At 71.7% G+C, this 56,581-nt stretch carries 49 protein-coding genes (2 of these 49 only partly in view); 11 read left to right on the forward strand and 38 right to left on the reverse strand.

The window, feature by feature from the left end:
* The 5 genes from ACTZWW_RS02470 to puuE form a co-directional block, all read left to right on the forward strand.
* On the forward strand, window positions 1–535 hold the 3' end of the coding sequence (locus ACTZWW_RS02470) for an ABC transporter substrate-binding protein (RefSeq protein ID WP_444779347.1). Its footprint begins 713 nt before the window's first position; 535 of the gene's 1,248 nt are visible here — the last part of the coding sequence; its start codon lies off the left edge, out of view; it ends in the stop codon at window positions 533–535.
* A gap of 136 nt (window positions 536–671) precedes the next feature.
* A complete protein-coding gene (locus ACTZWW_RS02475) occupies window positions 672–2,366 on the forward strand; it encodes an ABC transporter permease (protein WP_444779348.1) in 1,695 nt (564 codons plus the stop codon).
* On the forward strand, window positions 2,363–3,028 hold the full coding sequence (locus ACTZWW_RS02480; protein ID WP_444779349.1) for an ATP-binding cassette domain-containing protein: 666 nt from the start codon (window positions 2,363–2,365) through the stop codon (window positions 3,026–3,028). Before ACTZWW_RS02475 ends, ACTZWW_RS02480 begins: the two co-directional genes overlap by 4 nt.
* A gap of 58 nt (window positions 3,029–3,086) precedes the next feature.
* On the forward strand, window positions 3,087–3,443 hold the full coding sequence (uraH, locus tag ACTZWW_RS02485; protein WP_444779350.1) for a hydroxyisourate hydrolase: 357 nt from the start codon (window positions 3,087–3,089) through the stop codon (window positions 3,441–3,443).
* Between the two features lie 3 nt (window positions 3,444–3,446).
* Entirely contained in the window at window positions 3,447–4,904 is a 1,458-nt protein-coding gene (gene puuE / locus ACTZWW_RS02490) for an allantoinase PuuE (protein ID WP_444779351.1), read from the forward strand.
* A 290-nt stretch (window positions 4,905–5,194) separates the two neighbouring features.
* On the opposite strand, the gene ACTZWW_RS02495 is transcribed toward puuE, so the two are convergent.
* The 6 genes from ACTZWW_RS02495 to ACTZWW_RS02520 form a co-directional block, all read right to left on the reverse strand.
* Window positions 5,195–5,659: a peptidylprolyl isomerase gene (locus ACTZWW_RS02495; protein WP_444779352.1), complete on the reverse strand. Its 465-nt coding sequence runs from the start codon at window positions 5,657–5,659 to the stop codon at window positions 5,195–5,197.
* 48 nt (window positions 5,660–5,707) lie between these two features.
* Complete coding sequence (locus ACTZWW_RS02500) at window positions 5,708–6,229, reverse strand: peptidylprolyl isomerase (RefSeq protein ID WP_444779353.1); 522 nt, start codon at window positions 6,227–6,229, stop codon at window positions 5,708–5,710.
* Between the two features lie 38 nt (window positions 6,230–6,267).
* Window positions 6,268–6,768, reverse strand: a complete 501-nt coding sequence (coaD, locus tag ACTZWW_RS02505; RefSeq protein WP_444779354.1) for a pantetheine-phosphate adenylyltransferase — start codon at window positions 6,766–6,768, stop codon at window positions 6,268–6,270.
* A gap of 147 nt (window positions 6,769–6,915) precedes the next feature.
* Window positions 6,916–8,688: a hypothetical protein gene (locus ACTZWW_RS02510; protein WP_444779355.1), complete on the reverse strand. Its 1,773-nt coding sequence runs from the start codon at window positions 8,686–8,688 to the stop codon at window positions 6,916–6,918.
* Between the two features lie 159 nt (window positions 8,689–8,847).
* A complete protein-coding gene (gene gyrA / locus ACTZWW_RS02515) occupies window positions 8,848–11,673 on the reverse strand; it encodes a DNA gyrase subunit A (protein WP_444779356.1) in 2,826 nt (941 codons plus the stop codon).
* A gap of 295 nt (window positions 11,674–11,968) precedes the next feature.
* Entirely contained in the window at window positions 11,969–12,823 is an 855-nt protein-coding gene (locus ACTZWW_RS02520) for a copper chaperone (protein ID WP_444779357.1), read from the reverse strand.
* A 177-nt stretch (window positions 12,824–13,000) separates the two neighbouring features.
* On the opposite strand from ACTZWW_RS02520, the gene ACTZWW_RS02525 reads away from it, so the two are divergent.
* The gene (locus tag ACTZWW_RS02525; RefSeq protein WP_444779358.1) at window positions 13,001–14,272 is read left to right on the forward strand and encodes a UbiH/UbiF family hydroxylase; all 1,272 of its coding nucleotides are present in this window, start codon (window positions 13,001–13,003) and stop codon (window positions 14,270–14,272) included.
* A gap of 46 nt (window positions 14,273–14,318) precedes the next feature.
* Here the strand turns inward: ACTZWW_RS02525 and ACTZWW_RS02530 are convergent, their stop codons facing one another.
* From ACTZWW_RS02530 to ACTZWW_RS02570, 9 genes are all read right to left on the reverse strand, one after another.
* The gene (locus tag ACTZWW_RS02530) at window positions 14,319–15,794 is read right to left on the reverse strand and encodes a mannitol dehydrogenase family protein (RefSeq protein WP_444779359.1); all 1,476 of its coding nucleotides are present in this window, start codon (window positions 15,792–15,794) and stop codon (window positions 14,319–14,321) included.
* The gene (uxuA, locus tag ACTZWW_RS02535; protein WP_444779360.1) at window positions 15,791–16,990 is read right to left on the reverse strand and encodes a mannonate dehydratase; all 1,200 of its coding nucleotides are present in this window, start codon (window positions 16,988–16,990) and stop codon (window positions 15,791–15,793) included. The genes ACTZWW_RS02530 and uxuA overlap by 4 nt, the downstream gene beginning before the upstream one ends.
* Window positions 16,991–17,006: 16 nt before the next feature.
* Window positions 17,007–18,440, reverse strand: a complete 1,434-nt coding sequence (uxaC, locus tag ACTZWW_RS02540; protein WP_444779361.1) for a glucuronate isomerase — start codon at window positions 18,438–18,440, stop codon at window positions 17,007–17,009.
* On the reverse strand, window positions 18,437–19,735 hold the full coding sequence (locus ACTZWW_RS02545; RefSeq protein ID WP_444779362.1) for a glucuronyl esterase domain-containing protein: 1,299 nt from the start codon (window positions 19,733–19,735) through the stop codon (window positions 18,437–18,439). Before ACTZWW_RS02545 ends, uxaC begins: the two co-directional genes overlap by 4 nt.
* Before the next feature lie 13 nt (window positions 19,736–19,748).
* Window positions 19,749–22,139 carry a glycoside hydrolase family 31 protein gene (locus tag ACTZWW_RS02550; protein ID WP_444779363.1) on the reverse strand — a complete coding sequence of 797 codons (2,391 nt, stop codon included), beginning with the start codon at window positions 22,137–22,139 and terminating at the stop codon, window positions 19,749–19,751.
* Window positions 22,140–22,191: 52 nt separating this feature from the next.
* On the reverse strand, window positions 22,192–23,328 hold the full coding sequence (locus ACTZWW_RS02555) for an ABC transporter ATP-binding protein (protein WP_444779364.1): 1,137 nt from the start codon (window positions 23,326–23,328) through the stop codon (window positions 22,192–22,194).
* Between the two features lie 486 nt (window positions 23,329–23,814).
* Complete coding sequence (locus ACTZWW_RS02560) at window positions 23,815–24,855, reverse strand: carbohydrate ABC transporter permease (RefSeq protein WP_444779406.1); 1,041 nt, start codon at window positions 24,853–24,855, stop codon at window positions 23,815–23,817.
* 85 nt (window positions 24,856–24,940) lie between these two features.
* A complete protein-coding gene (locus ACTZWW_RS02565) occupies window positions 24,941–25,888 on the reverse strand; it encodes a carbohydrate ABC transporter permease (RefSeq protein ID WP_444779407.1) in 948 nt (315 codons plus the stop codon).
* Window positions 25,889–26,063: 175 nt separating this feature from the next.
* Window positions 26,064–27,344, reverse strand: coding sequence for an ABC transporter substrate-binding protein (locus ACTZWW_RS02570; protein WP_444779365.1), 1,281 nt, complete (start codon window positions 27,342–27,344; stop codon window positions 26,064–26,066).
* A 333-nt stretch (window positions 27,345–27,677) separates the two neighbouring features.
* On the opposite strand from ACTZWW_RS02570, the gene ACTZWW_RS02575 reads away from it, so the two are divergent.
* Window positions 27,678–28,418 carry a GntR family transcriptional regulator gene (locus tag ACTZWW_RS02575; RefSeq protein WP_444779366.1) on the forward strand — a complete coding sequence of 247 codons (741 nt, stop codon included), beginning with the start codon at window positions 27,678–27,680 and terminating at the stop codon, window positions 28,416–28,418.
* Here the strand turns inward: ACTZWW_RS02575 and ACTZWW_RS02580 are convergent.
* From ACTZWW_RS02580 to ACTZWW_RS02590, 3 genes are all read right to left on the reverse strand, one after another.
* Window positions 28,397–28,837, reverse strand: a complete 441-nt coding sequence (locus tag ACTZWW_RS02580) for a carboxymuconolactone decarboxylase family protein (protein WP_444779367.1) — start codon at window positions 28,835–28,837, stop codon at window positions 28,397–28,399. The genes ACTZWW_RS02575 and ACTZWW_RS02580 overlap by 22 nt on opposite strands.
* Window positions 28,838–28,865: 28 nt before the next feature.
* Window positions 28,866–30,227: an FAD-binding oxidoreductase gene (locus ACTZWW_RS02585; protein ID WP_444779368.1), complete on the reverse strand. Its 1,362-nt coding sequence runs from the start codon at window positions 30,225–30,227 to the stop codon at window positions 28,866–28,868.
* 212 nt (window positions 30,228–30,439) lie between these two features.
* Window positions 30,440–31,099 carry a GntR family transcriptional regulator gene (locus ACTZWW_RS02590; protein WP_444779369.1) on the reverse strand — a complete coding sequence of 220 codons (660 nt, stop codon included), beginning with the start codon at window positions 31,097–31,099 and terminating at the stop codon, window positions 30,440–30,442.
* A 1,059-nt stretch (window positions 31,100–32,158) separates the two neighbouring features.
* Between ACTZWW_RS02590 and ACTZWW_RS02595 the strand changes: the two genes are divergently transcribed.
* From ACTZWW_RS02595 to ACTZWW_RS02605, 3 genes are all read left to right on the forward strand, one after another.
* Window positions 32,159–32,518, forward strand: a complete 360-nt coding sequence (locus ACTZWW_RS02595; protein WP_029031236.1) for a helix-turn-helix domain-containing protein — start codon at window positions 32,159–32,161, stop codon at window positions 32,516–32,518.
* 197 nt (window positions 32,519–32,715) lie between these two features.
* Window positions 32,716–33,540 (forward strand): glycosyltransferase family A protein, encoded by an 825-nt coding sequence (locus tag ACTZWW_RS02600; RefSeq protein WP_444779370.1) that lies wholly within the window; start codon window positions 32,716–32,718, stop codon window positions 33,538–33,540.
* Window positions 33,541–33,640: 100 nt separating this feature from the next.
* Window positions 33,641–33,979: a DUF3140 domain-containing protein gene (locus tag ACTZWW_RS02605; RefSeq protein WP_444779371.1), complete on the forward strand. Its 339-nt coding sequence runs from the start codon at window positions 33,641–33,643 to the stop codon at window positions 33,977–33,979.
* Window positions 33,980–34,028: 49 nt separating this feature from the next.
* Here ACTZWW_RS02605 and ACTZWW_RS02610 read toward each other — a convergent pair whose 3' ends face one another.
* The 9 genes from ACTZWW_RS02610 to ACTZWW_RS02650 all read right to left on the reverse strand — a co-directional run bounded on the left by ACTZWW_RS02610 (window position 34,029) and on the right by ACTZWW_RS02650 (window position 42,466).
* Window positions 34,029–34,340 carry a hypothetical protein gene (locus ACTZWW_RS02610; protein WP_444779372.1) on the reverse strand — a complete coding sequence of 104 codons (312 nt, stop codon included), beginning with the start codon at window positions 34,338–34,340 and terminating at the stop codon, window positions 34,029–34,031.
* Window positions 34,341–34,359: 19 nt separating this feature from the next.
* Window positions 34,360–35,052, reverse strand: coding sequence for an orotate phosphoribosyltransferase (locus ACTZWW_RS02615; RefSeq protein WP_372423669.1), 693 nt, complete (start codon window positions 35,050–35,052; stop codon window positions 34,360–34,362).
* Between the two features lie 85 nt (window positions 35,053–35,137).
* Entirely contained in the window at window positions 35,138–36,451 is a 1,314-nt protein-coding gene (locus ACTZWW_RS02620; RefSeq protein WP_444779373.1) for a hydantoinase/carbamoylase family amidase, read from the reverse strand.
* Entirely contained in the window at window positions 36,448–37,401 is a 954-nt protein-coding gene (locus ACTZWW_RS02625) for a dihydroorotate dehydrogenase (RefSeq protein ID WP_444779374.1), read from the reverse strand. Before ACTZWW_RS02625 ends, ACTZWW_RS02620 begins: the two co-directional genes overlap by 4 nt.
* Complete coding sequence (locus ACTZWW_RS02630) at window positions 37,398–38,255, reverse strand: dihydroorotate dehydrogenase electron transfer subunit (RefSeq protein WP_444779375.1); 858 nt, start codon at window positions 38,253–38,255, stop codon at window positions 37,398–37,400. Before ACTZWW_RS02630 ends, ACTZWW_RS02625 begins: the two co-directional genes overlap by 4 nt.
* Before the next feature lie 14 nt (window positions 38,256–38,269).
* A complete protein-coding gene (locus ACTZWW_RS02635; RefSeq protein ID WP_444779376.1) occupies window positions 38,270–39,553 on the reverse strand; it encodes a TRAP transporter large permease in 1,284 nt (427 codons plus the stop codon).
* On the reverse strand, window positions 39,550–40,059 hold the full coding sequence (locus ACTZWW_RS02640; RefSeq protein ID WP_444779377.1) for a TRAP transporter small permease: 510 nt from the start codon (window positions 40,057–40,059) through the stop codon (window positions 39,550–39,552). Before ACTZWW_RS02640 ends, ACTZWW_RS02635 begins: the two co-directional genes overlap by 4 nt.
* Before the next feature lie 396 nt (window positions 40,060–40,455).
* Window positions 40,456–41,472 (reverse strand): TRAP transporter substrate-binding protein, encoded by a 1,017-nt coding sequence (locus ACTZWW_RS02645; RefSeq protein WP_444779378.1) that lies wholly within the window; start codon window positions 41,470–41,472, stop codon window positions 40,456–40,458.
* Window positions 41,473–41,590: 118 nt separating this feature from the next.
* Window positions 41,591–42,466: a helix-turn-helix domain-containing protein gene (locus ACTZWW_RS02650; protein ID WP_444779408.1), complete on the reverse strand. Its 876-nt coding sequence runs from the start codon at window positions 42,464–42,466 to the stop codon at window positions 41,591–41,593.
* A 277-nt stretch (window positions 42,467–42,743) separates the two neighbouring features.
* Between ACTZWW_RS02650 and pyrC the strand changes: the two genes are divergently transcribed.
* A complete protein-coding gene (gene pyrC / locus ACTZWW_RS02655; RefSeq protein WP_444779379.1) occupies window positions 42,744–43,787 on the forward strand; it encodes a dihydroorotase in 1,044 nt (347 codons plus the stop codon).
* 4 nt (window positions 43,788–43,791) lie between these two features.
* On the opposite strand, the gene ACTZWW_RS02660 is transcribed toward pyrC, so the two are convergent.
* The 11 genes from ACTZWW_RS02660 to ACTZWW_RS02710 form a co-directional block, all read right to left on the reverse strand.
* Complete coding sequence (locus ACTZWW_RS02660; RefSeq protein ID WP_444779380.1) at window positions 43,792–46,059, reverse strand: nitric oxide reductase activation protein NorD; 2,268 nt, start codon at window positions 46,057–46,059, stop codon at window positions 43,792–43,794.
* Window positions 46,050–46,847 carry a CbbQ/NirQ/NorQ/GpvN family protein gene (locus ACTZWW_RS02665; RefSeq protein WP_444779381.1) on the reverse strand — a complete coding sequence of 266 codons (798 nt, stop codon included), beginning with the start codon at window positions 46,845–46,847 and terminating at the stop codon, window positions 46,050–46,052. Before ACTZWW_RS02665 ends, ACTZWW_RS02660 begins: the two co-directional genes overlap by 10 nt.
* Window positions 46,848–46,969: 122 nt before the next feature.
* Complete coding sequence (locus tag ACTZWW_RS02670) at window positions 46,970–48,007, reverse strand: aliphatic amidase (protein ID WP_444779382.1); 1,038 nt, start codon at window positions 48,005–48,007, stop codon at window positions 46,970–46,972.
* A 57-nt stretch (window positions 48,008–48,064) separates the two neighbouring features.
* Entirely contained in the window at window positions 48,065–48,763 is a 699-nt protein-coding gene (urtE, locus tag ACTZWW_RS02675) for an urea ABC transporter ATP-binding subunit UrtE (RefSeq protein ID WP_444779383.1), read from the reverse strand.
* On the reverse strand, window positions 48,756–49,508 hold the full coding sequence (urtD, locus tag ACTZWW_RS02680) for an urea ABC transporter ATP-binding protein UrtD (protein WP_444779384.1): 753 nt from the start codon (window positions 49,506–49,508) through the stop codon (window positions 48,756–48,758). The genes urtE and urtD overlap by 8 nt, the downstream gene beginning before the upstream one ends.
* Window positions 49,505–50,656 carry an urea ABC transporter permease subunit UrtC gene (gene urtC, locus ACTZWW_RS02685; RefSeq protein WP_444779385.1) on the reverse strand — a complete coding sequence of 384 codons (1,152 nt, stop codon included), beginning with the start codon at window positions 50,654–50,656 and terminating at the stop codon, window positions 49,505–49,507. The genes urtD and urtC overlap by 4 nt, the downstream gene beginning before the upstream one ends.
* A 3-nt stretch (window positions 50,657–50,659) precedes the next feature.
* Window positions 50,660–51,529, reverse strand: a complete 870-nt coding sequence (urtB, locus tag ACTZWW_RS02690) for an urea ABC transporter permease subunit UrtB (RefSeq protein ID WP_444779386.1) — start codon at window positions 51,527–51,529, stop codon at window positions 50,660–50,662.
* A 79-nt stretch (window positions 51,530–51,608) separates the two neighbouring features.
* Complete coding sequence (locus ACTZWW_RS02695) at window positions 51,609–52,856, reverse strand: transporter substrate-binding domain-containing protein (RefSeq protein WP_444779387.1); 1,248 nt, start codon at window positions 52,854–52,856, stop codon at window positions 51,609–51,611.
* Between the two features lie 259 nt (window positions 52,857–53,115).
* Window positions 53,116–53,793 carry an ANTAR domain-containing response regulator gene (locus ACTZWW_RS02700; protein ID WP_444779388.1) on the reverse strand — a complete coding sequence of 226 codons (678 nt, stop codon included), beginning with the start codon at window positions 53,791–53,793 and terminating at the stop codon, window positions 53,116–53,118.
* 11 nt (window positions 53,794–53,804) lie between these two features.
* Window positions 53,805–54,947 carry a transporter substrate-binding domain-containing protein gene (locus ACTZWW_RS02705; RefSeq protein ID WP_444779389.1) on the reverse strand — a complete coding sequence of 381 codons (1,143 nt, stop codon included), beginning with the start codon at window positions 54,945–54,947 and terminating at the stop codon, window positions 53,805–53,807.
* A 502-nt stretch (window positions 54,948–55,449) separates the two neighbouring features.
* Window positions 55,450–56,581: the 3' portion of a flavin-dependent oxidoreductase gene (locus ACTZWW_RS02710; RefSeq protein WP_444779390.1), read on the reverse strand. The gene runs 113 nt beyond the window's last position; the window shows 1,132 of its 1,245 coding nt (coding positions 114–1,245); its start codon lies off the right edge, out of view; it ends in the stop codon at window positions 55,450–55,452.

Raw genomic sequence — 56,581 nt, forward strand, 5'->3', positions numbered from 1 at the left:
CGAGAGCTATGCGGAGACCGTCGCGCCGCTGTGGGACTGGTACGACGCCCTGCGCCCGCACCTCTGGCGCGCCGGCGCCGAGTTCCCCGAGAGCGGCCCGGCGCAGAACCAGCTCCTCGCCGACGGCGAGATCGACATCGCCATCACCTTCAACCCGGCGGAGGCGGCCGCCGGCGCGATCCAGGGGCGCCTGCCCGAGACGGTCCGCGTGTTCTTCCTGGAGGACGGCACGATCGGCAACACGTCCTTCGTGGCGATCCCCTACAATGCCGCGCACGAGGAGGGGGCGATGGTCGTCGCGAACTTCCTGATGTCGCCGCAGGCGCAGGCCCGGGCGCAGGACCCCGCCGACCTCGGCGCCTTCACCGTGCTCGACCTGTCCCGCCTCTCGGGCGACGAACGCGCCGCCTTCGACGTCAGCGACGCGCATCCGGCGATGCCCGCGCCCGAGGAATTCGTGCGCGTCCTGCCCGAGCCGCATCCCTCTTGGATGACGCGCCTCGTCGAGGATTGGGAGCGACGGATCTCGGGGTGAGCGCGTGCGCCGCGCAGGTGAGCGAGAAATTCGGGTGTGGCCCGGCGCCGGCGTCCGCCGGCCGTATCGCCGACGCTCTCCCCTCTCCCTCGTGGAGAGGGGCATCGCGTCGCGGCCGGCAGCTGCGACTTCGCCCGTGACCCCGAGCCCGGATCCCCTGCGCCTCGCGCCCGGGGTGACCCTCGCGCTCTTCCTGCTGCCCATCGGCGCGGGGCTTCTCGGCACGCTCGCGCCGGCCTTCGGGATCTTCCCGGCGCTCGGCGAGACGCGGCTCTCGCTCGACCCGTGGCGCGACCTCGTCTCGCAGCCGGGCTTTTCGACGTCGCTGCGGCTGACGCTCACGAGCGGATTCCTCTCGACCGCGCTCGCGCTCCTCTTCGCCTGCGGCTTCGCCGCGCTCGCCTCGACGCGGGCGGGCACTGCGCGGCTCGAGCGGGCTCTCGCCCCGTTGCTCGCCACGCCCCACGTCGCGGTGGCGATCGGACTCGCCTTCCTGATCGCCTCCTCCGGCTTCCTGGCACGGGTCGTGTCGCCCTGGCTCACTGGGTGGGAGCGCCCGCCGGCGCTCGCCATCGTGCGCGACCCGTGGGGCCTCTCCTACGTGGCGGGTCTCGCGATCAAGGAGACGGCGTATCTCGTCCTGATGGTGCTCGCCGCGCAAGGCCAGGTGCGGGCGGCGCCGGCGCTCGCGGCGGCGCGGGCGCTCGGCTATCCGCCCCTCGTCGCCTGGGCCAAGGTCGTGCTGCCGGCGATCTACCGGCAGATCCGCCTGCCGGTCTACGCGGTCCTCGCCTTCTCGCTCTCCAACGTCGAGGTCGCCCTCGTGCTCGCGCCCGGCACGCCGCCGCCGCTCGCGGTGCTGGCGATGCGCTGGTTCTCGAGCTGGGACCTCTCGCTCTACCCCACCGCCGCGGCGGCGGCGACGCTCCAGCTCCTCGTGGTCGTCGCCGGCATCGGCGCCTGGCGCCTCGCCGAGATGCTCGCGAAACGCCTCCACCGCGCCTGGTGCGCGCGCGGGGCGCGAGGGGGGCTCGCCGGCCCGATCCTCTGGATCGGCGGCGCGGGCGCGATCCTCTCGGGCGCGATGGTGCTCGGCGCGATCGCCGTGATGGCGCTGTGGTCGGTCGCCGAGGGCTGGCGCTATCCGGACGCGCTGCCGCGGGCGCTGTCGCTGCGCAGCTGGGAGCGTGCGGCGCCGACCCTCGTCGACCTCGTCGGCACCACGGCGCTCGTCGCCGCCGGTGCCACGGTGATCGCGCTGGCTTTGGCGCTCGCTTGCCTCGAGAACGAGTCGCGGCGCGACGTGAAGCCCGGCGCGGGCGCGCTCTGGCTGCTCTACGTGCCGCTGCTCGTGCCGCAGATCGCCTTCCTCTTCGGCGCGCAGGTCGCCCTCGTGCGGCTCGATCTCGACGCGACCCTCGTCGCGGTGGTGTGGGCGCACCTGCTCTTCGTGCTGCCCTACGTCTTCCTCTCGCTCGCAGACCCGTTCCGCGCGCTGGACCCCCGCTACGCCCGGATCGCCGCCGGGCTCGGGGCGGGGCCGTGGCGCACGTTCCTCGCGGTGAAGCTGCCGATGCTCGCGCGCCCGATCGCGACCGCCTTCGCGGTGGGCTTCTCCGTCTCGGTGGCGCTCTATCTTCCCACGCTCTTCGCAGGCGCCGGACGCATCATGACGCTGACCACGGAAGCCGTGACCCTCTCCTCGGGCGCCGACCGCCGCGTCGTCGGCGTCATGGCCTTCGCCCAGGCGGCGCTGCCGCTCCTCGTCTATGCGGTGGCGCTCGCGGTACCGGGCCTCCTCGCCGCGCGTCGCCGGAGGGCCGCGGCATGAGCGGCCTCGTCCTCGACGACGTCTCCATAGGGCTCGGCGGGCGGCCGCTGGTCGGGCCGCTGTCGATGGCGGTCGCGCCCGGCGAGGTGGTGACGGTGATGGGGCCGTCGGGATCGGGCAAGTCGACGCTGCTCGCCTATGTCGGAGGCTTCCTACCCAAGGCCTTCGTCGCCCGCGGGCGGGTGCTCGTCGACGGCATGGAGATCGGAGCGCTGCCGCCGGAGAAGCGGGCGGTCGGCATCCTCTTCCAGGACGATCTTCTCTTCCCGCATCTCACGGTGGGCGGCAACCTCGCCTTCGGACTGCGCGGGAGCGTGCGCCCCGCCGCGCGGCGGCGGGCGATCGTCGAGGAGGCGCTGGCGCAGGCGAACCTCGCGGGCTTCGCCGACCGCGATCCGATGACCCTGTCCGGTGGCCAGCGCGCCCGCGTCGCGCTGATGCGCACGTTGCTGGCGGAGCCGCGCGCGCTCCTCCTCGACGAGCCCTTCGGCAAGCTCGACGCGGCGCTGCGCCAGGACGTGCGGGCCTTCGTCTTCGCCCGCGCCCGCGACCGCGGCCTGCCGACGCTGCTCGTCACCCACGATGCCGAGGACGCGCGCGCCGCCGGCGGGCGCGTCGTCGAGGTCGGCGGGGACGCGGGTGCGGACGCGCCGCGCTCTTGACGGGCGCCCGGCCCGCGTCGGACATCTTGGACGATCGTCCGCACCACGAGGAGCCCCGATGCCCCGCCTCTCGACGCACGTCCTCGACACCGCCCATGGAGGCCCCGCCGCCGGGGTCGCGCTGACGCTCGACCGGATCGAGCCGGACGGCGCGCGCACCCGCCTGGTCGAGACGCGCACCAACGCCGACGGACGCACCGATGCGCCGCTCCTCCAGGGCGAGGCGTATCGCGTCGGGACCTACGAGCTCGCCTTCGCGATCGGCGACTACTTCCGGGCGCGTGGCGCGGCGCTGGCCGAGCCCGCCTTCCTCGACGTGGTGCCGATCCGTTTCGCCATCGCCGAGCCGGACGGGCACTACCACGTGCCGCTGCTCGCGAGCCCGTGGAGCTATTCCACCTATCGCGGGAGCTAAGCCATGGCCCCGCGCATGCCCGTCTTCGACGCCACCAGGGCCGCGTATCCCCGCGACATGGTCGGCTACGGCCGTACCCCGCCGCACGCCGCCTGGCCGGGAGGGGCACGGGTCGCCGTGCAGTTCGTGATCAACTACGAGGAGGGGGGCGAGAATTCCATCCTTCATGGAGACCCCGCCTCGGAGGCGTTCCTCTCCGAGATCGTCGGCGCGCAGCCCTGGCCCGGCCAGCGGCACATGAACATGGAGTCGATCTACGAGTACGGCTCGCGCGCCGGCTTCTGGCGGCTGTGGCGGATGTTTGGGGAGCGCAGCATCCCCGTGACCGTCTATGGCGTCGCCACCGCCATGGCGCGCAACCCGGACGCGGTCGCCGCCATGAACGAGGCGGGATGGGAGATCGCCTCCCACGGGCTCAAGTGGATCGACTACCGCGACGCGCCCGTCGAGGTCGAGCGTGCTCACATCGCCGAGGCGGTGCGCCTGCACACCGAGGTGGCGGGAGCGCGCCCGCTCGGCATGTACCAGGGCCGCACGTCGGAGAACACGCTTCGGCTGACGATGGAGGAGGGCGGCTTCCTCTACGGCGCCGATTCCTATGCCGACGAATTGCCCTACTGGGTCGCCGATCCGCAGGGACGCCCGTTCCTGATCGTGCCCTACACGCTCGACGCCAACGACATGCGCTTCGCCACGCCCCAGGGGTTCAATTCCGGCGACCAGTTCTTCGGCTATCTGAAGGACACGTTCGACGTCCTGTGGGAGGAGGGCGAGCGGGCACCCAAGATGATGTCGGTGGGGCTCCACTGCCGCCTCGTCGGCCGCCCGGGGCGGGCGGCGGCGCTGGCGCGCTTCCTCGACTACGTGAAGGAGAAGGACGCCGTCTGGTGCGCCACGCGCGTCGACATCGCTCGCCACTGGGCACGCAACCATCTGCCGGACGGCGTCGCGCCGGCGGATCTGGCGAAGCCTCTGTTCGTCGCTGCCTGGGGCGACGTCTTCGAGCATTCTCCCTGGATCGCGGAATCGGCCTGGGAGGCCGGCCTCGGGCCGGAGACGGCGACGGCGCAGGGCCTGCACGCGGCCCTGATGCGCGCCCTCGACCCGGCGCCGCCGGAGCGCAAGCGTGCGCTGATCGACGCTCATCCCGATCTCGCGGGGCGCCTCGCGGTGGCGGAGATGGCGCCCGAGAGCCAGGCGGAGCAGGCGTCCGCCGGGCTCACGCGGCTCACGCCCTCCGAGAAGGATCGATTCCTCGCCTTGAACGACGCCTACAAGGCCCGCTTCGGCCACCCGTTCATCATGGCCGTGCGGGGCCGAACCAAGGGCGAGATCCTGGCCGCCTTCGAGGCGCGCCTCGCCAACGACCCGCAGGCGGAATTCGCCACCGCGCTCGGCGAGATCGCGACCATCGCGCGGCTGCGCATCGAGGAGCGGATGCACAAGCGCCGGCCGGGGTGAGAGGTGCTGTGACCCCGAGCGTGTGTAGCTAGAAACCGATCTCGGGCACGCCGCGCCGCCGATGCAATGCGATCGGGAACTCCCCTCTCCCTCGCGGAGAGGGGCGGGGGGTGTGGGGCGTCCAGGATCGAGCGCGTGTTCGATGCAGCGCCACGCCGCCGACGCGCTGCATCGAGGTGGAGATGGTCCTGCACGCCCCCCACCCCCGACCCCTCCCCACGAGTGGGAGGGGAGAACGGCGGCGGCGTGCATTCACCGATTGCCGGCGTCGGCCGCGTCTGCGGCCCGCCTCAGGCGTCCGCCGCGACCTTCATCGAGACGATGCGGTCGGGGTCGCGCACGGGCTCGCCGCGCTTGATCTGGTCGACGTTCTCCATGCCCTCGGTGACCTTGCCCCAGACGGTGTACTGCTTGTCGAGGAAGCGGGCGTCGCCGAAGCAGATGAAGAACTGGCTGTTGGCCGAGTGCGGCGCCGAGGTGCGGGCCATCGAGCAGGTGCCGCGCACGTGCGGCTCGGCGTTGAACTCCGCCTTGAGGTCGGGCAGGTCGGAGCCGCCGGTGCCCGTGCCGTTGGGGCAGCCGGTCTGGGCCATGAAGCCCTCGATCACGCGATGGAAGGCGACGCCGTCGTAGAAGCCCTGGCGCGCCAGCGTCTTGATCCGCTCGACGTGGCTCGGCGCGAGGTCCGGGCGCAGCTCGATGACGATGCGGCCCTTGGTCGTCTCCATCAGGATCGTGTTCTCGGGATCGGCCATCGGGCCCTCCTTTGGTTGGTTCGGTGTTGCTGGGGAAAGCCTGCTGCGTCACCCGCCGACGCGCATCGAGACGATGCGGTCGGGGTTGGGGACCACGCCCGACCGGTCGACGCCCTTGGCGAGCGCATCGATCGCCTCCATGCCGGAGACGACGTCGCCGACATAGGTGTACTGCCCGTCGAGCCATTCGGCGCGGTCGTAGACGATGAAGAACTGGCTGTTGGCCGAGTTCGGGCTCTGCGAGCGCGCCATGCCGATCGAGCCGCGCCGGAAGGGCGTGTTCGTGAACTCGGCGGCGAGGTCCGGCAGCTCCGATCCGCCCATGCCCGTGCCCGTCGGGTCGCCGGTCTGGGCCATGAAGCCCGCGATCACGCGGTGGAACGGCACGTCGTCGTAGAAACCCTGCTCCGTCAGCGTGCGCAGCCGCTCGGCGTGCTGCGGCGCGAGGTCCGGGCGCAGCTCGAGCACGACCTCTCCATGGGGTGTCCCCATGACCAGGGTATTCTCCTGAGCCGCGGCCGGCAGCACGGCGGCGAGCAGGAGGGCGAAGGCGGCGAGAAGCGTCTTCATCGATGTCTCCAGGTGGGAGCCGCGGGTCGGGCGCGGCGTCAAGCGAGCTTGGCCTTCAGGGCCGCCGCGACGGGCGCCGGCACGAAGGGGGCGACGTCGCCGCCCATCTTCGCGATCTGGCGCACCAACGTGCCGGAGATGTGGCGGGTCGGCCCGGAGGCGGGCAGGAAGACGGTGCGGATCTCCGGCGCCATCGCGCCGTTCATGCCCGCCATCTGCATCTCGTAGTCGAAATCCGTCGCGTCCCGCAGGCCGCGCAGGATGATCGTCGCGCCCGCCCGGCGGGCGGCGTCCACGGCGAGCCCGTCGAAGGTGACGATCTCGACCTCGGCCCGCAGCGAGAGCCCCGCGCAGGTGGCGCGCAGCAGATCGGCCTTCTCGTCGGGCGTGAACAGCGGCGTCTTGCCCGGGTGCACGCCGATGGCGATGACGATCCGGTCCGCCAGCGCCGCGCCCTGCGCGATGACGTCGGCGTGCCCGTTGGTCACGGGGTCGAAGGAGCCGGTATAGAGGGCGGTGCGGAGGGCGGCGGGCGGCATGGCCGCAAGCGTTAGCCGAAAAGGGCGGGGGACGGCAAGGGCGCAGGCGGCGTCGCCCGGTCCCACCGCGCACGCGATCCGACATGCATGTTCCGGACGGCTGGCCAGCGCCGCAGGGCGACCCCCGGCGAGGGCTCGTCGTGCCGCTCACGGGCGCGCCGGCTCCGGCGTTGCCCCCGACATCCAGCCGAGCAGCACCTGCCGGAGCAGCTCCTGTCCTTCCTCGCTGGCGAGCCAGGCGAGGCCCGTGGCGGCCGCACGCGGGCCGAGCCGCGCCTCGAGCTCCTCCTCGAGCGTCGCGAGATAGATCCCGTCGCCGATCTCGGGCACGCCCGGGATCCAGTCGGCGCCCGGCGCGGTGAAGGCGTCGCGCGCCGCCGCCTCGGCCGCCGCATGCGCGGCGAAGACGTCGTCGACGGCGAGCGGGATCGCGTCCTGCACGACCTCGGGAAGGGCGTCGTGCACGTCCGTCGCGCGCGGCAGGCCCGTGGCCTCCGCGACGGCGTCGAGCGTCTCCACGACGGTGCGCGCGGCGAGGCTCACGAAGGGATGCCGGTCGGGCAGGAGCGGATCGGCCTGGTCGGTCGCGATGGCGTCCGCGAGGACGGGCGCGGGCGCGCCGTTCAGGGTCGCCTCGACCGTGGGAGCGCCCGTGCCGTCGTCGCGGCCGACGCGCACCTCCGCGGTCCATTCGAGCCCGAAGGACACCATGCCGGTGCGCTCCTCGATCCGATCGCCCAGACGATCGATGCGGTTGCCGACGAGCAGCGTTCCAAGGCCCAGATGGAACGTCGGTGGGATCGCCGCGAGCACGCCGCCGACGCCCATCACCGCCCCCGCGAGCAGGTCGTCGGCGCGGGCTGAGACCGATAGCGTGAGGCCGTACACCTGCTCCCCCGCGGCGAAGTCCGTGCCGCCCTCGACGGAGAGGCCGATGTCGGCGAGGCCGAGGCGCCCGTCGAAGCCGTGCAGCCCGGGAATCGCGACGCCGGCATCGACGCTGTGGCCGGCATCGATGCGGGTGACGACGCCGCTCGCGCCGAGGAACGGGGCGTCGCCCGTCGCCCAGGCCAAGACGCGGCTCGTGTCGACGCTCACCGCGCCGCTGCTCGCGCGCCCGCGCAGGTCCTCGGGGATGGGGCTCGTCGTGTCGCGCGCGCTCGTGCCGTCGTCGCCGGGGCCGAAGGACCAGCCGACCTGCTGCGGCCCGCCCTGCCAGGGCGTGCTCACGGTCGTCTCGGCAGCGATCGGATGGTCCGGGGGGAGGGACCAGCTCACGGTCCAGCTCGTCGGCCGCAGCAAGGACAGCGCCTCACCGACGGGATCGAGCACCGCCTCCTGGATCCTCTCCCAGAGCGCAGCCTGCGGCTCGGCCTCCCGCTCCGGCCGCCACGCCTCCCAGCTCGGCCGGGGCGGCGCCTCCCAGCTCGGCCGCGGCGGGACGAGGCAGACGGTGCGCGGGTCGAGGTATCCCGGCGGGTCCGGCGGGCCGTGCCGGCCGGGGAGTGGCGCGCCGAGGTCGGGAATGTCGAGATGGGGATGGCGGCGGCGCAGCTCCTCGATCTGCGCACGCAGCGCGGCCGCCGCGTCGGCCGGCATGGACGGGGACGCGACGGGGGCCGGCTCGGGGTCGGGCTGCGCGACGGTCTCGGGTTTCGGCTCGGGTCGCGGCAGCCCGGGGGGGACGCCGTTCGAGGACGGCTGCCGCGGCCCGGTCTCTCCGGCGTCGTCGTGGCCGGGCGGCATGCGGTCGACCCGTGGTGTCGGCGGCGGCTCGGGCGGCTCGCCGTCCGCGGGATCGGGACCGCCGTCGCGCGCGCGTGCCGTCTCCCTGCGGAACGCCTCCTCGTCTCCGCTCGTCTCACCGCGGCCACCCTCGGGGCTGCGGTCCGCCCTCGACACGGCGTCCACGTCCGACATCTGCGCTTCCCATGCTGAAAAGGCGATAAGATAATATAGACGCATTTATTATGTGTATAGATCATTTACGTAGGCGATAAGTAGCAATGTAGAACACCCCGCGAGCCGAAGGCCGCGGGGTGCGTGCATGCCGGGTTCGTCGATGCCCGAAGGCGCGCCTCACGCCTGAGGAGGCGTCTCGTCCGGGCCGGGAGCACCGTCGGCCGCGCCGCCGTTGCCCCCGTCCTCGCTCCCGGCCTCGCCCTCGACGACCTCGCTCTCGGCGCCGCCGGCGATGTGCTCGACGGAGACGACGTGCTCGTCCTCCGCCGTGTCGAACACGATGACGCCCTGCGTCGAGCGCCCGGCGATGCGGATGCCGTCGACGGGGACGCGGATCGTCTGGCCGCGATCGGTGATCAGCATCACCTGGTCGTAGCCCTCGACGGGGAAGGAGGAGACGAGCTTGCCGTTGCGGGCGTTGGTCACCATCGCGGTGATGCCCTTGCCGCCGCGGTTCGTCACCCGGTACTCGTAGGCCGACGAGCGCTTGCCGTAGCCGTTCTCGGTGAGGGTGAGCACGAACTGCTCCTGCGCCCCCATCTCGGCATAGCGCTCCTGCCCGAGCTCGACGTCCGCCGTGGTCTCCTCGGCGTCGGCGCCGCTCGCCGGAGCCTCCTCGGCGGAGAGCTCGGCGCCGGTGGCACGGCGCATCGCGGAGGCGTAGCGCAGGTAGGCCTGCCGCTCCTCCGCGCTCGCGTCCACGTGGCGCAGGATAGCCAGCGAGATCACCGTGTCGTCCTTCGCCAGCGTGATGCCGCGCACACCGGTCGAGTCGCGGCCCTTGAAGACGCGCACGTCCGGCACGCTGAAGCGGATGCACTGGCCCTTCGCGGTGGTCAGCAGCACGTCGTCGTCGACCGAGCAGACCTGCACGTCGACGATGGCGTCGCCTTCGTCGAGCTTCATGGCGATCTTGCCGGCGCGGTTCACCTGCACGAAGTCGGAGAGCTTGTTGCGCCGCACGTTGCCGTTCGCGGTCGCGAACATCACGTCGTAGCGCTCCCAGGTGTCCTCGTCCTCCGGCAGCGGCATGATCGTCGTCATGCGCTCGCCCTCGACCAGGGGGAGCATGTTGATGAGCGCCTTGCCGCGGGCGTTGGGCGCGCCGACGGGGAGCCGCCAGACCTTCTCCTTGTAGACCTGGCCGCGGGAGGAGAAGAACAGCACCGGCGTGTGCGTGCTCGCCACGAAGAGGCGCGAGACGAAATCCTCCTCGCGCGTCGCCATGCCCGAGCGGCCCTTGCCGCCACGGCGCTGGGCCCGGTAGGTCGAGAGCGGCACGCGCTTGATGTAGCCCATGTGCGACACGGTAACGACCATGTCCTCCCGGGCGATCAGGTCCTCGACGTCGAACTCGCCTTCGGCCTCCATGATCTCGGTCTTGCGCGGTGTCGCGAACTCCGCCTTCGCGGCGGCGAGCTCGTCGCGGATGATGCCGAAGATGCGCACGCGCGAGGACAGGATCTCGAGATAGTCGCGGATCTCGTCGGCGAGCTTCTTGAGCTCGTCGCCGATCTCGTCGCGGCCGAGCGCCGTGAGGCGCTGCAGGCGCAGGTCGAGGATGGCGCGGGCCTGGACCTCGGAGAGCCGGTAGGTGCCGTCCTCCGCCACGCGGTGGCGCGGGTCGTCGACGAGCGCGATCAGCGGCGCGATGTCGTGGGCCGGCCAGTCGCGGCCCATCAAGGCCTCGCGAGCCGTGTTCGGGTCCGGCGAGGTGCGGATGAGGCGGATGACCTCGTCGATGTTGGCGACCGCGATGGCGAGGCCGCACAGCACGTGGGCGCGGTCGCGGGCCTTGCCGAGCAGGTACTTCGTGCGCCGCGAGACGACCTCCTCGCGGAAATCGACGAAGGCGCGGATCATGTCCTTGAGGTTCAGCGTCTCGGGACGCCCGCCGTTCAGCGCCACGAGGTTGCAGCCGAAGGACGTCTGGAGCGGCGTGTAGCGGTAGAGCTGGTTGAGCACCACGTCCGCCACCGCGTCGCGCTTGAGCTCGACGACGATGCGCATGCCCTGGCGATCGGATTCGTCGCGCAGGTCCGAGATGCCCTCGATGCGCTTCTCGCGCACGAGGTCGGCGATGCGCTCGATCAGCGCCGACTTGTTCACCTGGTAGGGGATCTCGGTGACGACGATCGCCTCGCGGTCCTTGCGGATCTCCTCCACCTCTGCGCGTGCGCGCATGATCACCGAGCCGCGGCCCGTGTGGTAGGCCGAGCGCGCGCCGGCGCGGCCGATGATCAGGCCGCCGGTCGGGAAGTCCGGCCCCGGCACGATGCCGATGAGGTCGTCCACGGTGATCGCCGGGTCGTCGATGTAGGCGAGGCAGGCGTCGATCACCTCGCCGAGATTGTGCGGCGGGATGTTGGTGGCCATGCCGACCGCGATGCCGCCGGCGCCGTTGACGAGGAGGTTCGGGAAACGCGCCGGCAGGACCAGCGGCTCCTTCTCCTTGCCGTCGTAGTTGTCGCCGAAGTCGACGGTCTCCTTGTCGATGTCGTCGAGGAGCGCCATCGCGGGTTTGGCGAGCCGGCACTCGGTGTAGCGCATGGCCGCCGCCGGGTCGCCGTCGACCGAGCCGAAATTGCCCTGGCCGTCGATCAGCGGAAGGCGCATCGAGAAGGTCTGCGCCATGCGCACGAGGGCGTCGTAGATCGCCTGGTCGCCGTGCGGGTGGTACTTGCCCATCACGTCGCCGACGACGCGCGCGCACTTCACGTAGGGACGCTCCGGGAAGATGCCCGCCTCGTGCATGGCGAAGAGGATGCGCCGATGCACCGGCTTGAGCCCGTCGCGCACGTCGGGCAGCGCGCGGCTCACGATCACGCTCATCGCGTAATCGAGATAGGACTTCTTCATCTCCTCGATGATGGAGACGGGCTTGACGTCGGCGCCGGGCGGCGGCGGCTCGCCCCCGGGGGTGCTGGGATCGTTATCGGCCACTGGCGACCTTCTCTCGTGCGGCGCGCTCTCGAAGCGACGGGACCCCGCGGCGCGTCGGCGGGGGCGCGGGGCGCTCCCGAATCCGCGAGGAAATCAACCTCCTAGATGGCCGCTCGCGCCGCAAATCGCAAGCGCGGCAAGGCCTCAGCGGGCACCGCCGCGGCAGTCATCCACCGGAAGGTCGACCCGCGCCGCCGCGCTTCCTCCCCGCAGGGGAGGAGTCCGCGCTTCGCGCGGGCGGTGGGGCCGTCCGGCTTTTCCTGGCGAGCGGTGTCGCCGCCCGCCCCAGGTTCCGTCAACGTGCCAGGTACGCCGCGATGGGCGCCAGCCCGATCGCCTCTACCGACAGCGCGAGCCCCGCGGCGAGCAGCCCCGCGCCGACGATCTGCGCCGCGCGCGGCGTCGCGACGAGCTTCTCGGCGGCCATGATCGCCGAGAACACCGCCATCCAGACGAGGTTCATGGCGCCGAGCAAGACGAGCACCGCCATCATCGCCCAGCAGCAGCCGACGCAGCGCACGCCCTGCTCGACGCCGAGCCGGAAGACCGCGCGCGGGCTGGCGAGCCAGCCCTCGGGTCGGGCGCGGAAGGGCGCGCCGACGGCGACGAGGCAGGAGAGCTTGAAGGCCGTGAACTGGTAGAGCCCCGCCGCCCCGAGCGCCGCGCCGCCGAGCACGCCCGCGAGCCGCTCCGGCAGCTCCGCGGCGGCGAAGCCGATGGAGACGCCCGTCTGCAGGAGCGCGACGAGGATCGAGAGCGCCACCCACACGGCGAGGTATCCCGCGCCCACGACCATGGGAGAGACCGCGGGGCGGCCGGCGGCGCGCGCAGCCTCGGCCTTCTCGGCGTATCCGACGAGGAGCGCGCTCGCCGTGGGCAGCATCATCGCCACGCTCATGGCGATCCACATCGCGATGGACACGCCGAGCGCCGCGAGCGCGCCGGCGAGGCTCGGCGCCTCGAGCACGGCGGCGGGGGTGCACAGCGCCTCCAGGAACGCGTCCGCGCCGCCCCCGCGGCGGATCGCCTCGAAGAAGAGGATGGCCCAGCCGACGAGGGTGAGCGTCCCGATCGAGAAGAGGGCGACCGGGACCGGGCGCTCCCACGGGCGGGAGAGTGAGGCGGAGGCGGGATCGGCGGATCGGCTCACGGCGGGTCTCTGCGATCTCGGGTACGCGACGGGACGCAATGCATCATAGCACGCACGCAGCCTAGCGAAACCGCCGCCGGGGCGCGTTGACGCGTATCAATCGCCATGGTGTACGCGGCGCGCTACATAGTCGTCGCAGGCATCGCCGCGACGGGATACGGCAGCGAGGAGCGGGACATGACGGACAGGACCTTCGACGTCGTCGTCGTCGGCGCGGGTGCGGCGGGGCTCGCCGCGGCGCTCGCCTTCGCCCGGGAGGGCTTCTCGACGGCGCTGGTGGGGGAGGTGCGGGCGGCGCGCGACGGGCGCACCGTGGCGCTGCTCGACGGCTCGGTCAGCTTCCTCGAGGCGCTCGGCGTCTGGGACGCGATCGCGGCGGACGCCGCGCCGCTCGAGACGATGCGGCTCGTCGACGCGACCGACAACCTCTTCCGCGCGCCCACCGTGGACTTCAAGGCCCGGGAGATCGACCTCGACGCCTTCGGCTGGAACGTCGAGAACGCCTCGCTCGTCGAGCGGCTGGCGGAGGCCGTCGGCGAGGTGCCGGGGATCGTGCATTTCCCCGTGGCGTCGATGGGGCTCGGGGGCGTGCAGGAGGTTCTCGCTCCGGGCGAGGACGCGGCCGAGGCCGGCGACTCGGGAGACCCCATGGCCCGCCGGGCCGTGCGGCTGGCGGACGGGAGCCTGCTGCTGGCCTCGCTCGTCGTCGCTGCCGACGGGCGCGGCTCGAGGCTGCGCGAGGACGCCGGCATCCGCACGCGCACCTGGGCCTATCCCCAGGAGGCGCTCACCACGATCCTCGCCCACGAGCGCGACCATCGCGACGTCTCGACCGAGTTCCACACCCGCCACGGCCCGTTCACGCTGGTCCCGCTGCCGGGACGCCGCTCGAGCCTCGTCTGGGTCACCGCGCCGGAGAAGGCGGAGGCGCTCGCGGCCCTCGACGACGACGCGCTCGCGCGCGCGGTCGAGCGGCAGGCTCGCTCCCTGCTCGGTGCGATGCGGGTCGACGGGCCGCGCGGCGTCGTGCCGATGACGGGCATGTCCGTCCAGCGCTACACGGCGGACCGGCTCGCGCTCGTGGGCGAGACGGCGCACGTCTTCCCGCCGATCGGCGCGCAGGGCCTCAATCTCGGGCTTCGCGACGTCGCTTCGCTGCGGGACGCGGTCGTCGTGCGCGGGGCGCAGGACCCCGGCGCGCGGGCGGCGCTCGCGGCCTACGAGCGCTCCCGCGCGCTCGACGTGCGCACGCGCACGATGGGCGTCGACATGCTCAACCGCACGCTGCTGGCCGGCATCCTCCCGGCGGACTTCCTGCGAGGCGCGGGCCTCCATGCGCTCTCCGCGATCGGGCCGCTGCGGCGCCTCGCGATGCGCGAGGGCGTGACCCCGACGATCGGCACGCCCCAGCTGATGCGCCGCCGCGAGCCGAGGGCGGTGGCGTTCTGATGGGGCACGGCCGCCTCCTCCCCGCTGGGGAGGACGCGTTGCACGTTCAGCCCTCGAGCACCGCGCGGGCGGCGGGGAGCATGCCGGCGCGTGTGATGCGCGCGACGTCGTCGGCGATGGTGCGCGCGAACGCCTCGTGCCGGGCGAGCGCCGGCGGGAAGATCGCCTCGAGCGCGAGGAGCGCACGGGCGCGGTCCCCGGGGTCCGAGCCTGCGGCGGCGAGCGTCGCGCGCAGGGTCTCGGCGAGGGGATCGGAGAGCGGCAGCTCCGCGCCGGCCTCGTCGCGGCCCTCCAGGAACCGCATCCAGGCGGCGATCGCGAAGGCGCAGGTGCGCCAGGGCAGGCCATGCTCCAGCGCCTCGAGCGCGGGCTCGACGAGGCGCGGCGGGAGCTTCTGCGAGCCGTCCATGGCGATCTGCACCGTGCGATGCGCCATCGCCGGGTTGGCGAAGCGCGCGCGCAGGTCGCGCTGGTAGGCGTCGAGGTCGATACCCGGCACCGGCGCGAGCGTGCGTGCCACCGCATCCTGATGCGCGGCGACGAGGGCGGCGAGGACCTCCTGCTCCATCACGTCGCGCACGTGGGCGAGCCCGGCGACCGCGCCGGCATAGGCGATCAGCGAGTGCGCGCCGTTGAGGAGGCGCAGCTTCATCGCCTCGTAGGGCCGCACGTCCGCGGCCAAGATGGCGCCCGCTTCCTGCCAGGCCGGGCGCCCGGCCACGAAGCGGTCCTCGATCACCCATTGCGTGAACGGCTCGGTCTCGGTCGCGGCCTCGTCCTCGAAGCCGGTGAGGCGGCGCGCCTCCGCGAACGTCTCCTCGGTCGCGGCGGGCGTGATCCGGTCGACCATGGTCGAGGGGAAGGGCACCTCGGCGGCGATGAAGGCGGCCAGCTCCGGATCGACGCGCGCGGCGAACTCCCGAACGAGCCGGCCGAGGACGGCGCCGTTCTCCGGGAGGTTGTCGCAGGACAGCGGCGTGAACGGCGCGAGCCCCGCGGCGCGCCGCAGCGCCAATGCGTGGACGATCCAGCCCACCGCGGTGGCCGGCGCATCCGGTGACGCCAGGTCGGCCGCGATGTCCGGGCGCGCGGCGTCGAGCCCGCCGGTCGCCGGATCGAGGCCGTAGGCCTTCTCGGTGACGGTGAGGCTCACGATCCGCGTCTGCGGCGCGGTCAGGAGCGCGCGGGTGCGTCGCGGGTCGCGCGGCGCTGTGATCACCTCGGCGAGGGCGCCGATCACCCGCGCGCGCGGGCCGTCGGGGCCGCGCTCGATCAGCGTGTAGAGCGCGTCCTGCGGCGCGAGCGCCTCCTCGGCGTCGGGTCGGCGCAGGCCGATACCGGCGATGCGCCAATCCCCGCCGGCGGCGGCGAGCGCGTCGTCGGTGTAGACCGCCTGGTGCGCCTTGTGGAAGGCGCCGACGCCCAGATGCACGATGCCGAAGCCGTGCGCGGCACGGTCGTAGGCCGGCTTCGCGACGGATGCGGGAAGCATGGCGAGCGCCGCTTCGGTCAGCCTCGTCATCGCGTTCCTCCATGGCTCAGCGCCGTCGCCACCCCGCGCAGCTCGGCGAGCCCGCGCAGGCGCCCGATCGCCGGGTAGCCCGGCTGGCTCGGGCGCTTGAAGTCGTCGAGCATCACGTGGCCGTGGTCCGGGCGCATCGGGATGACCGGGTGCGGGTCTCCGGCCGCGCGCCGGCGCGCCTCCTCGTCGAGGAGCGCCGCGATGACCGCGACCATGTCGACGTCGCCCTCGAGGTGGTTCACCTCGGCGAAGGAGCCGTCCGGCGCGCGGGCGACGTTGCGCAGGTGCGCGAAGACGATGCGGGGCGCGAGCGCGCGGGCCATCGCCGGCACGTCGTTGTCCGCCCGCGCGCCGAGCGAGCCCGTGCAGAACGTCACGCCGTTCGCTGGGCTGTCGACGGCGGCGAGCATCGCCTGGTAGTCGTCGAGGGTCGAGACGATGCGCGGCAGGCCGAGCAGGGGGAAGGGCGGGTCGTCCGGGTGGCAGCACAGCCGCACGCCGGCCTCCTCCGCGGCCGGCACGACCGCCTCCAGGAAGGCGAGGAAGTTCGCCCGCAGCCGCTCCGGCCCGATGCCGGCATAGCGGGACAGATGCGCGCGCACGCCGTCCACGTCCCAGTGCTCGGCGGCGCCGGGAAGGCCGGCGAGCACGTTGTCGACGAGCGCGCGCGTGGCGTCCTCGCTCATGCCGGCGAACCGCCGCGCGGCCTCCTCGCGGATCGCCTCCGGATAGTCCTCGGCGGCGCCCGCGCGGGCGAGGAGATGAAGGTCGAAGGCGGCGAAGTCGATCGCGTCGAACACCATGGCGGTGGCACCCGTCGGCGTCGCGCGGGCGAGATCGGTGCGCGTCCAGTCGAGCACCGGCATGAAGTTGTAGCAGACGATGCCGATGCCGGCGCGGCCCAGCGCCGCCAGCGTCTGCCGGTACGCCTCCAGATGCGCGCGCCAGTCGCCCGTCCGCGTCTTGATGTCCTCGGACACCGGCACGCTCTCGACGACGGCCCAGTGCAGCCCCGTGGGTCGCCCGTCGGGATGCGTCTCGATCATCGCCTTGCGCGCGGCGATTTCCGCGTCCGACCAGGCGACGCCGGTGGGGACGTGGTGGAGCGCGCTCACGATCCCCGTCGCGCCCGCCTGGGCGATGTCGGTCAGGTTCACGACGTCGGTGGGGCCGAACCAGCGCCAGCTTTCGAGCATGGATGAAGTCCGATCTTCAATCGATTGAAACAGCTTGGAGATTATAGGCGCGCCGCGCGAGGCCGACCGCCATCTCCTCGGCGAGCGGCTCCGCCTCCTCGCGGTGGAGGACGCCCTCGCAGACCATCTCGGCGAGGAGCCCGCATTCGATGCGCCGGGACATGTCGTGGCGCGCCGGCAGCGAGAGCAGCGCGCGTGTGTCGTCGTTGAAGCCCGCGTGATTGTAGAAGCCGGCGGTCTCCGTCACGAGCCGGCGGTGCCTGCGCATGCCCTCGGGCGCGTCGAAGAACCACCAGGCCGGGCCGATCAGCAGCGAGGGATAGGCGCCGGCCAGCGGCGCGATCTCGCGGGTCAGCGTCGTCTCGTCCAGCGTGAAGAGGATGATCCTCAGCCGTTCGGCGAAGCCGTGGCGCTCGAGGAGCGCGTGGAGGCCGCCGGTCCAGTCGACCTTCAGCGGCATGTCGAAGCCGCGGTCGCGCCCGAACGCGTCGAAGATCGCGCCGGCGTGGTTGCGCCAGGAGCCCGCGTGGATCTGCATGACGAGCCCGTCCTGCGCCGACATGCCCGCCATCTCGGTGAGCATCTGCGCCCGAAAGCGCGCGGCGTTCTCGGGCGTCAGCGCGCCCGCGAGCGCGCCGGCGAGCAGCTTCTGGCAGGCCTCCTCGTCGAGGTCCGCGGTCATGGCCGAGGGCGGGCCGTGGTCGGTCGCGGTCGCGCCCAGATCGGCGAAGACGGCGCGGCGCTGACGCAGCGCGTCGAGGTAGTCGCCCCAGCGCGAGACGTCCGCACCGGTGAGCCGCCTCAGCTCAGCCATCGAGGCCTGGAACGCCTCGTGCTCGGGATCGGTGACGGCGTCGGGGCGGAAGGTGGGGATGACGCGCCCGCCCCAGCCGCTGTCGCGAATGGCGCGATGGTGGTCGAGCGTGTCGGTGGCGGCGTCGGTCGTGGCCAGCACCTCGATGCCGAAGCGCTCGTAGAGCTCCCGCGGGCGGAAGGCGTCGTCCGCCAGCCGCTCGTTGATCGCGTCGTAGGCCCAGTCGGCGGTCTCCGCGGACAGCCGCCTCTCCAGGCCGAGCACCTCGTGGAGGGCGTGGTCGAGCCACAGCCGCGAGGGCGTGCCGCGGAAGAGGTCGTAGTGCGCCGCGAAGGTGCGCCAACCCTCCCGCGGCGTGGCGACCGGGATGCCGCGGTCGCGCCTGGGCGCGATGCCGAGCGCCTCGTAGGGCACGCCGCGGCTCTGGAGCATCCGGATGAGGTAGTGGTCTGGCCAGAGCAGCAGCTCGGCCGCGTCGCGGAAGGGCTCGTTCGTCGCGAACCAGGCCGGGTCGGTGTGGCCGTGCGGGCAGACGAGGGGGAGGTCGCGCACCCGCGCGTAGAGCTCGCGGGCGAGGCTGCGCGCGGGCTCGGCGATCGGCAGGAGGCGATCCGCGTCGAGGAGGGGCGTCGTCATCGGGGCGGCTCCAGGAGGTGGGGGAGGGCGCGCACCCAGTCGGCGCGGGTGAGATCGTGGGCGCCGGCGCGCAGGTGCCAGCCGATGGGACCTGCGCCGAACGCGGCGCCGGGGACGAGGGGGGCGTCGGCGTCGATCTCCGGAACGTCGCAGCCGAGCGCGCGCCAGGCGGTCGTTGCGGCGACGAGGCCCGCGCGCTCGCCGGCGGGATCTGCCCAGGCGTCGTCCGCGGCGCTCGCGGCGTAGACGCGCCGCGGGGCGATGGAGGCGAGGAGGTCCTGCTGGTCGAGCCCCTCGGGCGGGCGCGGATCGGCGGCGAAGGCGGGCGTCACCCAATGCGGGAAGCGCGCCGCCAGCGCCTCCGGCGTCTCCCCGCGGCGGATGGCGGAGGGCCGCACGCCGAGGCAGCCGGAATTGTTGGCGAACACGCCCGAGACGCGCGTGTCGAAGGCGGCGGCGAGGAGCGCCGCCTTGCCGAGGCGGGAATGGCCGGCGACGACGATCCGCGCGGGGTCGATCTCGGGCCGGGCGAGGGCGGCGTCGACGAGGCGGGAATAGGCCCACGCCCACAGGGCGATGGCGCCGGGCGCGTAGTGATCTTCGCCAGACCGAATGCCGCTGCTGCTCGAGACGCGCTCCCCTCCCCCTCGTGGGGAGGGGTCGGGGGTGGGGGGCGTCGGGTGACGATCGCGCGGTTCCCCCCGGTGCCGTTCGCCTGCATCGACGATGGAGTCTCGTCCTGAACGCCCCACACCCCCGGCCCCTCTCCACGAGGGAGAGGGGAGAGCCGGCATCGGCCGCTCGGGTGTGCCCATGAGCGGCGCGATGCCCTGGGTGAACGCTCCGACCGGATCGTCCGGCGTGAAGGAGCCGTAGCAGGCGAGCAAGAGGCCGCAGCCGGCGCCGTCGAAGAGGTCGCGCGGCCAGCGCTCGGCGTGGCGTCCCCGCATGGCGGGGTCGAGGCGCCCGTCGGGGAAGCCGGCGCTCGTCGCTTCGACGATCGCGTGGGGATCGACGGGAAAGCCCGGCGCATCGACCGCACCGAGCGGGCCCGTGAAGCAGAGGCCGACGATCACGGGCACGGGGCCCGTTGCGCTCTGCGGCAGGAAGAGCGCAGCGTCGACGCTGTGCGTCCGCCCTCCATGGGACATCGCCAGCGTCAGGATCTCGCCGCCGGCCTCCGGCCAGGGGCGGCTCGCGAACTCGAGGCTCGCGGGGGGAGGGGGGATCTCGCCGTAGACGCGGCGCACGAGCCGGTCGCGCCTGCCGACATCCCGGGTGACCGCCGGCGCCATCCCGAGCCCTCCCTCACGCGTCGACGGCGAGGAGCAGCGGCGCACTCGGATCCGCCGGCTGCCCGTTCAGCACGATCTCGCGGAAGCCGCGCCCGCCGGCGATCTCGATCTCGAGCGCGTCGAAAGCCGGGCGGAACGCGCCGACGCGGTTCGCTTCGAGGATCAGTGAATCGCCGTCGACGCACATCGTGAGCAGGATGCGGCACGATCCGTCCCCACGCCAATCCGCGGTCTCGCCGTCGTCCTCGTAGAGAACCGCCTCGGACACGCGCTCCATGCCCGGATGGACGCGCAAGCCCCGCCAGGTCTCGCGCGCGGGGTCGATGCGGCCGAGCTGGCACGAGAGCGGGATCATCGCCCCCTCGCGCACCAGCACGGGAAGCCGCCCGAGCGGCGCCTCGATCTCCACCTCGCGCCCGCCCTCGAAGTTGGCACCCGTATGGAAGTCGATCCATGCCGTCCCGGCCGGCAGCGGCACCGCGCGGCGCGTCTGGCCCTCGGCGAGGACGGGCGCGACGAGCAGGTCGTCGCCGAGCAGGAACAGGTCGTCGCGCTCGGCCACGAGCGGATCGCGCGGGAAGCGCGTGAAGAGCGGCTTCACCGCCGGCGTGCCGTCGAGCGCGGCGCGCCACATGGCGGTGTAGAGGTAGGGCATCAGCCGGTAGCGCAGGCGCAGGGCCTCGCGCATCTGCGGGATCACCTCCGGATACATCCAGGGTAAGGTGGTGATGCCCGACGACTTCCACGAGTTCATCACCATGCGCGGCCAGAGGCTGCACATCTCGGTGAAGCGCACGAGCAGCTCCGGCGTGGGCTCCGGCCCGAGGAAGCCGCCGACGTCGTGGCCCGTGTTGCCCATGGCGGACAGTCCCATGGAGAGGCCCTGCGCGATGTTCCAGCGCAGCGTCTTCCAGGCGGTGGTGTTGTCGCCCGTCCAGCTCTGCCCGTAGCGCCCGATGCCCGGGCCGCCCGCGCGGGTGATGGCGTAGGGGCGCCTGCCCGGCGCGATCTCCTGCTGCTCCCTGAAGGACGCGCGGGTCATGAGCAGCGGCTGGAGCGGGCGTGCGAGCGAAAGGTCGAAGGGCTTCCCGAAGCCGGCGCAGCGCGCGTCCTCGTCCCAGATCTCGTATTCGTTGTTGTCGTTCCAGACCGTGTCGACGCCGATCGCGAGGAGCCGCTCGCGCATGCGCGAACGCCACCAGGCGACGCCGTCGGGGTTGGTGAAGTCGAGATGCGCGCCGGGCCCGTCCCAGAACAGCGAGACCGCGGGCGGGGCGTCCGCCCCGTCGCCGTCCTTCACCAGGATGCCGGCCTGCGCCGCCGGGCCGTAATCCGGGTGGTCGTCGAGGAGGCAGGGCTTGATGTTGGTGATGGTGCGCAGGCCCGCCTCGTGCAGCGCCGCCAGCGTGCCGGCGGGATCGGGGAACTTCGTCTCGTTCCAGCGGAAGGTGTGGCGTCGGCCGCCGTGCAGCGTGTAGCCCGAGCCGAAATGGAACGTGTCGCAGGGCAGGTCGTGGCGGGCGAAATCGGCGATGATCTCGCGGATGCGCGCGTCCGCGTCCGGCGCGTCGGCGATGCTCATGGAGGTCAGCCCGAAGCCGAGCGCCCACTTCGGCGGCAGCGCCTGGCCGCCGACGAGCTTGTCGACCTTGCGCGCGACGTCGAGCACGGAGGGGCCGAGCACGACCCAGTAGTCGAGATCGCCGTCCTCCGCCCGGTAGCTGCGGAATGGCGCGTGGTAATTGTCGATCGTCGCGCCGAGGTCGAGGTCGGCGGCGGCGAGGTTGTCGTAGAGGATTCCGTAGGCGACGCCGGTCTCGCGGTCGTCGCAGATCAGGATCGGCGCGACCTTGTAGAGCGGGTCGGAGGTCTCGGCGTCGTAGCCGCACGGGTCCACCGCCTCGAGGCGGAAGCGCCGGCCGGTGCGATCCACCGAGCCCGCCTTGTCGCCGAGGCCGTAGTGCCGCTCGGACGGCCGCCGCGCCATGTGGTGGACGAAGGCGCTCGTGCGCCGCGAGAGCATGTAGGCGCCGCTCGGCCGGTCGGAGGCGAACGGCGCGCTCTCGCCGTCGCGATGGAAGGCGAGGTGGAGCGGGTTCGCGCGGATCGCGACCGCGATGTCGCCGCCCGAGAGCGTGACGACGCCGTCCTCGTCGCGCACATGTGTCGCCGGCGGCGCGAAGCCGTCGAGCGCGTCGCGGGCGCGGCCCTCGTCCGGCGGCTCGAGGCCGTTGGGCGCGATCGTCCAGGTGCGGTCGAGGCGGAAGCCTTCGCGGCGTACGAGGGAGACGTGCGCGAGGTCGGGTCCCGCGAGGACGACGCGAAGGCGCGCGCCGTGATCGGTCTCGACCTCGACGCCATGGGGGATCTCGCGGACCGCGTCCGCGCGTGCGAGGAGCTTCATGTTCGGCGCATCCTGTGGGGTGGGCGCACTTCCGGGAGGATGTCGTGAGAGGTCAGTGCGCGGCGGCTGCCACGAGCGCGTCCGCCGGCGCGTGGTCGGCGCCGTGGGCGATGACGCTGCCGTCCTGCGCGAAGAGGTGGATGCCGGAGGTGCGGACCGTCAGGCCGACCGCATCGCCGTGGCGCACGGCGCGCTGGCCGGGCTGGTGGACGGTCACCTGCTCCTGGCCGGCGAGCGTGCAGTAGAGGTAGGTCTCGCCGCCGAGCTGCTCGTTGATGTCGACGCTCGCCGGCAGCGCGCCGGAGGCCTCGCGCCCGGCGATGTCGACGTGCTCGGGGCGCACGCCGACGGTGAGCCGCGTGCCGGGCGCGAGGCCGGGCGCGTCGAAGGGCAGGACGAGCCGGTGCCCGCCATCGAGCGCGATCACGAGGCCGCCCGCGACGCGCTCGGCGAGCGCGCCTTCCAGCATGTTCATCTTCGGCGAGCCGATGAAGCCCGCCACGAACCGGTTCGCCGGCTTGTTGTAGAGATCGAGCGGCGCGCCGGACTGCTCGACGCGCCCGGCGTTGAGCACGACGATCTTGTCGGCGAGCGTCATCGCCTCGACCTGGTCGTGCGTGACGTAGACCATGGTCGCGCCGAGCTCGCGGTGGAGCGCCGCGAGCTCCTTGCGCATGGCGACGCGCAGCTCCGCGTCGAGGTTCGAGAGCGGCTCGTCGAAGAGGAAGGCCTTGGGATCGCGCACGATGGCGCGGCCGATGGCGACGCGCTGGCGCTGGCCGCCCGACAGCGCCTTCGGCCGGCGCTTGAGGTAGTCCGTGATGCGCAGCTGCTCCGCCGCCCGGCGCACCCGCCGGTCGATCTCGTCCTTGGGCATGCGGGTGTTCTCGAGCCCGAAGGACATGTTCTGGTAGACGGTCATGTGCGGGTAGAGCGCGTAGGACTGGAACACCATGGCGAGCCCGCGATCGGCGGCGCCCTCGTGGTTGGCGACGGTCCCGTCGATGACGAGCTCGCCGCCCGAGATCTCCTCGAGGCCGGCGATCATGCGCAGCAGCGTGGACTTGCCGCAGCCCGACGGGCCGACGAGCACGACGAACGCGCCGTCGTCCACCGTCAGCGAGATGCCGTGGATCACCTTGACGTCGGCGTAGGACTTGCGGATGTCGCGAAGCTCGATGGTGGCCATGTCAGGCTCTCCGGGTGTCGATGTGACGAGCCGCCGATGCCGGCTCTCCCCTCTCCCGGGAGTACGTTCTCTCGGAGAGGGGCCGGGGGTGTGGGGCGTGCAGAACGAGCGTTCGCCGTCGATGCAGGCGAATGGCGCGTGGGTGAGCGGCGAGCCCTTCACCCGACGCCCCCCACCCCCAACCCCTCCCCACGAGGGGGAGGGGAGCAGGTTGCGCGTGTCGCGGACGATGGCGGTACGCGGTCGGGCGATCGAAGCGCATCCGGAACCGCCGCGGGTCTCCCCTCTCCCTCGCGGAGAGGGGCCGGGGGTGTGGGGCGTTCAGAAAGAGGCATTGTCCCCGATGCCGGCAAACGGCGTGTGGGCAACCCGCTAGCCCTTCACCCGACGCCCCCCACCCCCAACCCCTCCCCACGAGGGGGAGGGGAGCCCGTCGAGCGTGCCGCCGGCGATGGCGGCATGCGTGCGAAGCGAGACGGGCGCGCATCATTTCATCCCGCTCGACGCGATGCCGGTCGTGATGAAGCGCTGCAGGAAGGCGAAGACGAGGGCGACGGGCAGGAGCGTCACCACCGTCATGGCCAGCACGTAGTTCCATTGCGTGTTCAGCTCGCCCTGGAAGGCGTTGAGCCCGAGCTGGAGCGTGTAGACCTCGGTCTGGTTGAGCACGATGAGCGGCCAGAGGAAGTCGTTCCAGCGCCACATGATCGAGAAGATGGCGAGCACCGCCAGCGCCGGCAGCGAGAGCGGCAGGACGATGCGCCAGTAGATCTGCCACTCGCTCGCCTTGTCCATGCGCGCGGCCTCGATCAGCTCCTTGGGCAGCGTGAGCATGTATTGCCGCAGCAGGAAGACGCCGGTGGGCGTCGCCGCGCCGGGGATGATGACGCCCCACAGCGAGTTGACCATGCCGAGCGAGGCCACGACGACGTAGGTCGGCACGAGCACGATGGTGATGGGAATCATCAGCGTCGAGATGATGAAGCCCATCGCGAGGTTGCGGCCCTTGAACTCGTAGATCGACAGCGCGAAGGCGGCCATGGAGTTGATGATGAGCGTGATGATCGTCGCGATCACCGTCACGAAGACCGAGTTCCACAGGTATCGCCCGAACGCGAACTGCTCGAGCGGCGTCGTGTAGTTCTCGGTGGCGAGCTGGAACGCGCGGATCGGCTCGCGCGCCTCGATGGGCACCGAGATGCGCTCGTCGGGGTTCGCCGGGTCGATCATCGTCGAGACGATGCCGATGCGGCGCACCTCCGCGAGCTCGCGCACGCTGCCGTCCTCCATCGTGACGCGGAAGAGGGGGAGGGGACGCGCGTTGCCCTCGACCTCGACGGTCACCTGCGAGAGCGGCAGGAAGGTCGGCGGGAATTCCTGCAGGCCCGCCTGCGTCTTGAAGGACGACATGAGCAGCCAGACGATCGGCCCGAACATCAGCAGGATGCCGAAGGCGAGGTAGGCCCACGTCGCCCAGTCCGTCCAGTGCAGGCGCTTGCCGCCCCGCCGGCGCGTGAGAAAGGCCATGACGACGCCCCGCTGCGGAGCGCGGCCCTGGCCGGTGGTGGTGGCTGCGGACTCGGCGGTCATGATCAGATCTCCCGAGGCCGGATCAGGCCGCACCGTCGCGCCGACGCGCGAGGGCGAGCTGGGTGAGTGTGAGCGCGAACAGGACGACGCCGAGGACGACGGAGGCCGCGGAGGCGAGCCCGAAATTCTGCACCCGGTTGGCGAAGCCCGTGTTGTAGATGTACTGCACCAGGAATTGCGTCGCCGTGCCCGGCCCGCCGCCGGTGAGCACGTAGACCTCGTCGAAGATCTGCACGGCGCGGATCAGCGCCAGCACGAGCACGACGAGGAGGTTGGGCCAGAGCAGCGGCAGCGTGATGCGCCAGAAGGCGCGCCAGCGGCTCGTCCCGTCCATCTCCGCCGCCTCGTAGAGGTCCGGCGGGATCGCCTGCAGGCCGGCGAGAAGGATGAGCGTGTAGAAGCCCATGTGCGCCCAGACCGAGACGAAGACCGACCAGAACATCGCCCAGTTGGCGTCCGCCAGCCAGAGGATGCGGTCGAGGCCCATCTCGAGCAGCATGGCGTTGAGGAGCCCGTCGCGCAGCAGGATCCACTTCCAGATCAAGGCGACGACGACCGGCGAGAGCAGGACGGGGAAGAAGAACACCGCCCGGAAGAAGCCGCGGGCGCGAATCTCCTGGTTGAGGACGAGCGCCGTGACCAGCGCGAACAGCACCATGAACGCGACCTGGAAGGTCACGAACGTGATCGTGTTGTAGACGCCCCGCCAGAAGCGGTCCTCGCGGCAGGAGGTCGGGTCGAGATAATTGCCGCACTCGAAGAGATAGCCGTACTGCTCGGTGCCGACGAAGGGGCGCTGGGTGAGATACAGGTCCGTGCCGCCGGTGACCGAGTATCCGAGGTTGATGAACAGCGGCGTGATCACGAAGACGCCGAAGAAGGCGAGGTTCGGCAGAAGGAAGAGGTAGGGCATCCGGCCGATGCCGAGCACGCGCTGGAGCGCGGCCATCGGCGGCTCGAACAGGCGCATGAGCGCGGCCCACAGCACGCCGAAGCCCGCGCCGGCGAGCTCCTTGAGGCTGCGGCGCTCCTCGGCGGGCGCCGGTCCGCTCGACGCTTGCGACATGGGTCTCTCGTCCTTCACCGAAACGTGGGGCCGCCGGCGGAGCGTTCTCCGCCGGCGGCCCCGCTGGGACGCGACGCGCTCAGCGCGCGGCCTCCGCGAGCTGGTTCTCGATGTCGGTCTCGATGCGCGAGAAGGCGTCGTCGAGGGACATCTCGCCGCCGATCGCCTCGGAGATGCGCGCGATGGTGGCGTTGAACACGATTCGGTTGTTGGTGTAGCCCTGCAGCGCGTAGGCCGCGTCCGCCACCTTCGGCACCTCCGCCGCGAAGGTCTGCAGCGCGTGGGCCGCCAGCGGGTTCTCAGTCTGGAAGTCGATCGCGGTCGGGTCGAGCTGCAGGTGGCCGGGCAGGAAGAGCGTGCGGCCGGCGAACTCCGCGATCACGTCGGGGGAGGAGAGGTACTCCATCACCCGCGCGACCTCCTCGGGATGATCGGTGTCCTTCAGCGCGACGAGCGCGGCGCCGCCGGGCATGCCCGAGCAGGCGGCCGGGCCGCAGGGGTTGGGCACCGCCCACCAGTCGAAGTCCTGGCCGATGTTGTTGGCGAACTGGCCGATCTGCCAGGAGCCCGAGTAGTACATCACCGTCTGCGCGTTGACGAACTCCTGGTTGGCCGGGACGTAGGTGCCGCCCGAACCGGCGACGAAGATGTCCTTCGCCATGGTGCCGTCCTGATGCCAGTCGTAGAGCATCTGCGCGAAGCTCTCGAAGCCGTCGTCGACGACCGCCGGCTCGCCGGCCTCGTCGAAGTAGGCCGCGCCCATCGAGATCGCCGGCCCGGCGATGCGGTGGCCGGAGCGGTCGATGGCGAGGGGGATCTGCACGCCCGTCGCCTCGGCGACCTGGCGCGCGGCCGCGGCCCAGTCCGCCCAGGTCGCGTCGGCGCCCGGCAGCTCGACGCCGGCCTGCTCGAAGAGCGTCTTGTTGACGAATGGGCCGGTGACGGTCAGCTGCGTCATGTAGCCGTGGATCGCGTCCTCGTTGCCCGGCACGCGCAGCCAGTTCAGGAACGGGCCGAAGCTCGCCTCCCAGTACTCCGGGTCCTCGAGGTAGGGGCGCAGGTCGAGATAGTACTCGGCGAGGCCGCCGAGATCCGTGACGCGGGCCATGTCCGGGCCCTCGCCGGCGGCGAGCTGCACCGGCAGCGATTCGAGGATCGCCTGGTAGGCCACCGTGTCGATGACGACGTCGATGTCCGGGTTCGCCTCCTCGAAGCGCGCGATGAGGTCGGCGAGCACCTCGCCCTCGTTGCCGTCGTTGTACCAGGCGATGCGGACTTCCGTCTGCTGCGCAGCCGCCATCCCGGCGGAGAGCGCCAGCGCCGCGGCGCCGGTCATGAGCGTGGTGATCAGCTTCGTCATGGGTCTCCTCCCGAAGGTCTCCGGGCGTTCAGCGCCCGGGCCGTCTCGCCCGCCGCGTTCCGGCGGGACGCCGGCTCACGCGATCGGATCAGCTCATCGTGTCGGGTGGATGTCGGCGCGGGATCGCGGGGGCATCGATCCCCCGCGTCCAGCTCTCGGCGTCCTCCCCGCCGGTCTCCTGCCGGCCGTCGCGTCGTGGGCGCAGGCGGATCGCCGCCGTCGCCCCGACGTCTCGAGTACCGGTATACTAGTGCGCGGCGCCGAAACGTGTCAATCTGCTCCGCACGGCGCCGCGTGGTGCCCGACGATGCGACCACAGAGCCACGACCCGAGATGAGCGACGTGATCCCCGAGACCGAGCTGCGCACCCTCCTGGAGGCGGGCGGCACGCTCGATTTCAGCCGCTCCGCGGCGAGCCAGATCTACGAATGGCTCTATGCCGCGCTCGTGCGCATGCGGCTCACCCCCGGCATGCGGCTCTCGGAGGTCGAGACGGCGCGCGCGCTCGACGCCTCGCGCACGCCGGTGCGCGAGGCCTTCATCCGGCTGGCGGAGGCGGGGCTCATCGAGGTGCGCCCGCACCGCGGCACGTTCGTCGCCAAGCTCGACCGCAAGCGCATCCTCGAGGCGCGCTTCATCCGCGAGGCACTCGAGGTCGCGGTGGCGACCCGCCTCGCCGAAACGGGGCCGGCGCCGGAGGAGGAGGGGGTGACGGCGCGCTGCCGCGACCTCATCGAGCACATGCGGACGCTGGCGCAGGCGCGCGATCAGCTCGCCTTCAACGAGGCCGACGACCGCTTCCACCAGATCCTCGCCGCGGCGACCGGCTACGGCCGCATCGCCACGCTGGTCAGGGCGGAGGAGGCGCACGGCGTGCGCATCCGCGTGCTCAGCCTCGCGAAGGACGAGACGTACGCCCGCATCGTGCGCGAGCACACGGCGATCCTCGACGCGATCGAGGCACACGATCCGGCCGGCGCCGCGGCGGCTGTGCGCGCGCATCTCAACAACATCCACGGCTTCATCGCCGAGGCCGCCGCCGCCCACCCGGACTACTTCACGGACGCGCCCTGAGGCGCGGCCGCCGTCGGGAGGAAGGCCTCGTCGACGGGCACGCGCAGGCCGTTGGCGAGCCGGTTCGTCTCGTTGGCCTTGGCCGCGACGGCGAGGACCTCCGTCAGCATGGCGTCGGTCATGCCCTTCGCCCTGGCCGCGGCCGTGTGCGAGTACGTGCAGTACTCGCAGCCGTTCGTCGCCGAGACGGCGACGTAGATCAGCTCCTTCGTCAGCGGGTCGAGGGCGCCGGGCGCCATCACCGCCTTCACACCCTCCCAGGTGCGCCGCAGGAGCGCGGGATCGTGCGCGAGCGCGCGCCAGAAGTTGTTGACGAAGTCCGAGCCGCGGGTCGCGCGGATGTCGTCGAAGACCGCCTTCGCGGCGGGGGAGAGGGCGTCGTCGGCGAGGAGCGGCAGGAGGGGCGGGTGTCCGGTCATCGGTTCGCTCCGAAGCTGGCGGGACGCGTCACAGCACCCGGCCGCGGTTGAGGATGTCGCGCGGGTCGAGCGCCCGCTTGATCGTGCGCATCAGCGCCAGCTCGGGCTCGCTGCGCGACAGCGCGAGATAGGCGCGCTTGTTGCGCCCGATCCCGTGCTCCGCCGACACTGCGCCGCCGTAGCGCGCGACGACGGCGTAGACCCGCTCCTCCACCATCGTCTTGTCGAGGGCGGGGCCGCCGACGATGAGGTGGAGGTTCGAATCGGCGATGTGGCCGAAGATCACGCTGAGCGCATCCGGCCAGTGCGCGCGGGCGAGGGCGCGCAGCTCCTCCACCGCCGAACCGATGCGGGCGCGGGGGAAGCTCACGTCGAAGGAGACGAAGACGGGGAGCTTGGGCTGGTATTCGTAGGGCGATTCCCGATAGGCCCACAGCCTTGCCCGGTCCGCCTCCGAGCGGGCGAGCACCGCGTCGAGCACGAGCCCCTCCTCCAGCATCGCGCCGAGCGTCTCCTCGAAGCGCTCGCGCCCGGCCGGCCCCTCGCCGGTGGCGGCCTCGACGAGGACGAGGAGGTCGTGCTCCTCGGCGAAGGGCGGAGCGAGGCCGACCTCGTCGATCGCCGCGCGCACGAACTCGCGCCACATCGCCTCGAACGCGAGGAGCCCGCCGGCGAAGCGTCGCTCCAGCGCCCGCAGCAGCGCGATCGCCGCGGACGCGTCGCGCACGGCGCAGATCGCGGTGTGGACGCCCTCGGGCCGCGGCTGCAGCGCCAGCACGACGCGGGTGACGACCCCGAGCGTGCCCTCGGTGCCGATCATCAGCTGCGTCCAGTCGTAGCCGGAATTGTTCTTCAGCATCTTGTTCAGCGAGGAGACGATCGTCCCGTCCGCGAGCACGGCCTCGAGGCCGAGGACGTTGCGGCGGGTCATGCCGTAGCGCAGCACGGTGTTGCCGCCGGCGTTGGTCGCGACGTTGCCGCCGATCGTGCACGAGCCGCGTGCGCCGAGGTCGATGCCGAGCAGGAAGCCCGCCTCCTCGGCTGCGTCCTGCAGCACCTGGAGGGGCGTGCCGGCCCGCGCGGTGAGCGTCGCGGCCTCGGGATCGATCTCCTCGATGCCGACGAGGCGCTCGAGCGAGAGGGCGATGTCGCTCTCGTGCGGATGCGCACCGCCGGCGAGCCCGGTCATGCCGCCCTGCGTGACGACCGACTGGCCGTGTTCGTGGCAGATCGCGAGGGCGCGGGAGACCTCCTGCGGCGAGCGCGGGAGAACGAGGGCGAGCGGCGGCGTCGGGGCGAGGCCGCTGGCGTCGGCGCGCGCGCGATCCGCGATCTCCGCGCCGGTGCGCACGGCGTCCGCTCCCAGCGCCGCGCGCAGGGCCTCGATCACCACGCTCGGCGCGGCAGGGGAAGTCCTGGCAGGGGGAGTCTGGGCGGGAGAGCTTGGGGTCTGCATCGAGAGGCTCCCTGCGCGGCGCGTGCCTTCGCGCCGTCCGTGCTGGGCCGACGCCGCGCCGGGAACCACGAGCGGATGCCGGTCCCGCGCCGAGTCGGCGGATCGAGGCCCATGATCTACCGCGCTCCGCGCCCGTTGTCGCGCGCTCAGGCGGAGCGGCGGGCGGAGAAGAAGGCCCGCTCGGCGGACGCGATGAAGGACGCCATGCGGTCGCCCGCGACGATCGGGTCGCGGGTGGCGAAGGCGGCCCGAACGTCCTCGAGGCCCTCGAGAACAACCTGGCGTGTCGTCGCGCAGCTCAGGATCTCCCGGCGCACGGTCTGCACGTGGTCGACGAAGCGCGCAAGCGTCTCGGCGAGGCGCGCGTTGCGCACGCGCGCGATCCAGGCGTCGCGGAAGTCGACGTTGGCCCGGATCAGGCGCCCGACGTCGTCCGCGCGCATCGCCGTCCGCGCGTCCGACAGCGCCGCATCGAGCGCCTCGTCGGACAGCGCGTCGAGGTTGCTCGCCGCGTGTGCGGCAGCGCGCGGCTCGAGCAGCTTGCGCACCTCGAAGACGTCGCGGACCTCTTGCAGGGACAGCGTCGGCAGCGCGAAGCCGCGGGACGTCCCGACGAGATAGCCATCGTTGACGAGCTGCAGCAGCGCCTCGCGAGCGGGCATGCGCGACGCGCCGTAGGCGCGCGCGATCTCGACGTCGACGAGCCGGTCCTCCGGCGTGAACTCGCACCGCCGCACGCGCCGCCGCAGATCCGCGTAGATGCGCTCGCGGATGCTTTCGCGTCGACCCGTGTCGTTGCCCGTCATGTCCGATGCAATCCTAACCTTTGTCGGTGTCGCATACTGTATCCAGTTCGAACCGGAGGGTCAAACCAACGGGTGCGTAGTGCGGATCACCGGAGTCGCGTGTGGGGTGGTAATCGAAGGATCGCTTCATGCTTGAAGTGGATGCAATTCTGAGGGACATTCTTCCAGGGGGACGATTTCTCGGTGCGCCGAGGCGTCGGGAGCCGCCCGCGGGCCGAGGGGGGCCGATGAGATGACGCTCGCCGCTTGCAGATCCGTCGGGTCGCGTCCCTGGCCGATCGAGGGGTCTCGGCTCCTCGTGCCGGGACGTGCGGCGCCTGCGTGGGTTCGCCGCCACCGGGACCTCGGGATCGACGGGCGCTGCGGCGGCGGATCGGATGCAGGACCGATTCGGGTCGCGGTTCACTTCGACTCAGAGGTGATGCATCTTGAGATTGCTTCAAACGGTATTCTGCCGGGCCGGCGGGCAGGGCGATCCACGGGTCGTTCACCATCCGGACGTTTTCCCCGTCGAATTACGGGGGAGCACCTGCCGATTGTGAGGTCGTCCTCGGGTCGGTGCGCGGGGTTAGTTCCCTTGCGGAAGGGTGTGCCGGTTCGTGCTGCGTCGGGAAGGTTGCGTAAGGCTCACCAAGGGTTGGAGTGGAGCCGCGGCGGGGTATCGGGCATCCGCGATGCGAGACGCCTCACATGCATCCGGCTCGGATCTGGACTCGTGAAGGCAGCCGATGGGCGCGACTGCACCTATACTTGGCGACCGCAACGTATGCGCAGTGGTGCCCCCGTTGTCCGGGCGCAATGTCGCACGATGGGGCCTAGCACTTCGACTGCTCCGTGCATAAATGGCGATGTAGGAAGAGCGTCCCGGGGCATCCCGTATCGAGCGTGGGACTTGACGGCGCGCGCGCCGGATGGTGTCCAAAGAGACGTCGCTGGATCGCTCAAGTATCGCGGTACGGTTCTTTACGCGAGGAACGTGCCGTGTCCGCCGACATCAGAGGCAACCTTTCGGGCAACTTTTCCGTTACAATCCGGAAACAACAGGTCGGGAACCGGCTCATGACACGTTCACCCACTGAAATCGACCGCGAGATCGGCCAGCGCATTCGTCTCGCGCGCAAGCAGGCCAAGCTCTCCCAGAGCGAGCTCGGCCAAGCCATCGGTGTCACCTACCAGCAGGTGCAGAAGTACGAGAACGGCACCGACCGCGTCGCCGCGTCCCGCCTCGTGCAGATCTCGCAGGTCCTGGAGCAGCCCGCCTCCGCGCTGCTCGGCGGCGTCGAGCAGGGCCAGGCCCGGCTGATGGACGAGGACGCGATCGCGCTCGTCGCGCTGTTCAACGAGATCAAGCGCCCGGCGCTGCGCGGCGCCGCACTGCAGACCGTCAAGAGCCTCGTCGCCGCCGGCAACGAGGTCTGAGCCACCGCGCCGCGGACGCCTCGCTCGCGGCCGGCAGCCTCCCGGTCGCGTCGCGCGCCGCCGGATCCCCGTGCCACGGCCGGCGCCCCGCGCGCCGGTCGCGCCCTGCTGGCGCCTGCACCCTATCGGCGTCCGCGGTCGCATGATCCGCGGCTGATCGATGAACGACCCCGGTCCGAGGGCGTTGAGCCCTCGTGATGGCGTCTCCTCGATCGTTCACCTTCGGCATCCCGCTCGTCGGCCGCGCGGGCACCGACGACTTCGCGCGCGTCGAGGCGCTCGTCGGCCTCACGCTGCGCAGCCTGCTCGCCCAGACCGATCCCGCCTTCGGCGTCCTCGTCATGGGGCAGGACCGACCGGCCACCCTGCCGGACGATCCGCGCGTGCGGTTCATCGAGGCCGCCTGGCCCGCGCATGCGCAAGACGCCGCCAACAACGATGCCGGCTGCAAGAGGCACGCGCTCGGCGAGGCCGCGCTGCGCGAGGGCGATGGCTGGCTGATGCTCGTCGACGCCGACGACTGGGTCCCCCGCGACCTCGTCGCTGCCGCGCGCACGGCGATCGATCCCGGGTCGCTCGGCGGCGTGCTGGCGCAGGGCGACATGGTCGACTTCGCCTCCGGGCGGGCGGCGCCGCTGCCCTTTCCCGGCGCGTTCGAGCGGCCTTTCCATGCCCTGTGCGGCTCGTCCGTGGTCGCGCGACTGCGCCCGGACGACTCGGACCCGCTACGGCGCAACCCGCTCCAGGTGCTGCGCGATCACCATGACTGGCCGCAGGCCGCGGCCGCCCGCGGCGCGTGCGTCGCCACGCTGCCCACGCGCGGCGCCTATGTCGTCGGCACCGCCCAGAACCATTCCGAGCGCCACGGCCCCTTCGCTGGATGGCGCGCCGATCTCAACGACGCCCTGCGCCGCCGCGGCCTCGAGATCGACGACGCTTTCCTGTCGCGCTTCGGCCTCGATCGCGCCGCGCTGACGGCCGCCGGTGGCCTGTCTTCCGCAGGCACGCCGCCGGCGCGGTGAGCGCGCGGTCGAACGGCGCCCAGGCGACGCGACGCCGCGCCGCTCGATCGGTACGCGCGCTCGTGCGTTCACCGGCCTCGCGAACCCGAGGAGGCGACGCATGGACGATGCGCAGAAGCAGGATATCTACCGCGATTTCGAGGATGCGGTGAACATGACGCCGAAGGAGCTCGAGAACTGGCTCGAGACCGAGGAATCGCAGGCCGTCGGCTGGACCCGCGAGGGCGAGAGCGAGGCGGTCGGCCACAAGTCCGGCCGGCGCATCGTCGCGATCAAGCGCACGAGGAAGGCCGACCTGACGGACGACGACTATGCCCACATGAGGAAGGTCGTCGGCTACGTCCACCGGCACGGCGCGCAGGGCGGCACGCGCGACGACGAGGAGCACTCGCGCTGGCGCTACTCGCTGATGAACTGGGGCCACGACCCGTCGAGGTGACGTCGCCCGGCCGCGTGCGCCACGCCCGCCGACATCGCCGATGCGACGCTCAGCCGGCCGCCAACGCCTCGCGGATGGCGCCGGCCAGCGCGGCGTCGCGGGCGTGAGCGTCGCCGGCGGCGTCGCACGCGTCGATCGTCGCGACCATGCGGTCGCGGAAGGCCTGCGCCGTCGCGTCGCTCAGCGCCTGGTCCGCGTAGAAGTCGCAGAAGGGCTGGGCGAGGCGCGCCAGGACGAAGAGCGGGACGGCGTCGGCATCGCCCGGCTTCGCCGCGCGCGCGAGGCAGGCCTGGATGAACTCCTCGGCGGTGTGCACGCCGAGGGGACCGTCGACGAGGATGCGCTTGACGTCGTCCAGCATGGTGTCTTGCTCCTGAGGATCAGCTCTGCGGGAAGCTGCTCGCCCCGCCGTGCGCCGCCGACCATTCCATCGGGCTGTTGAGGAAGGCCTCGACCTCGTTGAGGGTCTCGGCGGCGAAGTAGCCCTGCGCGCGCGCCACCGCGAGCACGTCCCACCAGGTGGCGAGCGAATGCATGGTGATGCCGTGCTCGCTCAGCGTCTCCTTGGTCTGCGGGAAAATGTCGTAGTGGAAGATCACGAACGTGTGCTCCACCGTCAGCCCCGCGGCGCGCAACGCCTCGCAGAAGCGGATCTTCGAGCGCCCGTCGGTGGAGAGGTCCTCGACGAGCACGATGCGCGCGCCCTCGCGGAAATCACCCTCGATCTGAGCATCCCGCCCGAAGCCCTTGGGCTTCTTGCGGACGTACTGCATCGGCATCGACAGGCGGTCGGCGATCCAAGCCGCGAAGGGGATGCCCGCGGTCTCGCCGCCGGCGATGGCGTCGAGCGACTCGAAGCCGATGTCGCGCAGGATCACGGACGCCGCGAAGTCCATCAACGTGTTGCGGATGCGCGGATACGAGATCAGCTTGCGGCAATCGATGTAGACCGGGCTCGCCCAGCCGGAGGTGAAGCGGAAGGGCTCGTCGGCGCGGAAATGCACCGCCTGTACCTCGAGCAGCATCTTGGCGGTGAGCTCGGCGATCAGAGCCTTGTCGGTGAAATTCGTCACGGGATCGTCCCTCCATCGGCGCGCGGCGCCTCATCTAGCCGCTGAACGGAGGGACGTCCAACGCTCCGTGCGCTCTGCCCACGCCTCATTTCGCGCGATCCGACAGCGTCTTGCCGAGACGCGCCATGACGCCGACGGCGACCATCAGGTCGTCGATCTCCATGTGCTCGTTGGGATTGTGCGAACCCTTTGTGTTGCGCACGAAGATCATGCCGCTCGGCACGCCCGCTTGCGCGAACACCGCCGCATCGTGCCCGGCGCCGCTGGGCACGGTCTCCGCCGCGAGGCCCTCCGCCTCCATCTCGGCGAGGATCGCCTGGAGGATCGCGGGATCGAGGCTGGCCGGCGCCGAGCGCACGGGCTCGTCGAAGTGGAAGCGCACGCCGCGATCGCGTTCGATGGCGCGTGCCTCGGCATGCGCGAGACGCTCCACGGCCTCCAGCGTGCCCGCGTCGAGGCTGCGCGCCTCGAAGCTGAAGGAGACCTCGCCGGGGATGCGCGACATGGCGTGGTGGGCGGCGTCCGTCTGGACGATGCCCGTGGTGAGGACGAGATCGCCGCCGTGCTGCTGGATCGTCGCCCAGTGCTCGTCCATGCGCATGACGAGCTCGCACATGGCGAAGACCGCGTCGCGCCTGAGCCAGCGCGGGACCGCGCCGGAATGGCCGGCCTCGCCGAGGCAGCGGATCTCGCGGTGGCGGATGTTGCCGCGGATGCCGGTGACGCCGGCCACGGGCCACTTGCGCTCGACGAGGACGGGGCCCTGCTCGATGTGGAGCTCGACGAAGAAGGCGTAGGATCTGGGGTCCGCGAGCGCCTCGCCTGCCGCGATGCGCTCCACCGGAAGGCCCGTCTCGCGCATGGCGTCGGCGAGCGTGCCGACGCCGTCGCGGCGCCTGGCCTCGAGCGCGGCGCCGCCGAGACGCCCGAACAGCGCGAGCGAGCCCATGTAGGCGCGCCCGAACCAGGCGCTCTCCTCGCCGCGCAGAGCCAGCACCCGCAGCGGGATGCGGCCCGCGCCCGTGCCCTCGCGCACGTTGGAGAGGAGCGCGAGGAGGCCGGCGACGACGCCCGCGAGGCCGTCGTAGTTGCCGCCCTCGGGCACCGTGTCGACATGCGAGCCGAGATAGCCCGCACGGGCCGACGCGTCCGTGTCGCCGGGTGCCGCGACGACGAGGTTGTCGCCCGCGTCGCGCCAGGTCTCGAGGCCGAGGCCACGCGCCGTCTCCTCGAGATAGGCGAGCATGCGGCTCTCGACGGCGCTGTAGGCCGGGCGGGAGAGGCCTACGCGATCGGGGGACATCGCGGCGGCATCCGTGAAGATGCGCTCGGCCAGGGCGCGCAGGTCGAGGCTCGCGAGATCGGCGGTGGCCGCGGCGGGGTCCGTGCGCAGGTTCATGCGTGCGCCTCGAGCGCGGCGTCGCCCAGCATGTCGCGCTCCGCCTGGGTGAGGTCGAGCGATCCGATCACGTCCTCGATCCGCGCGATGCCGTTCGCGCGGCAATGGTCCTCGAGATCGTCGATGACGTCCACGAGGGCGCACGGGTGGACGAAGGAGGCGGTGCCGACCTGCACCGCCCGGCACCCCACGATGAGGAACTCGAGCGCGTCCTTCGCGGTCGAGATGCCGCCGCAGCCGATCACCGGGATCGTCGCGGCGCGCGCGCATTGATAGGCCATGCGCAGGATGATCGGCTTCACCGCCGGCCCCGACAGCCCGCCCATGACGTTGCCGAGGCTCGGGCGGCGGGTGTCCACGTTCACGCTCATGGCGAGGATGGTGTTGGCGACGACGAGCGCGTCCGCGCCACCCTCCTCGGCGGCCTGCGCCACCGCGGCGACGTCGCCGGCGTTCGGCGTCAGCTTCGCCCACAGCGGCAGGTCGGTCGCCTCCCGCAGCCGGCGCACGATCTCGCGCGTGCTCTCGGGGCGCATGGCGAAGGCCTTGCCGTCGTCCTCGAGGTTCGGGCAGGAGATGTTGATCTCGATCGCCGCGACGCCCTCCACGCTCACCGTGCGGGCGAGGTCCGCGAAGGCGTCGGGCGTGTTCGCCGAGATGGAGACGACGAGGGGCGGGCGCCATTGCGAAAACCGCGGGATCACGTCGCGCACGAAGGCGGCGGCGCCCTTCGAGGGGATGCCGATGGAATTGAGCATGCCGTTCGGCACTTCCGAGACGCGCGGCGTCGGGTTGCCCAGCCGCTTGTCGGGCGTGATCGTCTTCGTCACGAAGGCGCCGAGCCGGTCGAAGTCGAAGATGCCGGCCTGCTCGAGGCCGAACGTGCCCGAGGCAGGCATCACGGGATTGGCGAGCGCGAGCCCGCCGCAGGTGACGGAGAGATCGATCATGCGAGCGCCTCCGCGAGCGGGAACACGGGACCCTCGCAGCACACGCGCCGGTGCACGGTCTCCCCGTTCTCCCGGAAGGGCCTGACGCAGCAGAAGCAGACGCCCACGCCGCAGGCCATCTGCTGCTCGAGCGCGACCTCGCCGAACAGGTCGTGGCGCGCGGCGACCGTCTGGGCGAGGCGCGTGAGCCGGCTCGAGCCGCAGACGTAGAGCGCCGCGCAGGCGCCTTTCGCGACGAGGTCCTCGAGAATGCCCTCCACGCGCGGGACGGCGGAGGTGCCCTCGGCATCCGTCACGGTGATCACCTCGGCTCCGGCGGTGCGCATCTCGTCGACCGACATCACGAGATCGGGTGCGCGTGCGCTCAGGATCGCGGTGACACGGTGCCCGTTCTCGCGGGCGAAGGGCACGAGCGGACCCATCGTGGCGAGGCCGACGCCACGCCCCAGCAGCACGATCGGCGCCTTCTCCGCCGGCAGGGTGAAGCCTATGCCGAGCGGGCCGAAGATGTTGAACGCATCGCCCGGCCACAGCCGCGCCATGGCGGCGGTGCCCGTGCCGGTCACCTTGTAGAGGAAGCCGACGCGGTTTCGCTCCGGCTCGATGCGGTAGACGCTCATCGGCCGGCGGAAGAAGGGCTCGAGCCCGTCGCCGCCCGGGCAGAGCAGGTGGTAGAACTGGCCGGGACGCGCATGCGGCGCGCCCTCGGGCAGGTCGAGGGACAGGTATCGGTACTCGTCGTTGACAGCGGAGTGCTCGCGCACCACCGCCTCGAGCTCCACGGGGCGGCCGGCTGCGGGATGCGCGGGTGCCGCCGGGGGAACGACGTCGGGGTCGAGCATGGGCATGGTCATGGGACGCGTGCTCCTCAGCCGAGGATCAGCTTGGGGAAGAAGGTCGAGAGCTGCGGCACGTAGGTGACCACCACGAGGACGGCGAGGTTGATCAGCACGAAGGGCCAGACGCCCGCGATGATGGTCGCCACCGGCTTGCCGAGCGTGGAGGACGCGACGAAGATGTCGAGCCCGAAGGGCGGCGTGATCATCCCGATGCAGATGTTCAGGCACACGATCAGCCCGAAATGGACGGGATCGATGCCGAAGGTCATCGCCACGGGATAGAGCGCCGGCACGAGCACGAGCAGCGCCGAGTTCGGATCGATGAACATGCCGGCGACCAGGAACAGCACGTTGACGATCATCAGGAAGACGATCCAGTTCGCCTCGATCGTCTGCATGAAGTCGATCACGAGCCCCGGCAGCTGGGCGAGCGTGATGAAGTAGGAGACGAGGCTCCCCATCCCGAGCAGGATGAAGATCACCGTGTTCGTCACCGCAGCCCGGCCGGCGACCCCGAAGAGGCCGGCGAAGGTCAGCTCGCGATAGACCACGGCCTCGACGAAGACCGCGTAGACGACGCTGACCGCGGCGGCCTCGGTGGGCGTGAAGATGCCGCCGTAGATGCCCCCCAGGATGATGACGGGAAGCCCCAGCGCCCACCCGGCGGCGCCGGTGGCGCGCATGCGCTCGCGCAGCGACGGCGCCGCCGTCGCCTGGCGGCCCATCCGGTAGCTGTCCCACATCACGTAGAGCGCGAAGGCGAAGGCGAGCACGAGGCCGATGACGAGCCCGCCGGCGAACAGCCCCGTGATCGAGGTGCCCGTGAGCCAGCCGTAGATGATCAAGGTGATCGAGGGCGGGATGAGGAGCGCCGTCTCCGCCGAGGAGACGATCAGGCCGAGCGCGAAGCGGTCCTTGTAGCCGGACTTGACCAGCTCCGGGTACATGATCCGCCCGAGCGCCGCGACGGTGGCAGGCGCGGAGCCGGACACCGCGCCGAAGGCGGCGCAGGCGCCGATCGTGGTGTGGCCGATGCCGCCCGCGCGGTGGCCGAGGAAGGCCTTCACCAGCGTCGTCAGGTCGCGCGCGATGCGCCCGCTCGCCATCAGCTCAGCGGCGAAGATGAAGAAGGGGATCGCGAGCAGCGTCGAATGATTGATGCCCCCGACGATCTTCTGGCCGATGACGATGTCCGGCAGGCGGTCGAACCAGACCTCCTTGATCATCAGCCCCGGCAGCCCGAGCACGAGCAGCATCTCGAAGCCCAGCACGAGAAGGAGGATCGCGAAGGCGAAGAGCGCGGCGACGATCATGACGGGCGCTCCGGATGCTCGTGCTCGAGGGCGCGCTCCTGGATGCCGAGAAGGCCTGCGAGGTAGCGCAGCGCCAGGAGCGAGAAGCCGACGGGAAGGGCGAGGTAGAGGATCGCGGTCGTCAGCCCCAGCGTCGGGCTCACCTGGCCGGTGCCGAGCACGAGGCGGGTGATGTCCCAGCCGAACCAGACGATGGCGAGGGAGAAGAGGAGACCGACGAGGTCGATCGCCCGGCGCACCATGCGCCGCGTGCGCTGCGAGAAGGTCGCGAGCAGCGAGGTCATCGCCACGTGCTTGCCCTGCTCGAGCGCGAGGCCGAGCCCGAGGAAGACCATCCACACCATCAGCCAGCGCGTGGCCTCGTCCACCCAGGCGAGCTCGCGATAGAGCTCGTCCGAGACCTCGCGCACGAGGACGGCGCCGCTGTAGAGGAGCGTCATGGCGATCATCAGCGACGCGAGGAGCACCCGCTCCACCGTCGCGATCGCCCGCAGGAACGCGATCACGGTTCTCGGTCTCCGGCTCGGGGCCTCGCGGGGGAGGCTCCCACTTAAATGCGCCCCTCTCCACGAGCGCCGGTCAATTCAGGCACTTAGCAGGTGCAGACTTCAGGTGCGCACTCAAAGACTGACGGTGACGCAGGCCTTCCTTCCCCCTTGTGGGGAAGGTGCCCCCGAAGGGCCCGGATGGGGGTCGTGGTGCCGGGTGAGACCTCGCCGTTGCTGTCGCGACCGTGGTCGCCCCGCATCCGCGGCGAGATCATTCTGCACGCCCCCCACCCCCGGCCCCTCCCCACGAGGGGGAGGGGAGAACGTCGCGCTCTGCATCCGCGCTCGTAGACGTCTTGCTGCCGCTGCCTGCGCCAGAAGAAAGAGAGGAGGACGTCGCACACCCCCGGACGATCACTCGCCGGTGACGTCCGCGTACTGCTGCTCGTAGGTCTCGACGATCGTCTGGCCCGCATCGCCTGCCAGCCCGAGATAGGCGTCGCGGGCGCGGGGGTACATGTTCTCGCGAAGCGCGGCGCGCTCCTCGTCGCCGAGCTCACGCACGTTCATGCCGGCTTCCGTGAGGCGCTGGAGGGCGGCCTCCTGCGAGGCCTCCTTGATCTCCTCGACCTGCGGGCGGACCTCGTCGAACGCGGCGACGATGACGTCGCGGTACTCCTGCGGCAGCGAGGCCCACCAGCCGGGATTGAACAGGACGACGTCCTCGTTGGCGCCGTGGCCGGAGACGAGGAGGTTCGCCTGGACCTCGTTGTACTTCATCGTGGCGATCGTATCGAGGGCGTTCTCCTGCCCGTCGACGACGCCCGTCTGCAGGGCGGTGTAGAGTTCGCCGAAGGGCAGGGCGACGGCGGAGGCGCCGACCGCGTTGAACTGCTCGATGAGCACCGGCGAATCCATCACGCGAAAGCGCTGGCCCTCGAAGGCGTCGACGCTCTCGAGCGGCTTGTTCGAGGTGAAGCTCTTGCGGCCGTTCGGCCAGATCGCGATCGCCTCGAAGCCGCGCGGCTCGAAGCTGTCGAGCACCGCCTGGCCGAAGGCGCCGGTGCGCAGCGCGTTCGCCTGCTCGCGGTCCGCCGGGTAGACGAAGGGCACGTCGAGGATGGAGACCGCGGGGTTGAAGCCCGCGAGGAAGGCGGCGGGGGAGACGGTGCCCTCGATCACGCCGAGCTGGACGCCCTCGTTCATCTCGCGCGCCTGGCCGAGCTGGCCGGCGGGGAAGAGCTCGAAGACGACCGCGCCGTCGGTGCGCTCCCGGACGAGCTCCGCGACCATCTCCAGGCCCTGGTGGCGGGCCTGCTGGGGCGACTCGAGATGCCCGATCCGGGCGGTGAATTCCTGGGCCGAGGCCGGCACGGCCACGAGCGCGGCGGCGAGGCCGGCCGAGAGGACGAGTGTGCGCCTTGAGATCATCGCGGGTGTTCCCTTGCTTCTTCCGCTCCGGAAGGACCTAGGGAAGAGCGTCGGCGCCCCGCTGTCAACAGAAAAGTCTCAAAAATGAGACGCGACGATGGGCAGCCGTGCCATTCTGCTAGGCAGGCTGGACCCCGTGGCGCGCGACGAGCGCCCGCAGGTGCGCGAGCGCCGCCTCGCCCTGAAGGGCGCTGGCACGCAGGCGCGCCGCGATCTCCTCGTGCAGCGCCATCGGCTCGGGTGCGGACGTGATCAGCGCCACGCCGAGGCTCACGTTGGGCTGCTCGCCGAGCCGGAACGGCGAGATGGCCAGCACCGAGCGGTCGGCCTGGCGGAAGATCTGGAAGGTCGTCGCCGGGGTCGGCTCGAGCACGATTCCGATCTCGACGTTGGCCGGCGGGTCGGCGACCAGGGCGGCGATGTGCTCGACCTCCCGCCGGGCCTCGCGACGGCGGCGCAGGATCGTCGCCTCGTCGAGGTCGTAGCGTCCCACCGCCCCGTGCGCGAGGAAGCGCTCGATGTCGGAGGACGAGATCAGGCTGACGATGGCGGGCTTGGCCGCGCGGAACCACGACTTGCGCTCGCGCAGGACGGTGAGCAGCGTCTCCAGCGCCGCGCCGTCCTTGTCGCCTGCTCTCGGCCCCTCGCGCAGCACCTCGGCGAGCATGGCGTCGTAGGCGTCCGACGTCAGCAGGTAGGAGACCGGCCCGAACAGGCCGACCACCTCGTGGGAGGCCTCCTCGAGCTGGCGCATGCGCTCGAAGAAGGCCACGGCGGTGGGCACGTATTCGATGCCGGCCCCGAGCAGGCTCGCGAGCGAGGTGTCGAGCACGTCGGCGATGCCCGCCAGCGTCTCGATCTTGGGGATCTGGCCCTGCTCCGCCCGGTAGAGCGCCGCGCGCGAGATGCCGATGCGCGCCGCGACGTCCTCGGGGGTGAGCCCGCGGCCCATGCGGAAGGCGCGCAGGCGCGCGCCGACGTCCGAGAGGCGGATGCGCTGGCTCGGCTCGGTTTCAGGCGCGGGACCGGGCGCCGGATCGGGAGTGACGGCGCGCGGGTCGGGGCGGGCATCGGTGCTCGGAATCGGGGCGTCTCCATCTCTCGTTTCGGCGCGATCCTGGCGGCAGCCGGGCGCGGGGGCAAGCCGCGGGTGAGCCGTGCCCCGAACGACGAGCCGCGGCCCATCCGGCGGCTTTTCCGAATTGCGGGCGGGGCGCCGAGCGCGTACGTCCCGTCTCCCGCGCCGAGCGTGGGAGACAGTGGAGGGACGCATGCGCACGATCACCATCCGCCAGCCGGCCGACATGCACGTCCATTTCCGCGACGGCGCCATGCTGCGTACCGTCGTGCCCTATACGGCGCGCGCCGTCCACGCCGCGATCGTGATGCCCAACCTCTCGCCGCCGGTGACGAGCGCGGCCATGGCCGCGGCCTACCGTGAGCGTATCCGCGCCGCCGTCCCCGAGGGTTGCGACTTCACCCCCCTGATGACCTGCTACCTCACCGACGACACCGACCCGTCGGACCTGGTGCGCGGCCACGCCGAGGGCGTGTTCACCGCGGCCAAGCTCTACCCGGCGAACGCCACCACCAACTCCGCCCACGGCGTCAGCGACATCCGCAAGCTCGACCGCGTGCTCGCGGCGATGGAGGAGGCGGGCATCCCGCTGCTCACCCACGGCGAGGTGGTGGGGCCGCACGTCGACATGTTCGACCGCGAGCACCGCTTCCTCGACGACGTGCTCGCGCCGACGCTCGCGCGCTTCCCGCGGCTGCGCGTCGTCATGGAGCACGTGACGACCCGCGAGGCGGTGGCCTTCGTGCGCGCCCATCCCGAACGCATGGGCGCGACCATCACGCCCCAGCACCTGATCTACAACCGCAACGCCCTCTTCGCGGGCGGCTTGCGCCCGCACATGTTCTGCCTCCCGATCCTCAAGCGCGAGGAGCATCGCCTCGCCCTGCGTCAGGCGGCGACGAGCGGCGAGCGGCAGTTCTTCCTGGGCACCGACACCGCGCCGCACCTGCGCCACGACAAGGAGAGCGCCTGCGGCTGCGCCGGCGTGTTCTCGGCGCCCGTGGCCATCGAGGCCTATCTCGGCGTCTTCGCCGAGGAGGACGCGCTCGACCGCTTCGAGGCCTTCGCCTCGCTCAACGGCCCCGCCTTCTACGGCCGCGCGCCCTGCGAGCGGCGCGTCACCTACGTCGAGCGCGCCCGCCCGGTGATGCGCGCCCTCGAGGTGCCCGAGCACGGCGAGCTCGTGCCGCTGTTCTCGGAGGGCGAGACGCGCTGGTCGCTCGACGAGGCGGCGTGACGCCTCACCGCACGAGCCGGCAATAGACCTGCGGCAGGCGGTCCGGCAGGGCCTCGACGCGGGGCAGGTGGGCGACGTTGGCGCGGCCGAACACGGTGGCGAGGGCGGCCTCGTCGCGCGGCGCAACCGCCACGCAGAAGGCGTCGACGCCGAGTGCGGCGGCCTCCTGCACCGCCTTGCGGGCGTCCTCGACCAGGTGGCGCGGGTCGGGGCAGTCGACGTCGGACGGCTCGCCGTCGGTGACGAGCAGGACGAGGCGGCGGTGGGCGCGTAAGCCGGCGAGCGCGCGCGTCGCCATGCGCAGCGCCGCGCCCATGCGCGTGGAATAGCCGGGGCGCAGGCCGGCGAGCCGGCTCTTCGCGGGGGCCTCGAAAGGCTCGTGGAAGTCCTTGACGCGCGTGTAGTGCACGTTCTCCCGCCCGTTCGAGGCGAAGGCGTGCACGGCGAACGGATCGCCGAGCGCATCGAGCACCCGCGCGAGCACGGCGGTGGCGTCGCGCACCACGGAGAAGACGGAGGTCGTCGTGCCGCCGATCGTGTCCTTGGTCGATTCCGAGACGTCGAGCAGCAGGACGAGGGCGATGTCGCGCTCGGCGATGCGCACGGTCTCGAACACCCGCGGGTCGGGCGCGAGGCCGAGCCGCTGGTCGAGCACCGCGCCGATGGCGGCGTCGAGGTCGAGCCGCTCGCCCTCCGCCTGCCGGCGCAGCCGCTTCGGCCGGCCGACCCGCGCCTGCCGCACGAGCGCCTCGGTCCGCAGGAGCGTCGCGGGCCGCGCCTCGATCCAGCGATCGACGAGATGCGCGGGGGCGGTGCGCGGGCGCTCGTCGAGGACGCTCACCCAGTCCGGCCGCAGGCGCGCGGCGTGGTAGTCCCACTCCGGCAGCCGCAGGACGGGCCGGCTTTCCTCGCCGGCGTCGCGCGGGCGGGCCGGTGCGGGAGGCGCGTCGGCGCCGCGCTCGCGGCGCTCGCGATCGGGGGGCGTCGGCGGCGTCTCGGTGGTCTCGATGCGCACGCCCTGCGCCGCGATCTCCGGCGCGTCGGCGGGGGGCGGTGCGTCGGGCTCGAAGAGCCACAGGCCGGAATTGTCGTCGCGGTAGACCGGCTGGGGCACGTAGGCCTTGGCGTCGAAGCGCACCCGCATCTGCCCCAGATCGTTGCCGAGCAGCCCCGCCAGCCGGCGGAGCGCTGCGGGATCGGGGTCCGCGAGCGCCGCCTCGAAGAGCGTGCGGCCCTTCGCGACCCAGGGTCCGTCGTCGCGGTAATCCGGATCGACGAGCGCGCGCGAGAGGCGTGCGAGCTGGCTCTCGGCGGTCTGCGCGCCCTCGGCGCGGGCGTCGTGGAAAGGCAGCCACAGCCGCGCGAGGCCCGGCAGCGCCGCCATCGCGAGCCGCTCCACCCGCGCGTCCTCCATCAGCGAGACGATGGCGATCTGGACGGGCTTGAGCGTGCCGGGGTCGAGACGCCCGCGCCCGTAGGTGAGGTGCGCGCCGACATGGGCGAGCGCCGCGCGCTCGAGCCGCTCGGCGGCCGAACCGCGATAGCCGCGGAAGCTCTCCGGCAGGAGGACGAGACGTCCGTCGAAGCGCGTGCGCCGCGCCGCCCGTGGGTCGCCTTCGACGCTCGCGGGTCGCACGAGCGGGTGGATGTCGAAGAGCGCGGCGACGAAGCGCGAGAGGCCCGGCGCGCGTTCGGCGAGCGGCCGCTCGCCGGCCTCCGCCTCGAGCGCGGCGCGCCCCTCCCGTGAGGCGAGATCGACGAAGGCGAGGAGCCGCCGCCCATCGCCGCCCGCGTGCGCGACGCCGGTCTCGACGAAAGCGTCGTAGGCCTCCGCATCGAGCCGGGCGAGGAGGAGCGGGCTCGTGCGCACGAGCGGCTCGACGGCGGCGGGTGCGCGCTTGGCGAGCCGTTCGAGCGTCCCGAGGACGCGGGCGACGTCCCCCGGCGCCGCCAGGCGGGGGAGGAGCCGGGGGATCTCCCCGAGCGCGGCCACCGCCGCTCGTCGGCCGGCGCGGTCGAGGAGGCCGGGCACGTGCGCGGCGAGCGCGACCGCCGCATCTGCGCGGCCCGCGTCGAGGCAGGCCTGCGCGGCGTCGACGAGGCTCGTGGCGACGAGGGAGGACCCGCCGGTGCGCGCGACGAGCGTCGCCAGCCCCCCGCGCCAGGCGGCTTCGGCGTCGGCGCCCGCTTGCGCGCGCAGGCGCGTCGCCAGCGTCTCCACCCGCGACCGCGGATCCGCCGCCGCCTCGTCCTGGCCGGATGCTAAAGGCACGCGTCGATCGCCTCGGCGAGGGTGCGGCGCAGGTCCGGCTCGTCGGTGAGCGGCAGCGTGATCGCGATCTGCGCCGCCACCGCGGCCGCGACGCCGCGCCCCATCAGGCGCCCGGCCTGGATCAGCATGCGCGTCGACGCGCCCTCGTCCAGGCCGTGGCCCTTGAGGTTGCGGCTGCGCTGGGCGACGCGCACGAGGAGTTCGGCGGCGTCGAGCTCGATGCCGGCCTCCCGGGCGACGATCCCCGCCTCGCGCCGCGCGTCGGGATAGCCGAAATCGAGGGCGACGAAGCGCTGCTTGGTCGATTCCTTCAGGTCCTTGAGCACGCTCTGGTAGCCCGGATTGTAGGAGATCACGAGCTGGAAGTCGGGGTGGGCGCGCACGAGCTCGTTCTTCTTCTCGAGCGGCAGCACGCGGCGATCGTCCGTGAGCGGATGGATCACCACGGTCGTGTCCTGGCGCGCCTCGACGATCTCGTCGAGATAGCAGATCGCGCCGTGGCGCACGGCGAGCGTCAGCGGGCCGTCGTGCCAGCGGGTGCCCTCCGCGTCGAGGAGGAAGCGTCCGACGAGGTCGGAGGCGGTCATGTCCTCGTGGCAGGCCACCGTGACGAGCGGGCGCCCGAGGCGCCAAGCCATGTGCTCGACGAAGCGCGTCTTGCCGCAGCCGGTCGGGCCCTTGATCATCACCGGCTGGCGCAGCGCGTGGGCGGCGGCGAACAGGTCGATCTCGTCGCCCTGCGGCGCGTAGTACGGCTCGGCGTCGATGCGGTAGTCGGAGAGGGGCATCGCGTTTTCCCTGGTCGGGACGGCGGGCGGACGCCCGCGAAAGGGGGTGCGGGCCGTCCCGGGTGCGGCCGGGCCGGCCCGCGCGAGCGCTCGTGCTCGGGGTTCAGAGCATCGGCGGATGCTCAGCGGTGGGCGGAGCGCTCGTTGGGGATGCCCTCGATCGGGCATTCGTCGGTGCCGGCGGTGGAGCGGGTGAGGGCCTCGACCATCTCGCGGGTCCCCTCCGGATCGGAGATCCACTTCTGGTAGAAGTCGTAGGGGCAGGCGGCCACGCCCTTGTCGCTCTCGCCGGAGTTGATCATGCCGGTGTATCCGCGGTGCACGAGCTTGTAGAGGTGGTTCTGCGACTGCATGTTGCGCCGTGCGTCACGGATCAGCGACTTCGAGAGGGCGGCGTACTGGATTCCGTAATCCTCCTCGCCGCACTCGCCGAGCGTGCGGCCGTCGAAGCCGATGAGCGCCGAGTGGCCGAAGTAGGAGTACACCCCGTCGAAGCCGGCGGCGTTGGCGACCGCCACGTAGACGTTGTTGGCGAAGGCCATCGCCTTCGACATGATCACCTGCTGCTCCTTGGCCGGGTACATGTAACCCTGGCAACGCACGATCAGCTCGGCGCCCTTCATGGCGCAGTCGCGCCAGATCTCCGGGTAGTTGCCGTCGTCGCAGATGATGAGGCTGACCTTGAGGCCCTTCGGCCCCTCGGAGACGTAGGTGCAGTTGCCGGGATACCAGCCCTCGATCGGGACCCAGGGCATGATCTTGCGGTACTTCTGCACGATCTCGCCCTGGTCGTTCATCAGGATGAGGGTGTTGTAGGGCGCCTTGTTGGGGTGCTCCTCGTGCTGCTCGCCGGTGAGCGAGAACACGCCCCAGACCTTGGCCTTGCGGCACGCTTCGGCGAAGATCGCCGTCTCCTCGCCCGGGCAGGCGGAGGCGGTCTCGTACATCTCCTTCTGGTCGTACATGATGCCGTGGGTCGAGTACTCGGGGAAGATCACGAGATCCATCCCCGGCAGGCCGACCTTCATGCCCTCGATCATCTTGGCGATCTTGCGGGCGTTCTCGAGCACCTCCTCGCGGGTGTGCAGGCGCGGCATCTTGTAGTTGACGACCGCGACGCCGACGGTGTCGTTGCTGCTGGAAATATCGCCGTGAAGCATGGGTCTTTCCTCCGTTTGGGAACGTGCGTTGTCCGGCGCGGCCCGCGGCCGCGGCGGTCAGACCGCCATGTGCCGGTGCACCAGGTCGTCCGTCAGGTCGGCGACGGCCCCGGCGGCGACGACGTGCCCCTTCTCCAGGATGGCGAAGGAGGAGGAGGCGCGCCGGGCGAAGGCGATGTCCTGCTCCACGAGCACGATCGTGATGCCGAGCTTGCGATTGAGGGAGACGATGGCCTCCTCGATCTGCGCGACGATGTTGGGCTGGATGCCCTCGGCCGGCTCGTCGAGCAGGATGATGCGCGGGTCGGTGAGCAGCGCGCGCCCGATGGCGAGCTGCTGCTGCTGGCCGCCCGAGAGATTGCCCCCGGCGCGGCCGCGGAAGTCCTTGAGAACCGGGAACATGTCGTAGACGAGCGCCTGCAGCTCGGCGCCGCGCCCGCTGGTTCGGGCGAAGCCGCCGAGCGCGAGGTTCTCCTCCACCGTGAAGCGGGGCAGGATTCCGCGCCCCTGTGGCACGTAGCCGATGCCGGCGCGGGCGCGCTCGTGGGTCTTGAGCCCGGCGAGCTCGCGCCCGTCGAGGCGGATCGCGCCGACGGTGCGGTCGAGCAGGCCGAGTATGGCGCGCATCAGCGTGGTCTTGCCCACGCCGTTGCGGCCGAGCACCGAGAGGAAGCCGCCGCCCGCGACCGAGAGCGAGACCCCGTGCAGGGCCTGGGCGTTTCCGTAGAAGCCGTCGAGGCGGTCGATCTCAAGCACCGGCGATCCCCATCGTTCCGAGGTAGACCTCGCGGACCCGCGCATCGGCGGAGATGTCCGCCACCGAGCCTTCCGCGAGCAGCGCGCCCTGGTGCATCACGGAGATCACGTCCCCGATCTCGCGCACGAAGCCCATGTCGTGCTCCACGACGACGATCGTGTGCTTGCCCTTGAGGCGCCGGCATATGTCGGCGGTCTTCGCCGTCTCCTGGTGGGTCATGCCCGCGGTCGGCTCGTCGAGCAGGATCAGCTCGCTGTCCTGCGCGAGCAGGAGCGCGATCTCGAGCCATTGGGTCTGCCCGTGGGAGAGGTTGGCCGCGGGCTCGTCGAGCGCGTCGGCGAGGCCGACGAACTCGGCGAGCGCCTCGAGCCCGTCCCCGGCGGGCGTGCGCGCCCGGCGCAGGAGCGTCGCCAGCACGCCGGTCTCCCGGCACATCGCGACCTCCAGGTTGTCGCGCACCGTGAGCTGGCGGAAGACGCTCGGCACCTGGAACTTGCGGCCCACCCCGGCGCGGGCGATCTCGTGCTCCTCGAGCCGGGAGAGCTCGCGCCCGTCCAGCGTGATCGAGCCGGAATCGGCCCGGGTCTTGCCGCAGATCAGGTCGAGCGCGGTCGTCTTGCCGGCGCCGTTGGGCCCGATGAGGCAGCGCAGCTCCCCCTTGCCGACCGAGAGCCGCAGGCCGTTGACCGCCTTGAAGCCGTTGAAGCTGACGCAGACGTCCGTCAGCGCGAGATGCGGGGTCATGAGCGCTCTCCCGTTCCGGGTGCGGCCACCGGCGCGATCGGCTCCGCCGGCCGGGCGCGGGGGGCGGCGAGGCGCGCGCGGCCCATCTCGACGAGGCCCGCGAGCCCCTTGGGCAGGAAGAGCACGACGGCGACGAAGACGACGCCCATCACCAGCGTCCAGGTCTCGAGGAAGGCCTCGCTCTCCGACAGCGCGCCCTGCATCGCCGCGATCACGATGGCGCCGAGCATGGCGCCCACGAGGCTCTGCCGGCCTCCGACGGCGCACCAGATGACGATGGAGAGCGAGAGCGGCACGCCGAGGAAGGTCGGCGAGGCGAACTCCATCACCACCGTGTAGAGCATGCCCGCCAGCCCCGCGACGGCCGCGGAGACCGCCATCGCCATGACCTTGAAGGAGGCGACGTCGTAGCCGAAGAACCGCACCCGCCGCTCGTCGTCGCGGATCGCCTGCAGGATCAGCCCGGCCTTGGACCGCGTCACCGCGAGGCAGGCGAAGAGCGACAGCGTCAGGCAGCCGGCGACGAGGTAGTAGGTGGACTTCGAGTAGGCGTCGAAGGTGATGCCGAAGAGGCTCAGCTGCGCGAGGTCGGTGATGCCGTTGAAGCCGCCGGTAAAGGCCTGCATGTCGACGACGAGCAGGTTCGCCACGACGAGGCTCGCCAGCGTTATGATCGCGACGAACACGCCCGTGACGCGCCCGCGGAACATGAACCAGCCGAGCACCGCGGCGACGAGGGCGGGGGCGATGAGCCCCGCCGCGATGGCGAAGGCGGTGGAGTGGAAGGGCACCCACAGCCAGGGCAGGGTCTCGACGTTGTTCCAGACCATGAAGTCCGGCAGGCCGTCCGAGCCCGTGTGCGTGGGCACCGTCCGCAGCTTCAGCGTCATCGCCATGCAGTAGGAGCCGATGCCGAAGCTCAGCGCGTGGCCCAGGTTGAGGATGCCGGCGTAGCCCCAGGCGAGGGCGAGCGACATCGCCACCATGCCGAGCACGAGGTATCTGGCGTAGCGGTTGAGCAGGAAGTCGTTGTCGACGACGAGGGGGACGAGGAAGATCACGACGCAGATCGCGGCGTAGGCGGCGATCTGGAGGCGGCCGTCGCGGAGGTGGGGCGTGGCGTGGCGGGAGGTGTCGCGCTTCGTCATGGCTCAGCTCCGCACCTTGGCGACGAACAGGCCCTGAGGCCGGAAGCGGATGATCACGATGATCGCCACCAAAACGAGGGCCTTGGCGACGGTGTCGTTCGTCACCCAGGCGAGCGAGCCGGTCATCTGGCCGAGGAGGCCCGCACTCACCACCGTGCCGAACAGGCTCTGCACCCCGCCGAGCACGACGACGAAGAAGGCGTCGACCACGTAGGCCGTGCCCATCTCCGGCGAGACGCTCTTGAGCGGCGCGACGAGCGCGCCGGCGAGGCCCGCGAGGCCCGCGCCGTAGGCGAAGGTGAGGGAGTAGACGCGGTCGGCGTCGACGCCGAAGCAGGTGGCGGTGTCGCGGTCCTGCACGACCGCGCGCAGGCGGCGGCCGAAGTAGGTCTTGAACATCAGGGCCCAGGTGAGCGCGAACAGCGCCGCGACGACGACGAAGACGAACACCCGGTAGCCGGGGACGGTCACGCCCAGGATCGAGACCGTGGCGGTGAGCGCCTCGGGCATCTCGACGTAGCGCAGCTCGCCGCCCGCCGAGAGGCGCACCACCTGCTGGAGGATGATGCCGATGCCCCAGGTCGCGAGGATCGTGTCGAGCGGGCGCCGATACAGGAAGCGGATCACGCCGCGCTCGACCGCCCAGCCGAACGCCCCGACGAGGAGGAAGACGAAGACGAGGCTCGACAGGAGCCCGAGCCCGAAGAAGGCGTTGAGCGCCCAGGTGCAGTAGGCGCCGAGCATCAGGAACTCGCCGTGCGCCATGTTGATGACGCCCATCGAGCCGTAGATGAGCGCCAGCCCCAGCGCGACGAGGAGCAGGATCGAGCCGATGCTGAGCCCCGTCATCACGTGCTGAAGGAAGAATTCCAAGGCGACCTCCTCGCCGGGTTCGCGAAAGGGGAGGGGCGGCGGCGCGCCGCGCCCTCGAGGCATGCGCCGGTGGCGCCGGTCAGCCCTCGACGAGGCCGTCCACGGTGCAGACCTGCCCGGGATAGGCGGCGTAGGGATCGGGCCGCAGCCAGTCGGACGAGGAGCGCAGCACCTCGAACTGGCCGTTCGAGCGGGCGACCGCGATCTTCGGCCACAGCCAGGTGTGGAGGTTGTCCGGGTCGACGCGGATGCGGCCCTGCGGCGCCATCAGCTCCTCGCCGCGCACCGCCTCGCGGATGGTCGGCGGGTCGATGTCGCTGGCCGCGAGCTTCTCCACCGCCTGCTTGAACAGGTAGACCTGGAAGTAGGACGGCTCGGAGACGAAGTGCGTGACCTTGTCGCCGCCCCAGCGGCGCTGGTAGGCCTCGACGAAGCGCTGGTTCTCGGGGCTGTCGTGGACCATGAAGTAGGGCGCGGAGGTGAAGTGCCCCGCCGCCGCCTCGCCGCCCATGGCCGCGACCTCGTTCTCGGAGGTCGTGAGGCTCGCCATGGGCATCTTCTCGGGGTCGAGGCCCGCCGCGCGGTACTGGCGGTGGAAGGCGACGACCGAGTCGCCCACGACGGTGGAGAAGATCACGTTGGGCTGTGTCGAGCGGATCTTGTTGATGACGGAGGAGAACTCGGAATGGCCCAGGGGGACGTATTCCTCGTCCACCACCTCGCCGCCGAGCTCTGCCAGCAGCTTCTTGCAGTAGTTGTTCTCCTCCTTCGGGTAGATGTAGTTCGAGCCGATGAGGTAGAACCGCGGGCCGAAATTCTCGAACAGCCAGGGGATGAACTCGTCCTGCTGCTGGTTCGGCACGGCGCCGGTGTAGATGACGTTCTTCGAGCACTCGCGGCCCTCGTAGAGGGTCGGGTACCAATACAGGTTGTCGCGCCGCTCGAAGACCGGCAGCACCGCCTTGCGGCTCGCCGAGGTGTAGGAGCCGAAGACCGAGACGCAGCCGTCCCCCACCACGAGCTTGCGCGCCTTCTCGGCGAAGGTCGCGGGATCGGATGCGGGATCCTCGACGATCGGCACGAGGCGCATGCCGTTGATGCCGCCGGCCTCGTTGATCTCCTCGATGGCCAGCAGCGTCGCCTTGTTGAGCGATTCCTCGATGATGCCGGTCGTCCCCGTCAGCGAGAACAGGACGCCGACCTTGATCTCGCCGCCCTGGGCGCGGGCGAGGCCGGAATTCTTGCTCCAGATGTGCGGGAAGCCGGTGGCCGCGGCCACCGACGCGGCGGCGGCCCCTTGCAGAAACGTGCGCCTCTTCAACGTCATGTCACCCTCCGGTCGGACACGAAAAAAGCCCCGTGCGGCCACGCGGTGCGTGGACGGCGACGGGGCTCCATTGCCAAGCTCGTATTGTCGGCGGCGGATCTGCCGCGGGGCGGGCGCGGGTCCTGCGCTGCGATGCGCGCGGACACGAAAAAGCCCAGCGAATCCGATCTCTCGGATTACGGCTGGGCTGCGACGCCTGCGATGTGAGCCGGCTCCGTTGCCGGCGGGGAGGCGCCCTTAGGCGGCTCCGAGTAGAAAGCTAGCCGAGCAGTTCCTGCGAGTCAACGATCGCGTTGGCCACCGCGCCGATCGACACGCGCCGCGACATCGCCTGGCGCCGCATGAGCTGGTAGGCCTCGTCCTCGCTCACTGCGTTGCGGTGCATGATGATGGTCTTGGCGCGCTCGACGCTGCGCATGTTGCGCAGGTTCTCGTCGAGCTTGTCGATGCGCCCGCGCAGGCGCTTCTCGTAGCGGAAGTGGTCGCGGGCTAGCGCCAGCGTGCACTGCACGCTCAGCGGGTCGGCGGGCAGGACGAGGGCGCCGTGCGCCGCGCAGTCGCGCATCAGGTCGGGCCGGAAGGGCGCATGGCGCGGCAACAGGACGACGAGCGCCGACTCGGGCTCGCCCGGGAGCCAGGGCACGCGCCGCGGCAGGTCGTCGAGCAGCACGCAGAACACCGCGTCGAAGCCGAGCGGCAGCTGCGGCGGCGGCGGCCAGACGTGGTGCGGCTTGGCGCGCAGCCGCTGGAGCTCGCGCACGAGATCGTCGCCGTGCCCGTCGCGCTCGCACACGACGGCGATGCTGACGTCGGCGAAGGGAAAGGCGGGGCCGGTCCGCGCGGAGGGCTGCGTCCGCGCGGCGGGGGAGGGTGCGCGCGGCGCGTCCGCCGTGATCGTCGCGCGGCGCGCCGGGGGTGGCTGGTTGCGATCGTGCATCGCCCCGGTCCTCAGGCGAAGGCGAGGCTGCGGGCGTAGCCGATCAGGTAGGGATCGGCGCGCACGCGGCTCGGGGACGAGTAGACGATGTCGAACTGGCCCTGCCGGTTGGCGCGCCCGATGCGCGTCCACAGGTCGGTGTGGCCGCACACGGGGTTCACGGCGATCTTGCCCTGGGGCGCCTCGAGCTCGACGCCCAGCGCGGAGGTGCGCAGCACCTCGGTGTCGAGCGAGTTCGTCTGCTCGAGCGTCTTGGCGAAGAGGTGCACCTGGAAGTAGGCCGCCTCCAGGCACATGTTGGTCGACTGGTCCTCGCCGTAGCGCTTCTTGTAGAGCTGCACGAAGGACGAGTTGCGCGCCCCGTCGAGACCCTGGAAGTAGGGCGCGGCCGTGACGTGGCCCTCGCCGACGTCGTGGCCCATGGCCTGGATCTCCGCCTCGGTCGTGGTGAGGCTCGCGATCGGCATCACCTTCGGGTCGAAGCCGAAGTCGTGGTAGGTCTGATAGAGGAAGACCGTGCTCTCGCCCACGACGGTGGAGAAGATCACGTCCGGCTGGGCCTCCTTCACCTCGCGCAGCAGCGGCGAGAACTCGCGGCGCTCGGCGTTGAGCCGCAGGTACCGCTCGCCCACGACCTCGCCGCCGCTCGCGCGCACGAGCTCGCCCATGATCCGGTTCGATTCGCGCGGGTAGACGTAGTCGGAGCCGATGAAGAAGAAGCGCCTCCCGTACATCTCCATCAGGAGCCGGCAGAGCTCGACGCTGTTCTGGTTCGGCGCGGCGCCGGTGTAGATCACGTTCGGCGAGAACTCGAAGCCCTCGTAGAGCGTGGGATACCACAAAAGCCCGTTGAGGCGCTCCACCACCGGCAGGACCGCGCGCCGGCTGCTCGACGTGTAGCACCCGAAGATCGTGCTCACGCCGTCGTCCACCATGAGCTTCTTGGCGAGGCGACCGAACGCCCGGGATTCGGAGCCCGGGTCGTAGATCACCGGCTCGATCGGCCGCCCGTTGATCCCGCCCGCCGCGTTGACCTCCTCGATCGCCGTGAGCGTGCCGCGAAGCTGCGTTTCCTCGATGACGGCCATGAAGCCGCTCTGCGAGAACAGGACGCCGACCCGCCACGGCTCAGTCGTCTGACTGGAGCTGCGCATTCTTGTCCCTCCATCTGGATCGGCGCGGCCGTTCTGCCGTCGCGGCCGTCGCCGAAGATCGACCTCAGTCCTTGCACCCGTCCCGGCTTCTCGTCCCGTGCGCGCGGCGCGAAGGGCTCCCATCCCTCGCGGCCGCGGCCGTCGATGCCGCCCCACGCCGCGTCTCGCGCCCGGTCGGCGGCGGCGGGGCGGCAGTGTGCGTGACTTCCGCAGCGTAAGGCAACGGGTTCCGCGCTCACCGCCGGGCTCGGCGCTCCGGCGCGCGTGCAGGTCCGCCCGCCTGCGCGCCGAAAACGAAAAAGGGCCTTCGCATGGCTCCATGGGGAGGCATGAGAAGGCCCTCTCGGCTTCGATGTCGTGCGGCCTCGTTGCCGCCCGTCGGCAGCCCTGCCGACGGCCCAGCAGATTAGCCGAGGCAAGCGGCTTGTCAAATCCGGTGCGCGCCGCCGAGGCTCCGGTCCGGCGCGCGCCGATGTGCGCCCTCAGCTCACGCGGCCGCGGCTCACGCGGCCTTGGCGGCGGCGTCCGCGGCGAAGCCCGCCTTGTGGGCGTAGCCCTTGACGATCGCCTCACGCTCTGCGTGCCCCAGCACGGTGTCGATGTCCTCGAAGCCATCGGGCGCCAGCGCCTCGACCGCGTCGATGACGCCTTCCGGCCCGCCGCGACGGTTGGCGCGTACGATCTCGGCGGTCTTGGGCAGGCGCTCGGCCTCGTAGGCCCGCAGAGCCGCCATCGGGTGGTCGCAGGCGGCGAGCCGGTCGGCGAGGCAGCGCGCGTCGAGGATCGCCTGGCTCGCGCCGTTGGAGCCCACCGGGTACATCGGGTGCGCGGCGTCGCCGAGCAGCGTGACGCGCCCGTGCGTCCAGCGGGGCAGGGGATCGCGGTCGCACATCGGGTACTCGAAGAACTCCGGCGTCGCCTCGATCAGCGCCGGGACGTTGAGGTGGCGGATGCGGAAGCGTTCGACGTGCGGCATCAGCTCCTCGCGCCGCCCCGGCCGCGACCAGTCCTCGCGCCGCGGCGGGGGCGTCGTGCCGTCGCCGAGCCGCACGGCGACGGCCCAGTTCATCAGGACCATGCCGGCGCGGTAGCCCTCGGCGATCGGGTAGACGACGAGCTTCTCCTTCATGCCGCCCGCGACGATCATCGAGCGGCCGGTGAGGAACGCCGGCCATTCCGTCGCCCCGCGCCAGAGCATGATGCCGTTCCAGGAGGGCGGCCCCTCCTGCGGGAACAGGCTCGCGCGCACGAAGGAATGGATGCCGTCGGCGCCGATCAGCACGTCGCCGCGTGCCGTCCGCACGTGGCGGCCCTCGCGGTCGAAGAACCAGGCGACGACGCCGCCCTCGTCCTGCGCCCAGGCGCCGAGCCGGCAGCCGGTGTGGATCGCGCCCGCACCGAGGCGCGCCTTCACCGCGTCGTGGATGACGCTCTGCAGGCGCCCTCGATGGATCGAGAACTGCGGCACGTCGAAGCCCGCCTCGACGCCGCGGGGCTCGCGCCAGATCTCCTGGCCGAAGCGGTTGGTGTAGATCAGCTCGGCGGTGCGCAGCGCGACCCGGTCGAGTGCCGGCAGCAGCCCGAGCTTCGCGAGCTCCTTGATGGCGTGGGGGAGGGTGTTGATGCCGACCCCC

Origin of the sequence: Salinarimonas sp. NSM (assembly GCF_052380005.1) — a bacterium.
Lineage (GTDB): Bacteria > Pseudomonadota > Alphaproteobacteria > Rhizobiales > Beijerinckiaceae > Salinarimonas.

Bases quoted from the DNA above. Each gene is read 5' to 3' on its own strand.
- ACTZWW_RS02480 (WP_444779349.1), top strand. From the start codon at position 2,363: ATGAGCGGCCTCGTCCTCGACGACGTCTCCATAGGGCTCGGCGGGCGG.
- uraH (WP_444779350.1), top strand. From the start codon at position 3,087: ATGCCCCGCCTCTCGACGCACGTCCTCGACACCGCCCATGGAGGCCCC.
- puuE (WP_444779351.1), top strand. From the start codon at position 3,447: ATGGCCCCGCGCATGCCCGTCTTCGACGCCACCAGGGCCGCGTATCCC.
- ACTZWW_RS02495 (WP_444779352.1), bottom strand. From the start codon at position 5,659: ATGGCCGATCCCGAGAACACGATCCTGATGGAGACGACCAAGGGCCGC.
- ACTZWW_RS02500 (WP_444779353.1), bottom strand. From the start codon at position 6,229: ATGAAGACGCTTCTCGCCGCCTTCGCCCTCCTGCTCGCCGCCGTGCTG.
- coaD (WP_444779354.1), bottom strand. From the start codon at position 6,768: ATGCCGCCCGCCGCCCTCCGCACCGCCCTCTATACCGGCTCCTTCGAC.
- ACTZWW_RS02510 (WP_444779355.1), bottom strand. From the start codon at position 8,688: ATGTCGGACGTGGACGCCGTGTCGAGGGCGGACCGCAGCCCCGAGGGT.
- ACTZWW_RS02525 (WP_444779358.1), top strand. From the start codon at position 13,001: ATGACGGACAGGACCTTCGACGTCGTCGTCGTCGGCGCGGGTGCGGCG.
- ACTZWW_RS02530 (WP_444779359.1), bottom strand. From the start codon at position 15,794: ATGACGAGGCTGACCGAAGCGGCGCTCGCCATGCTTCCCGCATCCGTC.
- uxuA (WP_444779360.1), bottom strand. From the start codon at position 16,990: ATGCTCGAAAGCTGGCGCTGGTTCGGCCCCACCGACGTCGTGAACCTG.
- uxaC (WP_444779361.1), bottom strand. From the start codon at position 18,440: ATGACGACGCCCCTCCTCGACGCGGATCGCCTCCTGCCGATCGCCGAG.
- ACTZWW_RS02545 (WP_444779362.1), bottom strand. From the start codon at position 19,735: ATGGCGCCGGCGGTCACCCGGGATGTCGGCAGGCGCGACCGGCTCGTG.
- ACTZWW_RS02550 (WP_444779363.1), bottom strand. From the start codon at position 22,139: ATGAAGCTCCTCGCACGCGCGGACGCGGTCCGCGAGATCCCCCATGGC.
- ACTZWW_RS02555 (WP_444779364.1), bottom strand. From the start codon at position 23,328: ATGGCCACCATCGAGCTTCGCGACATCCGCAAGTCCTACGCCGACGTC.
- ACTZWW_RS02560 (WP_444779406.1), bottom strand. From the start codon at position 24,855: ATGGCCTTTCTCACGCGCCGGCGGGGCGGCAAGCGCCTGCACTGGACG.
- ACTZWW_RS02565 (WP_444779407.1), bottom strand. From the start codon at position 25,888: ATGCGCCTGTTCGAGCCGCCGATGGCCGCGCTCCAGCGCGTGCTCGGC.
- ACTZWW_RS02570 (WP_444779365.1), bottom strand. From the start codon at position 27,344: ATGACGAAGCTGATCACCACGCTCATGACCGGCGCCGCGGCGCTGGCG.
- ACTZWW_RS02575 (WP_444779366.1), top strand. From the start codon at position 27,678: ATGAGCGACGTGATCCCCGAGACCGAGCTGCGCACCCTCCTGGAGGCG.
- ACTZWW_RS02580 (WP_444779367.1), bottom strand. From the start codon at position 28,837: ATGACCGGACACCCGCCCCTCCTGCCGCTCCTCGCCGACGACGCCCTC.
- ACTZWW_RS02590 (WP_444779369.1), bottom strand. From the start codon at position 31,099: ATGACGGGCAACGACACGGGTCGACGCGAAAGCATCCGCGAGCGCATC.
- ACTZWW_RS02595 (WP_029031236.1), top strand. From the start codon at position 32,159: ATGACACGTTCACCCACTGAAATCGACCGCGAGATCGGCCAGCGCATT.
- ACTZWW_RS02600 (WP_444779370.1), top strand. From the start codon at position 32,716: ATGGCGTCTCCTCGATCGTTCACCTTCGGCATCCCGCTCGTCGGCCGC.
- ACTZWW_RS02605 (WP_444779371.1), top strand. From the start codon at position 33,641: ATGGACGATGCGCAGAAGCAGGATATCTACCGCGATTTCGAGGATGCG.
- ACTZWW_RS02610 (WP_444779372.1), bottom strand. From the start codon at position 34,340: ATGCTGGACGACGTCAAGCGCATCCTCGTCGACGGTCCCCTCGGCGTG.
- ACTZWW_RS02620 (WP_444779373.1), bottom strand. From the start codon at position 36,451: ATGAACCTGCGCACGGACCCCGCCGCGGCCACCGCCGATCTCGCGAGC.
- ACTZWW_RS02625 (WP_444779374.1), bottom strand. From the start codon at position 37,401: ATGATCGATCTCTCCGTCACCTGCGGCGGGCTCGCGCTCGCCAATCCC.
- ACTZWW_RS02630 (WP_444779375.1), bottom strand. From the start codon at position 38,255: ATGACCATGCCCATGCTCGACCCCGACGTCGTTCCCCCGGCGGCACCC.
- ACTZWW_RS02635 (WP_444779376.1), bottom strand. From the start codon at position 39,553: ATGATCGTCGCCGCGCTCTTCGCCTTCGCGATCCTCCTTCTCGTGCTG.
- ACTZWW_RS02645 (WP_444779378.1), bottom strand. From the start codon at position 41,472: ATGATCTCAAGGCGCACACTCGTCCTCTCGGCCGGCCTCGCCGCCGCG.
- pyrC (WP_444779379.1), top strand. From the start codon at position 42,744: ATGCGCACGATCACCATCCGCCAGCCGGCCGACATGCACGTCCATTTC.
- ACTZWW_RS02665 (WP_444779381.1), bottom strand. From the start codon at position 46,847: ATGCCCCTCTCCGACTACCGCATCGACGCCGAGCCGTACTACGCGCCG.
- ACTZWW_RS02670 (WP_444779382.1), bottom strand. From the start codon at position 48,007: ATGCTTCACGGCGATATTTCCAGCAGCAACGACACCGTCGGCGTCGCG.
- urtD (WP_444779384.1), bottom strand. From the start codon at position 49,508: ATGACCCCGCATCTCGCGCTGACGGACGTCTGCGTCAGCTTCAACGGC.
- urtC (WP_444779385.1), bottom strand. From the start codon at position 50,656: ATGACGAAGCGCGACACCTCCCGCCACGCCACGCCCCACCTCCGCGAC.
- ACTZWW_RS02695 (WP_444779387.1), bottom strand. From the start codon at position 52,856: ATGACGTTGAAGAGGCGCACGTTTCTGCAAGGGGCCGCCGCCGCGTCG.
- ACTZWW_RS02700 (WP_444779388.1), bottom strand. From the start codon at position 53,793: ATGCACGATCGCAACCAGCCACCCCCGGCGCGCCGCGCGACGATCACG.
- ACTZWW_RS02705 (WP_444779389.1), bottom strand. From the start codon at position 54,947: ATGCGCAGCTCCAGTCAGACGACTGAGCCGTGGCGGGTCGGCGTCCTG.